Origin of the sequence: Glycomyces arizonensis DSM 44726, assembly GCF_000482705.1 — a bacterium.
Classification (GTDB): Bacteria; Actinomycetota; Actinomycetes; order Mycobacteriales; family Micromonosporaceae; genus Glycomyces; species Glycomyces arizonensis.
The window spans coordinates 55,808-110,788 of sequence record NZ_AXWO01000008.1; the positions used below are offsets into that span (position 1 = coordinate 55,808).

Consider the following 54,981-nt stretch of genomic DNA (forward strand, 5'->3'; position numbering starts at 1 on the left):
ACTGGGAATGGCGACCAGCGCTTACGCCACGCTCAAGGCCATGGAGGCGATGCACACCGCGGTGGCACGGGCACTGGCGGCCTTCATCGGGGCCAACATGACCGTCAGCTGGGTCGACATGGCCACCAAGGGCAACATCATCAACCCGGCCAACACGATCGGGGGAACCGTCTTCAACCTCATGGACGGCCTGGCGAACCTCGCCATCACCAGGGCTCTGGCCCCGGGCGGCGCCGCGACCAAGTCCCTCGGCCCGGGAGTCGCCGCCGGACTCGCCGGCGGCGTCGGAGCCCAGGGCGTCTACAACCTCGGCACCGAGGGCGCGGCGCAGACGGGCCTGCCGAACGAGATGACCGATGAGGGTGTCAACGCCGGGACGTACGACTTCGTACCGGACGCCGCGGGAGAAGAGCTCAGCAAGGGCGACCAGCCTCCCGCCTGGACCCCTGGCGGCTCGAGTGGCACGGAGGAGAACACCGATTCGGGCGGGAAGCTCTGAATCCGACCGCACCCGACGGTTTCGCGCCGAGGCCACCGACGCGCACCAACGGCTGCATACCCGACATCTATCCTTAATAGATTTATACTGGCGGGCCGATCCGGCGCGGCCGCCGCACACTGACACAGATTGGCGACCCCATGGCGACAGAGATCGACCCCGAGGCCCTCGACGAATACCGCGCGATAGTCCAAGAGCAGCTGGACCACCTCGACACGATCATCCCGAGGCTGAAGAACGGGAACGCGCTCGGCAGGCTCCCCGCCTTCGGGCAGCTCGACGCCTCGACGACCGCGCGCACGAACTACGAGACGTTCCACCAGACGACCTGGGAGAACCTCCAGACGCTCCGCGCGTCGCTCAGCGGGATGATGCAGACCCTCGACGACTCCGCCGAGCTCGCCACCGACGCCGACGAGGAATCCGCCTCGGAGTTGGAGGACTACGACTCCCAGCTCAACGGCGCGTAGAGGATCCACACTCATGCGTGAACACCTCCACACGGCGGCGCGCACGGCCGCCGCCGCAGCGCTGGCCGCGGGGCTGGCCGTCCTCTCGGGCTGCTCCGGCAGTTCGGGGCAGGCGGACGACGCCGGGCCGGAGGCGGGCGGCGCCCTCGCCGTCATGGACGACTGGCTCGGCTGCGACGCGTTCGGCGACTTCGCCTCACTCCAGGAGTACCTCGGCGTCACCGCGATCGACGGGGAGCTCCAGAGCGACGGCCTGGGCGAGGGCATCGACGCCGAGGCCGCCGGATGCGCCGGCCAGTTCGACCTGGCCACGTTCGAGGACACCCAGGGCACCTTCGAATTCGCGGTCACCGGTGACGCCACCGTCCGAGGCGGCCTCGCGCCGTGGGCCGACGCGACCGCGGCGGCCGAGAACTTCGCCGAACGGGTCGACCAGCGCCGCCAGAACCTGCCCGGCATCGAGTACACCGACGAGTCCGAAGGCGAACTCGGCGGCGAATGGGACGAGAGCCTCTACATCGCCGCCGACACCGACGACCGCTTCTACCTCGACGCCTACGGCAGGCACGGCGACTGGGTCGTCTACCTCTCGATCGACGTCCTGCACGACCCGGGGGTCGACGCCTACGAGACGGCGCCGGAGTTCTATCCGGACAGCAGCGCCGAGCAGATGGCGGTGTACCCCTTCACCACAGAACAACTCGTCGACTGGGTGGCGCAGGAGCGCCTGCCGCGGATCCAGTCGGACATCCTGCAGCTAGCCGAGAGCGAGGAACGGCCATGACCGACGAAGCACCCGAAGTCGAGCACGAGGAGTACGAGGAGCTGGCCGAGGGCCAGTCCTCATCCGATTACCAGGTGGCGGCCAACGAACTGATGGTCAAGCCGTACTGCGACACGGACTCGTGCACCAGCAAACAGGAGGAGCCCGCCGAGGCGGCATGGGTCAAGCTCATGTCGGCCGTCCCGCAGGCGAGCCAGATCAACAACCTCCGCGCCGGTCGCGAGGGCACCATGATGCTCCCCGAGGGGCAGACCATCCAGAGCATGGTCGCCTCGATCCGCCCCCAGCCGGAGGCCGACTACGCCCTGGACACCATCAGGGACGAGTGGATCGACTTCTACGAGGAGTTCCGGATCGTCGGCCCCAAGCTCGAGCAGGGCCTGCCGGCGCTGTCGGCGAAATGGAAGGGCGAGGACTACGACGGCTTCGAGGAGCAGGTCGAGACCGTCATCAAGAACTGCAAGACGATCCAGCACGACATCGGCGGCGACGACGGCGCCGACGGGGTCATCAAGGTCCTCGACACCAAGCAGTCCGAGATCTTCGAGCAGCAGGGCGGCACCGCCTGCGTCTACCCGGCGCCGAAGTTCTACATGGAGGGCACCAGCTGCGGCTCGCACCGCATCCACATCAGGCCGCCGTTCTACAAGACCTGCGTGATCGAGGAGAACGACGAGATCAAGCACGCGGTCGAGCTGGCGGGGTTCGACCCGACCGTGGTCGACGAGGTCCAGGAGGGCCGCCAGCGCACCTACGACAGGTGGATGGAATACCTCAACAACAACCCCGACTATGAAGAGGGCGGCCTCACCGGCGAGGCCCTCGCCCAGAAGAAGGCCGACGAGTACGCCGACCAGCGCCTGGTCGCGATGGGGGCGGAGGGGTCCGAGCAGCTCGAAGAGCAGGCCTCGCTGGTCAACGAGGAGGTGACCGAGCGGCACAGCAACGTCGAGGCCCAGGTCACCGACATCGAGCCCGATGTCGGGCAGTCCGAGCCGACCACATTCGAGGAGGGCATGACCGACATGCCCGGCACGGACGGGCTCGACGTCGGGGACGGCGGCGGGATGCCCGACCTCGGCGGCAACGGAGGGCTGGACGGCATGAACGGGCCGACCGACCTGGGCGACCTCGGCAAGGGCGGGCTCGGCGACACCGGCGGACTCGGCAACAACACCGGAGGGTTCGGCAACCCGCCGTCGGCCGCCTACTCCGGCGGCGACCTGAACGGCCTGGGCGAGGAGAACCCGTTCACCTCCGGGCTCGAGGATCCGGACAACCTCGGCGGCCAGACCCCCGGCGGCCTGGGCGGCAACGGCCTCACCGGCCTGGGCTCCGGTGGCGGGCTCCCGCCGTCCGACTACTCCGGCGGCAACGGCCTCACCGGCCTGGACTCGGACGACCCGTGGACCCCTCCCGACGCCCTCGACCCCGACGAGATCTCGGGCGGCCTCGCCGGGGGATCGCCCTCGCTCGGATCGGGCGCTCCTCCGAGCAACATCGGCGGCGGGAGCGGACTCACCGGCGGTGGCGGCGGAGGAATCACCGGGATCGGCGGCGGAGGAGGGCTGAACTCGCCCGTCTACCGGCGCTCCAAGAACCCGATCAACGCGGGCACCGGCGCGAACCGCCCTGACAAGACCGGCAAGGTTCCCGGCTCCGGCGGAACGGGCCGCGGGCTCACCGGTTCGGGGCGCAGCGGTGGCGGCGGAGCACCGGGGACGACGGGTCGCGGGAGCGGCCTGAGCGGCGGCACGGGATCCGGCGGGCGCGGCGCGGGCGGCCTCGGCGGTTCCGGCCGGGGCGGACTCGGCACCGCCGGGCGCGGGGGCACGGGCGGCCACGGGATGGTCCCGGTGGGCGGCGGTTCGGGCGGCGGCAAGCCGGGCGAGGACGAGGACCACGAGCGGAAGGTCTGGATGGTCGAGGACGACGACTTCTGGGGCGGATCGCCCGAGGACGACGAGGACGATCCGTTCGCGTAGCCGGTCGGGGCGCGAGGTGGTCACCGTGCGACCGCCCCGCGCCCCGGTCTTTCGCGTCATCGGTTCCGGCGCTTCGGAGGACGGTGGCGCTGTCGGATCCCTCCGGTACGGTCGCGGCTCACCGCATCGCAACCGACCGAAGGGATCCGCACATGAAGACGCTGACCAAGGACGCGTTCGCCGCGGCCGAGCGATACATGGTCCTCAACGCCAGGCTCATCGACCGGCTCCGGTTCGCCCGCCGGTTCGGCACCGGCCCGGCCGAGCCGATATTGAGCGTCCTGCGCGGCTACCAGAACTCGGACGGCGGGTTCGGCAGCGCCATCGAGCCGGACCTGCGCGGCACGGGCGGCCAGCCGCAGGGCGTGGAGATGGCGTTCTGGATCCTCGACGAGATCGACGCCTTCGGCGACCCGTCGGTCCGGGCCGCCTGCGACTGGCTCGAGGCGCACACCACCGAGGACGGCGGGGTGCCGTGGGTGCTGCCGAGCGTGGTGGAGACCGAGCGCGGGCCGTGGTGGCAGCCGCAGGGCGACCCGGCCCCGGCCTCGCTCAACCCGACCGGGCCGATCGCCGGGCTCCTGCTCGCCCACGGCGTCGAGCACCCGTGGCTGGAGGGGGCCGCCGCGTTCTGCTGGGACCGCATCGACGCCGTCTCGGAGCTGGAGGCGTACGGCGCCATGTGCGTCCTCAGATTCCTGGAGCGGGTGCCGGACCGCGACCGGGCCGAGGCGGCGTTCGAGCGTCTCAGCGGGGCGCTGCTGGCGACGGTGGCGCTCGACCCCGACGCGCCCGGGCATGTCCACTCGCCGCTCGACCTCGCGCCGACGCCTGAGTCGATGGCGCGCCGCCTGTTCGCCGACGCGGACATCGACCGGCACCTCGACGCGGTGATCGACGCCCAGCACGACGACGGCGGCTGGGCGCCGAACTTCGAGATGTGGACGCCGCTGGTGCGCCACGAGTGGGGCGGCCACCTGACGCTTGCGAAGCTGCACACCTTGGGGGCCTACGGGCGGCTCGACTGAGTTGCCGGTGCATCGGGGCCACCGGTGGAATGGGGTCGCCCGTGCATCGAGGGCGCAGGTGAGGCAGGGCCACCGGTGAGACGGGAGCGGTCATCGGCGGCGAAGACCGCTCCCCCGCTCAGCTGCTCAGAGGGTTCGAGAGGCCCGAGGCCGGGGTGCGGCCTGACTCGTCATTAACCCTAGAACTATTATGCATAACAGTTCTAGGGTTAGGAGCCATGCATGCGCATCGCCAAAGATCTCGTCGCCGCCTCGGCCACACCGCTGGTCCTGGGCATCCTCGCCGAAGAGGAGAGCTACGGGTACGCCATCCTCAAGGAGGTCAGCGAGCGGTCGGGCGGCCGCCTGGAGTGGACCGAGGGCCTGCTGTATCCGCTGCTGCACCGCCTCGAGCGGCTCGGCTACATCGCGTCCATCTGGCGCACCCCCGAAGGCGGCCGCAAGCGCAAGTACTACCGCATCACCGACGAGGGCCGGGCCGAGCTCGCCGAGCAGCGCCGGCAGTGGGCCGCCGTCACCGAGGCGCTGCAGGACGTCTGGAAGGCCTCGCGGTCGTTCGGTCCGGGCTCCTCGCCGGTATGGGAGGGGTGATCGATGAGCGCCGAACCCGACACCGGCCTGGAGGCCCAGATAGCGCAGTGGCGCACCTACATGCTGCGCCGCCGCGGCATGCACGACGCCGACGTCGACGAGCTGGAGGACCACCTCCGGGGCCGGATCGCCGACCTCGCCGGGACGGGGCTGCGCGACGACGAGGCGTTCCTCATCGCCGTCAAGCGCATGGGCGGCCTCGACGAGCTGTCGCGCGAGTTCGCCCGCGAGCACTCCGACCGGCTGTGGAAGCAGCTGGTGCTCACGTCCGGCCCCGACGCCGGGGACACGAGCAGGCGGCGCGAGCTGCTGGCCATGGTCGTGTGCGCGGCCGCCGGGGCGATCGCCGTCAAGGTCCCCTCCTGGGCCGGTCTCGGCATCGCGGACGACGCGGACTTCTACGCGCGCAACGCGGGCCTGCTCGCGCTGGCGCCACTGGCGGCCTATTTCGCCTGGCGGCGCCGGATCGGCGCCAAGGTGATCGGCCTGCTGGCGCTGCTGTTCGCGGTCGGCGCCGTCGCCGCCAACGCCTATCCGCTGGCCGATGACGCCCAGAGCACCGTGCTGACGGCGATCCACCTGCCGCTGGCGCTCTGGCTCGTCGTCGGCGTGGCCTACGCGGGCGGCGAGTGGCGGTCCGAGCGCAGGCGGATGGACTTCATCCGGTTCAGCGGGGAGTGGTTCATCTACTTCGTGCTGATAGCGCTCGGCGGCGGCGTGCTCACCGCGTTCACGATCGGCACGTTCGAGGCCATCGGCCTGGACGCCTCGACGTTCATCGCAGAGTGGTTGCTGCCGTGCGGGGCCGCGGCCGCGATCGTGGTGGCCGCGTGGCTGGTGGAGGCCAAGCAGAGCGTCATCGAGAACATGGCGCCGGTGCTGACCCGCGTGTTCACGCCGCTCTTCGCCGCCACGCTGCTGGCCGTCCTGGTCGCGATCGTCTGGACCAGCAACGGGATCGATGTCGAACGCGACGTGCTGATCCTGTTCAACCTGCTGCTGGTCGTCGTGCTCGGCCTGCTGCTGTACTCGATCTCCGCCCGCGATCCCGCGGCCGGGCCCGGCGTCTTCGACTGGCTGCAGCTCGCCCTCGTCGTCAGCGCGCTCCTCATCGACGTCATGGTGCTGCTCGCCGTCACCGGCCGCATCAGCGAGTGGGGCTTCAGCCCGAACAAGAGCGCCGCGCTCGGCGAGAACGTCGTCCTGTTCGTCAACCTGGCGTGGTCGGCGTGGCTGTTCCTGGGGCTGTCGCGGGGGCGCATGCGGTTCGCCCGCATGGAGCGCTGGCAGACCGACTACGTCGTCGTGTACGCGGCTTGGGCGTGGGCGGTGGTCCTCGTCTTCCCGCCGCTGTTCGGCTTCGCGTGAGCGGCGCGGCTCAGTCCTCCTCGCCGTTTCGGGGGCGGGCCATGAGCACGATCGCCGCCACCGTGATGACGATGAGGGCAACGGCCACGTACACCGGCTCGATCGCGAGCAGCGTGCCCAGGCCCTGGGCGAGGAACGGCGCGGCCATGGCGACGACCACCGCCAGCGCGATCCATCGCGAATACCGACGCATTCCCCGCATCGCGGCCTCCTTCTCGCTCACCCCGAGCCTACCGAGTCCGCGTGCGAGGGCAAGCGGATCGGCGCCGTGAAAGCCGAGGGGCCGCGTCGGACGACGCGGCCCCGCTTACGGCTCGCAAGAGCGCGGAAGGCAGGCCCTCCAGGTGCCGGTGTCGTACCCGGAGGGCCGGGCAGCGCCCGTTCGGAGTCCTCGGACGGGCCCTCAGACCCCCATCGGTCGGCGGCGGCGGTCGGCTCCGATCAGCTCGCAGTCGTCGAGCCGCCAGCCTTCCCCGGTGGCGCGGAAGGTGAACGTCATCGCCTGGTGGAGCCGCCCGTCCTCCACGACGGCCACGATCTCGGCGATGTGGTCGCTCGGGCAGGCCATGCGCCGCACCCGCACGTTTCGGAACCGGCTGGGGACCCTGCGGCGCACTCGCGCGAACGCCGCCCAACCATGTTGGGTGGCGAGCTTCTCGGCGCCCGTCAACGGCTTGCGTCCAGTGAGGATGTTGAGGAAGTAGCAGGAGTAGCTGACGGCCACCCGTGGCGAGGGTCGACCGGTTCCGCCCACGGTTCGGTTGGCACAGTGCATGATTCCTCCAGTAAAAAGGTGGGAATTACTGTTCGGGAAAGGAATCTAGACATCACTCTCAGCGAAGTCAAACACGCGCAACGTGATCGGGACGGGTCGCACCGACCGCGACTGTCGACTTCGCACCTCGGCCCGCCGGACGACCCGTCTTCGTAAGCGACACACCGCTACGGGTAATCGGGAGTCGTTTGTCGGATCCTACAAAAATCGGGCGGGCCATCCTTGGGCGTGTCGTTCCCGCGATTTCAGTTGGTCTTGGTGTTGGGCAGGTGGTCGCCGAGGTAGCCGATCCAGATCCTGCCGGTCGCGCCGCCCGCGTCGTCGAGGAAGTGCATGCGGGGCGCGGGGTTGCCGATCCGCTGGAGCTTGATGTGCGAGGGCATGTAGAGCCGCCCCGAGGAGTCGATGTCCGCCGGGACGCGGAAGGTCCGGGCCTCGCGGAACTTGGGCCGCCCGGTGACGCTGTCGGACTCCTTCATGGACACCATGTTCGGCGAGATGGCCGGCTGGCCCGGCAGCGGGTGGCCGCACCAGTCGTAGAAGCCGCCGGTGAACCGCCCTTCGGCGCGGGCGGCGGCGTAGGCGTCCAGGGCGCGCAGCGCGTCCCAGGCCTTGCCGGTCCAGCGGCGGCACATCCGCGGATAGGTCACGTCGAGCTTGGCGACGTCGGGATCGAGCGTCTCGGGGAGGTCGACGCGGGCGAGCGCCTCGCGGGCGCGCACGACGACCTCCATGAGGCTGCCGGCCTCCCACACCTCGCCGGGGGCGTCCACGCCGTAGACGGGATCGGCGTGCTCGGCCAGCTTCCCCTCCAGCCAGCGGACCCGCTCCTGGGCGTGCCGCTCGTCGTCCAGGAGCAGCCCGTAGTCGAACTCGAGTTGGTCGTAGTCCTTGCGGAGCCGTTCGAGCTCGCGCTTGCGGCGCTCGTCGCCCGAGGCGCGCTCGGCGCCGAGGTCGGCCTCTTCGACGGTCTTGGCGAGCGCGGCGACGTGGGCCGACATGGCGCGGATGAGCCGGGTGGTCTCGGAGTCGCCGCCGCGCGCCATGTCCACCAGCGCGTCGAGGATGCCGTCGGCGAGGTTGTCGGTGACGCGGTCGGCGATGGCGGCGACGGCGTCGCGCGGCATCGGCTCGGGCACCGGTTCGGCCGGGGCGGGCGGGGCGGCCGGTGCGGGTCGGGGCTCGGGTTCGGCGGTCCGCTGCGCGGGGACCTCGGCGCCGCGGGCGCGGGCGAGTTCGGCCGGGCTCGGCGAGGCGGCGTGGAGGTGCTCGGGTCCGGCGTCGCCGGAGAGAATGCGGGAGACGCGGGGCTCGGCCTGGCGGACGTCGGCCGGGAGCGGGCGGCGCAGGGCCTGCTCGATGACGCCGTCGACGACGACTTCCAGGGCGCGGACGCCCTGGTCGCGGATGGCGCCGCCGCCGCGGACGGGGTGGCGCGGCGGGTAGGCCTCGGTGCGGGGGTCGAGGCCGGGCAGGTAGGTGCGCAGGCCGCCGCCGAAGACGGTGAGCTCCTCGCCGAGCCGCTTGTTGAGCAGGTCTTGGGTCTGGACGTCGAAGAGGCGCACCACGACCGCGATGCCGGCGAGGGCTTCGGCGAGGTGGTCGGCGTGGGAGGCGATGACCTTGGGGTCGGCGCGGTCGACGGTGAGGACGATGACGGGGACGGCGCGGGCCGGGTCGGTGAGCCAGCCGGTGAGCTGGTCGATCTCCTCGCGGCCCATGACGTGCGGCGCCGCTTCGAGCCCGATCGCGCCGTCGGTGGCGCGGCCGGTGCGCAGGAAGTCGGTGACGAGTGAGGGGGCGCGCACCGGGTCGGCGTCGGCGGACAGCTCGCCCTCGACGGTGACCGTGACCCAGTTGTGTGCCGGGCGGCGGGACTCGGCCCAGGTGGCGGTGGTGCGCAGGCGGCCGGTGCCGGTGGGGAGGTCGAGCGTGTAGCGTCCGCACACGTCGGTGTCGGCCAGGGTGATGCGAGTGCGGCCGCGGGAGCGCTCGAGGCGCGGGGCGCCGTCGTCTTCCACTGAGGCCCAAGCGGCGAAGCAGCGGCGGAGCCGGGGACCGAGCTTGTCGCCGCCATCTCGGAGGACGGCCTGGTAGTACTGCGTCACGGTGCCTCCACTCGTCCCGTCGGCGTTGAGGCCACATGCTACTGCAGACCTTCTCGCGTTTCGTCCATCAATTCCAATAGGGATTGACGGGCGGGGTGGCGCCGAGTCCGGGCAGGTCGTCGGTGCGGCGCGATACGGTACGGGCATGATCGACAGTAGGGGCACGATCGACCACCGCCGGATACTGCACTTCCGCATGAACGCCCAGCAGCTCACTCGGGACAAGGGCTCGGTGGAGGACACCGCCGTGCTCGACTTCGGGGTGCAGGACACCGGCACCGACGGCGCCCGCTGGGCGCTGGCGCTGCGCGGCGCGGACGTCGCGGACGAGGACGCGCTGGTACTGCTGTGGACCGTTCGGGGAGCGCCCCACCTGTACCGGCGCGGCGACACCGGGCGCGTGGCGGCGGCCGTCGAGCCGTACTCGGAGGCCGACGCCGCCAAGCGGGTCTTCGACGCGTCCAAGCCGCTCAAGGCAGCGGGCATCGGCGTCGTGGAGGCGCTGGACGAGGTCGCCTCGCGGATGCGGTCCATTGTCACCGAGCCGATGGTCAAGGGCGAGCTGTCGGGTCGGCTTTCCGCGGAGCTGCCGGATCCGTACCTGCGGTTCTGCAGGCCGTGCGACGCGACCCACATATACGAGCTGCCGTTCCGGCTGGCCGCGCTGCGGGCGGGGCTGGAGCTGGAGCCTGGCACGTCGCCGCCGGTGCTGCGGCCCATCCCCGGTTTCGCCGCGGCGGCGGCCGAGGAACGGTTCGACCTGGTCCGCTCGTATCTGCGGCTGCTCGGCCCGGCCACGCCGAAGCACGTGGCCGAGTTCCTGGACTCGCCGGTCAAGGAGGTGAAGGCGCACTGGCCCGAGGACGCGGTCGAGGTGAGCGTCGACGGCGAGGTCCGGTGGCTCCTGGCCGAGGACGAGGCGGCGCTGCGCTCGGCCGAGGCGGAGGGCACGCGGCTGCTCGGCCCGTACGATCTGTTCCTCCAGGCCAGGGACCGGGCCACGCTGGTGCCGGACAAGGCGCGGGCGAAGGAGCTGTGGCCCGTCCTCGGGCGCCCGGGAGCGGTCCTGGTCGACGGGGAGATCGCGGGTGTGTGGCGTCCGCGCAAGTCGGGCAAGCGGTTCAACGTGGCGGTCCGCCCGTGGGGCGCGATGTCGGCCGCCGTGCGCGAGGCCGTCGCGGCGCAGGCCGAGCGCCTCGCCGCTCATCGGGGCATTGCATTGACCGGGGTCGATTTTGAGTCGGATTGATCCCCAGGTCGACGCCGCTCCGTGAGCGTTTATGTACGGAATTGCCCCTTTAATCTTTAAAGAAACCATGCTAATCTCTTCCGAATTCCAGCCCTCTGCAGTGTTTTGGGGGCTTTCCTTGGAGGTTCTCGATGGTTTCACGAAGAACACTGATCACCGCCACCGCGGCCACCGGCGCCGCGGCCGCCAGCGTCCCCTGGTGGCTGCGGAGCGTCGGACCCGACGCCTCGGCCGCCCCGGCCACCTGCGAACTCGCCCTCGTCAATGACACTGACGCCGCCGTCAACGCCTACGTGACCGGCATCGAGTTCGGCACCGGCCGCTTCATGCTGCTGCGATCGAGCGGCGGCCCCTACTACCTCGAGGAGCCGCCCGGGCCGGTCACGCCGCTCCCCGTGGACGCCTCGATCCCGCTCGGCGCGCCCGGATCCGGGCCGCGGGTCCTGACGCTGCCCCGGATGTACGGCGCCCGCATCTACTTCGTCCGCGAGGACACCCTCGACTTCTACGTCAACCCCGGCCCGGCGCTCGTCCAACCGGCGCTGCACAACACCGCCGACACGAACTACGGCAAGATCGTCTCGTTCTGCGAGTTCACCTTCAACGACGTGCAGCTGTTCGCCAACATCAGCTACGTCGACCTCGTGACGGCCCTGCCGATCGGGCTCCGCCTCGAAGGCGACGGCGACCGCACCGTCGCGCCCCTGCCCGCGGGCGCGGTCGACGCGATCGCCGCCGAGCTCACCGGGCAGGCCGAGACCGACGGGCAGCCGTGGGACCGCCTGGTCATGCGCGGCGACGACGGACGGATCCTGCGGGTGATGTCGCCGCAGAACGTCATGGCGCCCTACTTCGGACAGCCGGACATGCCGTTCGCCGGCTACTGGGACCCCTACGTCGACGAGGTCTGGGAGCACTACCGCACCACCGACCTGCGCGTGGACCTCCAGGGCGGGCGCGGGGTGCTCACCGGCCGGATCGAGGGCGACGTGCTCGCCTTCGAGGACGGCTCGACGTTCGCCAGGCCCGGCGCCAGGGACGTCTTCACCTGCAACCACGGGCCGTTCGCCAACGTCCCCTCGGACTCCGAGGCGAAGAAGGGCCTGCTCGCGCGGCTGGCCGCCGCGTGCAACCGCAGCACCCTCCACAGCCACGCCGACCAGCCGAACGGCGCGGGCGTCGAGGAGTTCTACCTCCACCCGGTCACCAACCACTATGCTCGGGCCGTCCACGAGAACGCGCCGATCGGCTACGCGTTCCCCTACGACGACGTCACCCCCGACGGCGCGCCGGACCAGTCCGGGGCGGCCGCCGACGGCAACCCGAGGCGCTTGACGGTCACCGTCAGCTGACAGGAGCGCGGGGCCGCGGGCGATCCGGCGGCCCCGCCGCCGGTTCGGGGTTGCGCTTCGGGGCGGCTCGCGGAATGATCAATGTGGCGCCACCCCTTCGGCGGCCGCCTCCCGTCACCACCGAACTCCGAAGGCCCCCATGACCGATCGCACCCCTCAAGCGCTGCCGCGCGTCGCCCGCCTGCCGCTGGCCGTCGCCGTCGTCGTCCTGACCGCCGCCTACGCGGCGACCGCCTCCCAATACGACTACCACCGCGACGAGCTGTACTTCCGGATGCTCGACCCCGCGTGGGGCTACGTCGACCAGCCGCCGCTCACGCCGCTGCTGGCGCACGCGTCCATCGCGGTGTTCGGCGACACGCTGTGGGCCCTCAGGATCCCGGCGATGCTGTGCATGGTCGGGATCCTGTGGCTGGCCGTCCTCATCACGCGCGAGTTCGGCGGCGGCCGACGCGCGCAGGCCGTGTGCGCCGGGGGCCTGGCCTTCGCCGGGGTCCTGCTCTTCGCAGGGCACGTACTCGCCACGGTCAGCGTCGATGTCCTGGTGTGGACGGCGGTGCTGCTGTTCGTCGTCCGCGCGCTGCACCGCGGCGAGCCGCGCTGGTGGCTCGCCGCCGGGGCCGTGACCGGCGTCGGCCTCTACAACAAGCACTTGGTGGTGCTGCTGCTCATCAGCCTCGCCGTCGCGATCCTCGCGGTCGGCCCGAGGAGCGTCCTGCGCTCGGGATGGCTGTGGGCGGGCGTCGGCCTGGCGCTGGTCATCGGCTCGCCGAACCTGATCTACCAGGCGCTCAACGATTGGCCGCAGCTGGAGATGGCGTCGGCCATCGCCGAGACGGAGGCGTCCGCCAAGGTCGAGGTCCTGCTGTTCCAGCCGCTGCTCTTGACACTGATGACGCCGATCTGGATCGCGGGCATCGTCGCGCTGCTGCGCCGCCCGCAGTGGCGCGCGGCGCGCGCCCTCGCGGTGGCCTACCCGGTGCTGCTGGTCATCGTCCTCGTCGCGGGCGGCCAGATGTACTACCCGATGGGCCTGGTGGTCGCCCTGTTCGCGATCGGATGCGTCCCGACCGCCGAATGGATGCGGCGCGCCAGGTGGAGGAACTGGACCGTGATCGCCGCCGTGGCCGTGAACTCGGCCGTCTCGGCGGTCATCGCGCTGCCGCTGCTCCCGGTCGGCGAGCTCGGCGAGACGCCGCTGCCCGACATCAACTCCTCGCTGCCCGACCAGATCGGCTGGCAGACGTACGTGGAGCAGATCGGCGAGGTCTACCGCTCGCTCCCGGAGGCCGAGGCCGCCTCGGCGGTCGTGCTCACCTCCAACTACGGCGAGGCCGGGGCGGTCGACCGCTACGGCGACGAGTGGGGCCTGCCCGAGGTCTACAGCGGGCAGAACCACCTGCGCCACTACGGGCCGCCGGAGGAGAGCGCGACGGTCGTGATCACCGTGGGGATACCGCTGCAGCGCATCGAGGGCCTCTTCGAGAGCTGCGAGGCCGCCGCGACGCTGGACAACGGGGTCGGCGTCGACAACGAGGAGCAGGGCCGGACCGTCGGCGTCTGCCGCGGCCCGCTGGAGTCCTGGAACGACCTCTGGCCGCACTTCCTGCATTACGACTGAACCCATCACAGACGGCGCCGCCCGCGGCGGCGGGTAGCATCGCCTGCCATGGACACGAGCACGGACATTGCGATGATCGCCGTCCCGCACGGGCGGGTGACCTTGTCGGACCGGCGCACCGAGCGCCGCTGGTCGGTCGAGGTCGAGGCGTGTCTGCTCGGCGAGCACCCGGTGACGCAGGCGCAGTACGCGTCCGTCACCGGCGAGCGGCCGAGCGCCGTGCGCGGCGACCGGTTGCCGGTCACGAACGTCTCGTGGTGGGACGCGGTCCGGTACTGCAACGCCCTGTCCGAGCGCGAGGGGTTCGCGCCGGTCTACCGGTTGGGCGAGGCCGCTGGGCGGGACGACACCGCGGAGCAGAACGGCACTGTGGAGCGGGACGCCGCCGCCGACGGGTACCGGCTGCCGGGCGAGGCCGAGTGGGAGCACGCCTGCCGGGCGGGCACGACCGGCCCGCGGTACGGGGAGCTCGACGAGATCGCCTGGTACCGGGGCAACTCCGGCGAGCGGATCCACGAGGCGGGCGGCAGGCGGCCGAACCGGTGGGGCCTGCACGACATGCTCGGGAACGTCTGGGAGTGGTGCTGGGAGCTGTACGACCCGGAGGTCTACGGCACGTACCGGGTGCTGCGCGGCGGCGGTTGGTTCGACGAGCACTGGAGCTGCAGGGCCTCGGTGCGGCGGCGCAGCATGTCGACGTTCCGGATCGACGACTTGGGGTTCCGCCTCGCGCGGTCGCCGCGGCGCGGGTGAGGCCCGGCGGTCCGCGGGGGGCTCACGACTTCCAGAACTTGGCTCCCTCGCGGGCCAGGAACATGCGCTCATGGAGCTTGAGGCGCTGCTCGTAGGCGTAGCCGAGGCGGAGGCAGGGGGGTTCGGAGTCCACTCTGAACACGTGGCCGAGCCATTCCCGCGGCTCGCCGTCCTCGAGCTCCCAGAGTTCGACGATCCGGTCGCCGGGGGACACGGTCATCCTGATGCGGACACCACTGAGTTCGAGGTCCTGAGTGCGCACCCAGTCGGCTGGGTCTGGGTAGCCCGTGGGCGGTCCCTGTTCACTCGGTCGGCTCATGTCCGGACCAGCCAATCCCTGCATTGATGACATTCCGGTCTTCATCATCGCAGACCACTGTATGCACGCAAGTGGCGCACAGCGTGATACCGGGCCGTGCGAGTACAGGATAGACGCACGGTCGAATCGGCCCGAAGCGACCTGGCATGTGTTCGGACTCATAGGTGATCGGTAACTGTATGCGGTTGCCCCGGCGGCAGCGGCGCGCATCGGGCCGGATACTGGGGGGCATGAAACTCAGCCGTCCGATCTCGTGGTTCCTGCTCCTGTTCGGCGTCTGGTCGTGGTTCGTGTGGATCACTTTTGCAAAGAATCTGTTCGAGGACGCGAGCGGCCTCGCGTTCGACGCCGGGGAGCCGACGGGCTACTTCTGGGTGCACCTGGTCCTGACCGTGGTCTCGTTCGCATCGGGAACGGCGATCGGCGTCATCGGCCTGCGGGGGCTCCGCGCCCTCCGCAGGTCCGATCGGGACTGACGGCCGCTCGGGAGACGGGCGCCGTCACCTGGCGTGGAGCTCCCTTCGGATGCGGTGGATCCGCACGGCCTGCTCGACGCGGTCGAGCATCGCCGCGGCCCCGTCGGCCGAGCGCAGCAGCGCGGCGAAGGCGGCGTGGGCGTCGGCGTCGGGCGTCGACACCGCCGCCGACAGCTTCGCGGTCACGGTCTCGACCGTGTCGTCGGGCTCGACCACGGCGCCCAGGCCCAGGTCGGCGATGCGAGCGGCGTTGCCGCGCTGCTCCTCGGAGTGCGGCATGAACACCACGGGCGTGGCGCTCAGCAGCGCCTCCATCATGGAGGCATGGCCGCCGTGCACGACCGCGGCCGTCGCCCGGGCCGTGAGGTCGGCCGCGTCGTGGCGGAAGGCCGCGATGTCGATCTCGGCGCCCGCCGCCGCGGCCTCGACTTCCAGGGCGAGGACGTCGGCGGCGGGGCCCTCGACGCCGAGGGTGACGGCCATCGGCACGCCCAGCCCGCGGGCGGCGGTCACGGCCCGCAGCAGGTCCTTGTCGCCCGCGCCGCTGCCGCCGAGGGTGATGTGCAGGAGCGGGTCCCGGTCGGCGGCGGGCGGGCCGGTGCGCAGCCGCTCGGCGGCGAGCGGCCCGATGTGGCGGATCTCGGCGACCAGACCGGAGACGAGGCCCGCCGTCTCGCCGGGCACGCCGGACAGCGGGTCCAGCAGCGGGAGGTCGGGCACGAGCATGACGTCGCCGAGGGCCTTGCGGGCGTGGAACCTGCCGACGCCGAGCTGTTCGAGGGTCGCGAGGATCTCGGGCAGGACGGCGTGCATCGGGTGGCGGAACAGGCGGAGGTTGTGGCAGGTGAAGCTCGGCAGGTCGCGCATGGAGGCGGCCACCGAGGCGGTGTTGCGCATGTCGCTGACCACGGCGTCGGGCCCGAAGTCGTCGATGGCGCGCAGTTCGTCCCGCAGCGAGTCCCTGATGTATTCGGGGCTGGCGAGCCGCTCACGGGCGAAGGCGCGCAGCTGGGCGACGTCGTTCATGCCGCGCCAGGCGGGGGCGGGGCCGATCTCGTCGATCCCGATCCAGGGCAGTCCGGCCTTGAGGACGAGCTCGCGAGCCTCGGCGTGGACGGCGACGGCGACCTCGTGGCCGGCCTCGGCGAACCGCTCGGCGGCGGTCCGCATCCGCGAGATGTGGCCGAGGCTCGAACGGCTGAAGGCGACGAACAGCACCCGCATCGGGCGATCGTGATCGTTCATGAGCTCACTTTCTTCAGGGGCGGTGGGGCCGGGGCACGAGCCGCCGCGATCAGTTCTCAGTGGACTGATGGCGTGCGCCGTGGCCGGTCCCTTCCAGACGCGCACGATGCCGCACTCAGATCGGCATCGTGGATCACCATAGTAGGGAAGCGCTCCCAACGGAATTCGCCTCCTGTGCACAATGGCATTCAGGGATTCAAATGTGACCCTGTGTTATGGTTCCGCCCAATGGCAGTGAGGCACTGTTCCAGCAGTTCATCAAGGAAGTGCGAGCACGAAACAGCACTACTGTGATAGTCACCACAGAGCCATGATCGTCAATTTCCTCGGTGCGCTGCGCGAGCACGGCGCCAGCGTTCAAACGAGGTGCGGTTCAGTCCAGGATCGACTCGACCGCGCCGAGGACGGCGGCGAGTTCGCCCCTGTCCGCCGCGTCGCAGGCGAAGTCGATCCCCCGCAGGGCCGCCCAGGCCCTGACGCGCTCGACCTCGGCGCCCAGATCCTCGGCGACGGCACGGACCGACTCGGCCCCGCCGAGCGGGCCGTGCAGCGCCTGCTTGAACACGAGGAAGCCGCCGTCGAAGGCCCGCTCGGCCACGTACGGCTTGGGGTCGATCAGCAGCCACGGCTCGCGGCGGGCGGAGACGATGTTGCCCAGGTGGGTGTCGCGGTTGGCGATGCCCTCCTCCAGCGGGATGCGGAGCTCCGCGCACCACGCGGCCGCGCGCTTGGCCCACTCGCGGCCGAGCCTGTCCAGCAGCGCCGCCGCCGGGTCGGCGAACCGCGCCTCCCAGGCCGCGAGCATGTCGGCCGCCTTCGGGTAGGCCGGGTACTCCCCCGGCGGGGCCGGCGCGCGCCAGAGCCTGCGATACAGGCCGCAGGCGATCGCCACGCGCTCGCGCGCCGCGGCGCGCTCGCCGAGGCCGGGGAACTCGCGCTCCAGCAGCGGCGCGCCCGGTTCGGCGCGTTCGAGCAGCATCGCCCCGGTGGCCGCGTCGTACTCGCGGAGCTCGACGGCGCCGTCGCCGCCGTAGGCGCGCAGCGCGGTCGGCTCGGCCAGGTTCTCGGCGTCGCGGTAGATCACCTTCAGCACGGCGGGAGTGCCGTCGGCGCGTTCGACGGGCAGCACGTAGGAGTGCGATCCGCCTTCGAACGGCGGGCCCGTCCGGCGCAGCGCCCAGTCCCGCATCAGGCGGTCGACGGTCCCGGGGACGCTCGCGAGCCAGCGATCGCCGGCGTCGGCGTGCCAGCCGTGGACGGCGCGGCGGACGCCTTCGGGAAAGGGGTCGAAGCGCATCGGCCAAGTATCGGCGCGGCGGTACCGGGACGCAAGCGGCTTGAAAGATGAGTGAACCTGCTTACGCAGTGTTGCAGGTCACTCCTGTTCGGGCGCGGCCAGTGTCGCGACGGCCTCGTCGATCGGCGTGTCGCCGCCCACCAGTTCGAGGGTGCGGCAGCTCAGCACGGGCGTCTCAAGGAGCGCGGCGAGCACCGCGGCCACGTCGGTGCGGGTGACCTCGCCGCCGCCCACCGACTCGGCCAGCGTGACCGCCCCGGTCGGCGCGTCGTCGGTCAGGCGGCCGGGACGCACGATGACCCAGTCGAGGTCGCGCGAGCGGAGGTCGTCCTCGGCCTTGGTCTTGGCCTCGATGTAGGCGGCCCAGGCGTCGTCGCGCCCGGGGTCGGGCTCCCGCCCGGCGCCCATGCTGGAGATCTGGAGGAAGCGGCCGACCCCGGCCTGCTCGGCCGCGTCGGCCATGAGGACCGACGCCGCCCGGTCGACGGTGTCCTTTCTGGCCGTTCCGCTGCCCGGTCCGGCACCGGCTGCGAAGACGACGGCATCGACGCCTTCGAGCAGTCCGGAGACGTGCTCGACGTCGGCCCGCTCCAGGTCGAGGACGATCGGCCGCCCGCCGATCGCCGTGATGTCGTCGGCGTGGTCGGGGTTGCGGATCAGGCCCGTGACCGCGTCTCCCCTGGCGGCCAGGATCTCGGTCAGGCGCAGGGCGATCTTTCCGTGTCCTCCGGCGATGACGATGTGCATACCGGAAGCCTAACCGCCTCGGCGCCGCGTCGAAGCGATCGGCCGGAATCCGACATTCGGGCGGTCGGCGGCCGGGGCGCCGCGGTTCAGGCTCCCTCCCGCGGTGGCGCGTCGAGTTCGACGAGGATCGATTCGATCGCCTGCGCCACACCGTCCTCGGCGCACGAGGCGGTGCGGTGGGTGGCCGCGGCGGCCGCCTCGGGGTGCGCGTCCGCGACGGCGTACGAGCGGCCCGCCCAGGCCAGCATCGACGCGTCGGTGGGCATGTCGCCGAAGGCGGCCACCGATTCGGGGCCGATGCCGCGCTCGGCGCACCACGCGGCGAGCGCGGTGCCTTTGGTGGCGGCGTGCGCGCTGTATTCGATCTCGGGATAGCTGCCCCAGTGCCACATCCGCACGCCGGGCGCCTCGATGCCCTGGGCCCGCTCCACCAGGGACGGGCCGTCGAGTCCGGGGGCGCGGACGGTGAGCACGGCGACCGCGTCGACGCCGTCGAACAGGTCGGCGGCCGGGTCGACGAAGGTCCACGGGTCGTGCAGCACGACGTGCTCGCTGAACTGTCGCGATTGGGCTATCTGGCCTTCTCCGGTCTCGATCGCGAAGATCGCTCCGGGGATCGCCTCTCGCAGTCGACGCTGAATCTCGCGTGCCGTCGTGGGCGGGATCGGGTGGCGGAAATCGGTGGCCTGGGTCGCGAAGTCGTAGTGGATGGCGCCGTTGCAGCAGATCGCGGCGTCGATCGACGCGGCGAGGCCGGGGTCGCGGTGGACGCCCCGCGGCGCTCGGGCGGTCACCGCGACGATGCGGGCGCCGCGCTCGCGCGCCGCGATCAGCGCCTTCCGGTTCCGTTCGGACAGTCGGCCCCTGTCGAGGAGGGTGCCGTCGAGGTCGGTGGCGATCACCTTGAGCTCTTGCACGCCTCGAGTATCTGGGAGGCTCCCTCCCGCGGGCAATGTTGTTTTCAGCGCCCGGCGACGCGGCGGACGACGGCCAGGAGGTACTCCTCTCGGTCGAGCGGGTTGTGGTCGTACCTGGCGCGGCTCGGGACCGCGCCGCTCACCGGCTCGTAGCGCTCGAAGGCGCTCTCGGCGACGCCTTCGCCGCCGGTCAGCGAGGGCAGCCGCTGCCCGAGCGCGTGGACGGACGCGGCCGGGACGGTGCCCTCCAAGGTGCATTCGGCGCCGCGCGGCCGCGGTGCCTCGGGCACGGCCCTGAGCTTCGCGAGCGCGGCCAGGACCGGCCCGAGCGCATCGGAGGGCAGGTCGAGGCGGAACCGGTGGATCGGCTCGTGCACCGCCGTCCCCGCTTGGCGCAGGGCGTCCATCAGCACCAGCGGCACCAGGCCGCGGAAGTCGCCCGCGGTGGTGGACATGCTCTTGTCGAACCCGCCGTGCGCGGTGCTCTGCCTGGCCCAGTACCCCGAGTGCGTCATGGTGACGGCGCAGTCGCGGACCTGCCAACCGCGCAGGCCCTGCGCGAGGGTCTCGTGGACGGTCTCCTCCACGGCCTTGAAGAACGCGAACGGCATCGAGCCGAGTTCGACGCCGAGGCGGAAGTCGACGCCCGAGCCGACCGGGGCCGGGTCGACGCGCAGCCCGACCGTGGCCAGGAACGGGTTGGCGTCCTTGGCGATGTACTCGACGGCCTCGCCCGAGCCGGTCGGCCGCTCGACGCAGATCACGGTGGACTCGCGGAAGTCCACGGCGAGCCCGAACTGGTCGGCGAGGGTCGCGGCGATGACCTCCTTCTGGACCTCGCCGTACAGCGAGAGCGAGAGTTCTGACCGGCGCTCGTCGTGGCGCAGGCCGATGAGCGGGTCGGCCTCGGCGAGCTGGGTGAGCGCCAGGTGCAGCGCGCCCTTGTCGGCCTCGCGGGAGGGGGCGACGACGGTCTCCAGTGTGGGCGGCGAGAAGTGCTCGGCCCGTGCCTTGGGAGCGAGGCCGATCGGGTCGCCGATCTGCGCGTCGAGTCCCCATAGCTTCGCGATCCGTCCGGCACCGACCGAGCCGCTGCGGTGGTCGGTGCCCTGGTCGAAGACGTTGACGGCGGTGACCTTGCCTTCCCTGCCGCTGCCGAAGGGCAGGCGGTCGCGGACGCGGATCGTGCCGGAGAAGAGGCGGGCGTAGGCGATCTTGTCCCCCGCCGGGCCGCGTTCGACCTTGAAGACGGTGCCCGAGACGGGGCCGGCCGGGTCGCCTTCGGCGGCGGGCAGGAGGTGGCGGATGCCCTCGGCGAGGCCGTCGACACCTTCGCCGGTGATGGCCGAGCCGAAGTGGACGGGGAAGACCCGTGCCCGGCCGGTCTGGGCGATGAGCTCGGTGCGGAGGCGCTCGGGCGTGGCCGCGCGCTCGTCGCGGACGCAGTCGGCGAGGAAGGCGTCGTCGTGTCCGGTGAGGAGGTCGGTCAGCTCGGCCTCGAACGCCTCGCCGGAGCGGGGAATCGAGCGGACGCGGGCGCGCGGGCCGGGGATGCGATCCACGGTGTCCATGGCGATCGTCGCGGGGTCGAGCTTCTCGGCGAGTTCGCGCAGGAGGTCGCTGTACCGCGCGCCGGTGCGGTCGATCTTGTTGACGAAGACGAGCGTCGGGATGCGCAGGCGCCGCAGCGCGCGCATGAGGACGCGGGTCTGGGCCTGGACGCCCTCGACGGCGGAGACGACGAGGACCGCGCCGTCGAGCACGCTGAGCGCCCGTTCGACCTCGGCGATGAAGTCGGGGTGGCCGGGCGTGTCGATGAGGTTGACGGCGGTGCCGTCCAGCTCGAAGGAGACCACGGCGGCCTTGATGGTGATGCCGCGGCGGCGTTCGAGGTCGAGCGAGTCGGTCCGCGTGCTGCCGTCGTCGACGCTGCCGACCGCGTCGAGGACTCCCGCTTCGTAGAGGAGCCGCTCGGTCAGGCTGGTCTTACCGGCGTCGACATGGGCGAGGATGCCGAGGTTGAGTGTGCGCACGTACGGTCATGTCCTTTGATTCGACGATGGGTCCCTTCTGGTTGGACATGAACGTTGCGCGCATTTCGGACTCCCTTGTTCGTGCGTTCGGGAGTAGTGCAGCAGACCGGCGGCGGGGCCGCAATCGATTTTCCGCCTCAGGCGGCGGCCCGGGAGCGGTCGATGATCGCCTCGATGACGCGGGCGACGCCGTCATCGGCGTTGGAGGCGGCCGTGTCGGTGGCGGCGGCGGCCGCCTCGGGGTGGGCGCCCTCGACGGCGTAGGAGCGGGCGGCCCAGGAGAGCATGGGGACGTCGTTGGGCATGTCCCCGAAGGCGACCACGTCCTCGGCGCCGAAGCCGCGCTCGGCGCACCAGGCCTCCAGGCCGGTGGCCTTGTTGGCGCCGGGGGCGTTGAAGTCGAGCATCCCGAAGTCGCCCCAGTGGCACATGTCGAGGTCGGCGAGGTCGGCTCCGGCGACGGCGCGGACCATCTCCTCGGAGTGGAGGTCCGGGTCGTAGACCTTGATCTTGACGATGGTCTCGACGCTGTCGAGCATCTCCTCGACCGAGTCGACGAACGCCCAGTGGGACATGTCGGCGACGATGTGCTCGTAGTGCCGCCGGTTGCCGACGATGCCGATCCCGGTCTCGACGGCGAGGGACGCGCCGGGCAGCGCCTCGGCGAGGACCGCGCAGACGGCGCGGGCCGCCGCGGGGTCGATGGCGCGCGAGATGCGCATGCGTCCTTCGGCGGGCTCGTAGAAGACCGCGCCGTTGGCGCAGATGGCGGTGTCGAGAAGGGGGACGAGTTCGGGGAGCCGGTCGACGCCGTAGGGGGTGCGGGCGGTGACCGCGACGACGGCGAGGCCGTGCTCGCGCGCGGCCGCCAGGGCCTTCCGCGTCCGGTCGGACAGTCCGCCTTGGGGGTCGAGGAGCGTGCCGTCCAGATCGGAGGCGATCACCTGTGGGGTCTGCACGCCTCAAGTATCGCCTCCGCATCCCGTGCGGGCAAGCGCGGAAGGCTACGCCTTGCCGAAGGCGCGCCCGGCGGCGTGGAAGAGGCCCATCAGGAGCACGCCGAGCGCGATGGCGGCGCCTCCCGCGACCGGTGCGCCGCCGAGGTCGGCGGCGGCCAGGAGCAGCACGCCGACGCCGATCGAGCTCCATCCGGCGAGGAGGTTGGCGACCGGCCCCGAGCCGAAGACCATCGGATAGCGCTCGTTGACGATGCCCCGGAAGAAGTGCGGGATGCCGTTGGCGAGGAACAGGCCCGCGAGGAATCCGAGGGCGATTGCCTGAATCATGTCGTCTCCGTTGTGTAGTGGGGGTTCAGCGGCCCGCAGAGAGGCCGCGGACGGCGAGGTCGACCAGTTGGCGCAGCCGCTCGCGCATCTGGTCGTGCGTGGCGCGGGACCGGGCGATGCCGATCATGGCGTCGATGAGGAGCGCGGCCGCGTCGGCGGTCGGCATGGATTCGTCGAAGGGGCCGAGGTCGTCGGCCGAGGCGAGCACGGCTTCGACGACGGCGGCGTAGCGGGCCTCGGTCTCGGCGATGACGTCGGCGGCGATCGAACCGGCCTCCAGGGCCAGCTCGTTGCGGTAGTCGGCCTCGACGGTGCCCGCGACGAAGTCGAGCTTGACACCGAGCGCGCTGCGGAGCCGCTCGGCGGTGGTCGCGCCGTGCGCCGCCGCGGCCTCGGCCGCCCGCACCGTTTCGTCGCCGACGCGGGCGGCGACGGCGCGGTAGACCGCGGCCTTGCCGTCGAAGTACTGGTAGACCGCGGGCCGCGAGACACCCGCCGCTTGGGCGATGAGGTCCATGGTGGTCTTGCGGTAGCCGTAGCGGCCGAACACCGGCGCGGCGGCGGCCGCGATGGCGTCCTTGGTGACGGCGGATCGACTCGACATACTGACATTATTAATTTATTTTGTCAGTTTGTCAAGTCCCGCTGCTGCGCCTCGGTTGTCGGAGCCCGCGCGTACGGTGGCGCGGTCCGATCTCGACGATGAGGAGCCGCATGGCCGCCTACGACCTCAAACGCGAACTCAAGGCGCTGTACGCGCCGAGGAACACCGGCTGGGAACTGGTGGACGTGCCCGAGCAGCGGTTCATCGCGGTGGACGGACGAGGCGATCCCAACACCTCCGAGGCGTACGCCCGCGCCGTCGAGGCGCTCTACGCCGTCGCGTACACGCTCAAGTTCGCCGCCAAGCGCGACGGCGCGGACTTCGTGGTGGCGCCGCTCGAAGGGCTCTGGTGGTCGGACTCGCCCGAGGACTTCGTCACCCGCGACAAGGGGTCGTGGCAGTGGACGATGATGATCTGCCAGCCCGCTCACGTGAGCGCCGAGGCGATCGAGGACGCGAAAACGGCCGCACTGGCGAAGAGGGGACTGCCCGCCGTCGAGCGGGTGCGGCATCGGGCCCTCCACGAGGGCCGGTGCGCGCAGGTGCTGCACGTCGGCTCCTACGACGACGAGGGGCCGATCCTCGCCGAGCTCCACGAGCGCTACATGCCGGACAACGGCTTCCGGTTCAACGGCCACCACCACGAGATCTACCTCAGCGACCCGCGCAAGACCGAGGCCGCGAGACTGAGGACGGTCCTGCGGCAGCCGGTCGCGGACGCGTAGCGCCGCCGGCGCGCAGGCGGATCTACAATCCGAGTGTGATGTTCGGGCGGTGCCCGGCGAGCGCCTCGATCCGCGACGGAAGGACGAACAGGATCGTGCGGGAGCCGACCGTCCGACGCACCCCGAGCAGTGAGAGGGGGTGAGCCGCATGACCGGAACCCTCCTGCGTCCCGGCGACGAAGTCGCCGCAGTCGTCACCGCTGTGAAGCCGTTCGGAGTCCTCGTCGAGTCCCGCGGCGTGCCCGGTCTCGTCCGCGGTGTGAGCACCGCGGTCGGTGAGACCGTGCGCGTGCGCGTGGTCGAGTACGACCGAGCCGAATCGCGATTCCACGGCACCGCCGTCTGACAAGGGGGTCGGCCCCCGATCCGCGCGGATCGGGGGCCGACCCGTGCGAAGGACCGGCCCGCCCCGCCGCTCAGCGGCCGCGCAGGCGGCGGTGCGCGGCGAAGGCGTCCGGCACGCGGCGGTCGTGCCCCTTGAAGAAGTCGATGTCCGCGATCTCGTCCCAGGTGACCCAGCGGTACTCGGACGCCTCGAGTTCGGCGAGCCGGATCGGCTGCTCCGGGTCGGTCATCCGGGCCGAGAAGGACATGATCAGCGGGAAGCGGGCGTCCCCGCCGGAGCCGACGTCGCGCTTGTCGAAGGGCCGCTCCAAGCCGGTGAGCGTGACGTCCAGACCGGTCTCCTCGAACGCCTCGCGCACGGCCGCCAGGCCGACGGTCTCGCCGACCTCGGAGCCGCCGCCGGGCACGGCCCACTGTCCGGTGTCGGTGCGGCGGATCAGCAGCAGGCGGTCCCGGTCGTCGAAGATCGCCGCGTCCGCGCCGGTCGAGGCAGGCTCGGCGGCCAGATCGCCGCAATCGATGCGGTCGTATGCGAGACCGGTCTCGACGGTGTTCGCGCACATGGCAACGACGCGCTCGTGGCGCTCGAGGTTGTAAATGCTCTCCGCGGCGGCGACGCCCTCCTTGCCGATGCGGGCGACCTCGCCCAAGACCGCGCTCACCGCTGACGAGACCGGCAGCGGGGGCTCGGCCTTGACGACCGCGCTCGCCGCCGGAGGCAGCGCTTCGATGGGACCGTTCAGGTCCGGGTCGCTCGGCGCGAGGCGGCGGGCCGCCTCGGAGGCGGTGAGCGGCGTCGCGGCCTCGTAGACGAGCAGGAAGGTGTGCGGGCACGGCAGCCCGGCCAGGTCGGTGTCGGCGATGCCGAGCACGTCGGTGGGCGCCTCGGTCTCCAGGGCCTCGGCGAGGTCGTTCAGGCGGCGTCCGAGCGACTCGCCGCTGCGGGACAGGCGGCGGCGCTGGACCAGTTGTCCGCCGTCCGCGCAGCGGATCCGGAACTCCGTGGCGGGCAGCGGGCTCCGCAAGACCTTGTCGGCCTCGAAGATCGCCTCGATCTCGGCGAGCGGCCGGTGGTCGACCTCCGCCATGAGGGCCGCCGCGTGGCGGCGCAGCAGGCGCAGCCGCGCCAGCTCGGCGTCGCCGCCGCCCCAGAACAGGCCGTTCGTCGCCTCGGCCCGCAGTTTCCCGGCCAGCCTGGCCAGGCCCACTGCCGCGTTCTCGTCCGCCATCGCGCTCCCTCGGTCGTCGCATCAGGGCTCCCGAGAGTACCGGCGGCCCCCGAGTGGGGACAAAGGCCGCCGGTACGTTCTCAGACGGTCCGCTGCCCCACCGCCGCGCGGGCGAGGTTCAGTGCCTCCTGTGTGGAGGCGATCAGGGCCTGGTCGCCGATCTTCGTGCGCACCTTCAGGACCTCCTGGAGCACCTCGGCCGCGAGCTTGGGCTTGCGGGCGTCGATGAGGTGCTTGCCGTAGTGCTGCATGGCGAAGTGGAGGACTTCGGGGCACGACGACTTGGCGGTCTCGATGGCGCGCGTGTAGTGGGGTTCGGCGCCGGCCAGGTCGCCGCCGTAGCGGTGGGCGTCGCCGAGGTTGATCAGCGTGGCCACCGTCTGACGGGGCGTGGTGGCGCGGGACAGGGCTCGTCCCAGGACCTTCCTGGCGCCTCGGTGGTCGCCGAGGGCGACCAGGCCGACGCCGGTCTGGCGCAGTTCGGGCTGGGCCAGCCCGGCCTCGCGTGCCAGCTCGTACTCGACGAGACGGCGCAGTTTCTCGGGCTCGGTCGCGTACATGCGGCCGTCGTTGCCGGTCGCGATCAACTCGGCTATTTGATGTTGCACTGCCGACATCACTCTTCCTCGATTTCAGGCGAGCGGGTCTCAGGGCGGCGACGGGGGCGCTGCCGCCCAGTTGATCGGAAGTGTAACGCTGCGGGCGGCGGTGCCTCCTCCTCCGTTCCGGCGGGACCGGTTCAGTTCCGGCGCAGGACGAGGCCGTGGTATTCGAGTTCGGTGTAGTCGGGTTCGCGGGCGACGACGTCGAGCACCTCGAAGCGCTCGGCGGCGACCGCGCTGATCGTCTCGACGGTCATCAGGGAGAAGAAGCGCTTCGGCTCGTACCGGTCGTCGGGCCAGACCCCTTCGGAGTCCTTGCCGCCGTACTGTCCCCAGTAGAACAGGCCGCCCGGGGCGAGGACCCGCCGCACCTCGTCCAGGATGCCGGGGAGTTCGGCGCGCGGGACGTGCAGGAGGGTGTTCATGCCGAACACGGCGTCGAAGGAGGCGTCGCCGAAGGCGAGCTCGTTGAAGTCCATCACCTCGGCGGTGAGGCCCTTGGCGCGGCAGTAGCCGATCATCTCCGGCGAGAGGTCGATGCAGGTGACCGCGTAGCCCTCGTCGGCGAAGTGGCGGCCGCTCACGCCGTGGCCGGCGCCGATCTCCAGGAGGGTCGAGGAGCCGGCCTCGCGCAGGTGCTCGGCGAAGCGGGCGCGCTCGTGCTGCTTCCACAGGTGGTCTTCCATGTGCTCGCGCGCTTCGGCCTTGGCGTCGTAGGTCTTCCGGAGGTCCTCTTTGAGCGCTTCGTAGTCCATGGGAGCCATCGTTCCACGCTGGTGCGACAGGCCGGGTGCGGCAGGGCGGGGCCGCGGGGTCGGCGCATGGGCCCGCACCGGGCCCGCGAAGATCCCGAAGCGGCGGCCCGGGCCGCGGGGTCAGCATGGCCCGTGATCCTGTGCCGGTCGCGGCAAGGGCCCGGCACGTGGCCCTCGCCATGGGCCGCCGGACGCCGCTCGCAAAGGCCCGGGTCGCGGGGCGGGCACCGTATGCGAGACTGAATCGCGTTTACTCCAATGCCCCGGGAGAGGACACGCCATGCGCCGCATCGCCAGCTGGGTCCGGCCGGTCAACGCCATGATGTCGCCCGCGCTCGCGCGGGCCGCGAACGACCCCGATCGGGCCTTCGAACGGCTGCTCCGCCGGGCCGAGCGGGCCGCGGGCGCCGACGCGAGCGGCGACGAGGCGTTCACCGAGGACTTCCGCGGTCTGCTGCGGCGCTTCGCCGACGTCGGCACCATCTCCTACCTGGGATGGACGGCCACGACCGCCGAATTGCAGATGCGCCTCGAGAACCGGCTGCGGATCCGCCGCCGCATCGCCGAGGCCCCCGCGATCGCCGACGAGCCGATCGACCGGCCGATCGTGGTGGTGGGCCTGCCGCGGACGGCGACCACACTGGCGCACAAGGTGATCGCCGCGCCGGAAGGCAACCGCGCGCCCTTGATGTGGGAGTTCCGCGCCACCGACCGGGCCGACGTCGACCCCGGGCTGCGGCGCAAGCGCCTCAAGCAGGCGCAGCGGGTCTCCTCGGCGGTCAAGTACGTCGCGCCGGTGTGGCAGACGATCCACCCCAATAGCGCCGAGACGCCCGAGGAGTGCGTGCTGGCGCTCCCCCACGGCCTCCACTGGCTGACCCGCTTCCGCCTGCCGGGCTACCGCGAGTGGCTCGCCGAGCGCGACTTCACGCCGGACTACGCCTACCTCAAGGAGTTCCTCCAGGTGCTCCAGCACGGCGACCGGCCCAGGCGCTGGGTCCTGAAGTCGCCGTTCCACATGTACAACCTGGGCGCGCTGATGCGCGTCTTCCCGGACGCGACGATCATGTGGACGCACCGCGACCCGCAGACCGTCATGGGCTCGTGGTGCTCGCTGGTGGAGACCGGGATGGCGATGTGCAACCGCTCCTACGACCCGCGTCAGATCGGCTCGGACTGGCTCCAGACCCTCTCGTGGATGGTCGACCAGGGGCGGGACCAGCGGCTCCAGGTCCCGCCGGAGCGGATGGTCGACGTCTCGTACCACCAGCTGACGGCCGACCCGTACGGGCAGCTGCCGAAGATCTTCGAGCGGCTCGGCCTGGAGTGGACGCCCCGCGAGGAGGGCAACCTCGAGTCGGTCCTGGCCAGGCCGGGCATGCGGCGGAACCACGAGTACTCGCTCGCCAGGTACGGGCTGGACCCGGACATGGTGGAGGAGGCCTTCGGCGACTACGGCCGCATGGTCACCACCATGCGTTAGTGCCTGGTCGGGAGCTCCGGGCGACGCGGGGGACGCGGAAAGGTGTCTTTTCTGTCGCGCTCCAGTCATTCGGGTTGACTTCGCCCCCGCTCGGTGCTGCTCTTGAAGAGTCGAACGAGTACCTGGAGGTGCAGGATGCAACGCAGTCACTCGACACCGGTCTCACGTGCCGGCGCTCTGGCCGCCCTCGGCGGTTCCATGCTGGTCGTGGCCTCGATGTTCATGCCGTGGGTCGACCGCGGGTCCTCCAGATCGCTCGACTACTGGCATATCAGCGGCGTCGACGGCTTCGCCGGGGACCAGGGCACGTGGCGGATGTCGGTGGTGCTGATACCGCTGCTGGTGCTGTGGTGCGCCCTGTACTTCGTGTGGCGGTCCAACGAGAGCCGCCTGGCGTGGGCGTTCGGCGGCTTCTCCGGCGCGATGATGCTGTACGGCGGTGATCTGCGGATCAGCAGCGACCTCCCGTCCGGTTCGGGCGGCGCGGGCGAGCTGGTGGCGGCCGTCGGCCTCCTCCTGCTGCTGCTCGGGTGCGCTTTTGCCGTGGCGGGCAACGTCGCCGAGCCGAACCGCACGGCGACGCCGGCCAAGGGCCGCTGAGCGCCGCCGCTCAGGCCGACTCGCGGACCACGAGCTCGGTCGCCAGGACCACCGGCTCCACGGGCTCGTCGTCGAGCAGGGCGGTGAGCAGCCGCACCGTCTCCTCGGCGACGGTCGCCAGCGGCTGGCGCACCGTCGTCAGCGCCGGGCGGACGGCGGTGGCGATGGCCGAGTCGTCGAAGCCGCCCACGGCCACGTCGTCGGGCACGCGGCGCCCGGCCCGGTGCAGCGCCTGGAGCGCTCCGGCGGCCATGAGGTCCGAGGCGACGAACACCGCGTCGAGGTCCGGGACGGTCTCCAGGAGCCGCCGCATGGCCTCCTCGCCGCCGGACTGCGTGTAGTCGCCGTGGACGATCAGCTGCTTGGTGGCCCGGCGGCCCAGGACGCCGGTGAAGCCCTCCAGGCGGAGCGAGCCGCCGGGGGTGTCGAGCGGGCCGGTGATCATGCCGATCCGGCGCCGCCCCCGACTCGCGAGGTACTCGGTCATGGCCCGGGCGCCGTCGCGGTCGTCGGCCGCCGCGTAGGGGATGACGCTCTCGCGACCCAGCACCGCGCCGCAGGCGACGGCGGGGACGTCCGAGCGCTCGATGGCCTCCAGCAGCGGGTCGCCCGCGTGGGTGGAGACCAGCAGCGCCCCGTCGGCGTGGCCGCCTCGCAGGTAGCGGGCCACGCGGTCGCGGTCGCCGTCGTCGCCCGCGACCATGAGCACGAGCGACATGTCGCGGTCGGCGAGCTTGCCGGTGGCCACGCGCATGAGCACGCTGAAGTTCGGGTCCTCGAACAGCCGCTCCTGCGGCTCGGACAGCACCATGACGATCGAGCCGGTGCGGCTGGTCTTCAGGCTGCGGGCGGCGCGGTTGACGACGTACCCGGTCTCGGCCACCGCCCTGCGCACCGCCGTCTCGGCGGCCAGTGAGACGTTGCCCTGCCCGTTGAGGACGCGGGACACCGTGCCTCTCGAGACGCCCGAGGCCGCCGCGACGTCGTGGATCGTCGGTCGTTTCCGTGCCACTTCCTCAACACTCCCTTGTCCTTATGAGCCATTATCCCCGCCCGCCGGGCCGCGGGGAGGCCACCTGGACCGCCGTCGAGGGCAACGGCCGGGACCCGGCCGACCCGTCGAGCGGCAACGCCTGGGAGGACCGGGCGCTGTTCGACTTCGACAGTCGGGCGCTGCCGGGACTGAAGACCCTCGGCGAGTCCTAGATTCTATAGACTATAAGCTATAGGATTCCATCATTCGTCGATGGAGGGCCGCGGAGCGCTCTCGCTTCGCGTCCCGCGGGTTCAGCCGGTGGCGAGTTTGGCGGCGAAGGCGATCATGACCGCGCCCACCAGGCCGTTCCCGGCGGCCGCGAGGCGACGGCGTTCGCGGAAGAGGCGCGCGAAGCGGTCCCCGGCGACGATGAGCGTCGACAGGTACGCCACCGAGCACGTCTGGAGGATCACGTACAGGACCAGGTAGCTCAGCACCGGCCACTGGTAGTCGGGATCGGTGAACTGGACGAAGAACGCCACGAAGAAGAGGATGGCCTTGGGGTTGAGCAGGCTCGCCACGAGCGCGCGCACGTACGGGCGCTCGCCGCGCACCGGCGCGGGGGCGGCGTGCGCGGCGCCGGTCTCGGCCGGGGCGCCCCGCCTGGCCGCCCTCCAGGTCTTCCAGCCCGCCACGAGCAGCCCGGAGGCGAGATAGGCGAGGTAGGCCACCCCCGCCCAGCGGACCGCGTTGTAGAGGATCGGGGAGGCCGCGAACACCGAGGCGAGGCCCGCGGCCGAGGCGACCATGAGGACCGAGTCACCGCAGAACACGCCCGCGGCCGCCGCGAACCCGGCCCGGCGCCCGCGTCTGGAGGCCACCGACAGCACGTACAGCGAGTTGGGGCCGGGCAGCAGGATGATCAGGACGGTGGCGGCGATGTAGGTCCACAGGTCGACGGTGCCGAACATGGGCGGGTCCGATTCTCTGGCGGGCGGCTCGGGAAGGGGGTGGCGCGACGGCGCGTTCGCGCCGCCGCTGAGCCAGCTTACGGCCGCCCGGCGGCGCCCGCCAACCGCGATACGTGCCGCGGTGATGTCACGGCCAGCGCGGCACCTCCTGGCACGGGTGCAGGTCCGCATCATCCTCGGCGTGCGAGTTGACCTGGGCCACTTCGGTGCCGAAGACCATGTAGTCGTGGACCTCGGTGAGGACCGCGGGGTCCTCGGACAGGCCCTGGTCCTTCGCGGCGGCGTCGAACAGGTCGATAAAGCGCTGCCGCTGTTCGTCGGTGATGGCGAGGCCCCGGTGCGCGGCGAGGAGGGTGGCGAAGCCGCCCAGCTCGTCGGTGTAGCGCGAGGCGCCGCCGAAGACCTCGGACAGGAAGGCGGTCAGGTGGTCGACGTGGTGAGCGGCGCCCTCACCGAACAGCGGTTGGAGGAGCGGGTCGATCAGGACCGAGGCGTAGAAGGCCTCGACGGTGCGGCGGATGCCCGCCTCGCCGCCGAGCCGCTCGTACATGGTGGTGGTTTCCGTATCGGTCATCGGGGTTTCCTTCCACGATGGGACCCGTTGGCGGCCAATCGGTCCGCCGATCCGACTGTATCCGATCAGATCGCCTGGTACGCGTCGTAGAGGCTCGCCAGGCGCCCGTGCAGCTCGTCGAGTTCGGCTTCGGAGACGCTGCGGCTGTCCTCGAACGAGAAGATCTCGGGCAGGTGCCACAGGATGGTGTCGTGGTCGATCTTCCCGCCGATGAAGGGCCTGGCGGCGCGGATGAGCGGCGGCAGGGGCGGGTCGGCGGGCCTGCGGCGGACGGAGTCGTAGACGCACAGCGTCCGCGTCCCGTCCTCGCCGGTCTCGACCGCGCACGGGTAGATGGCGTTCTCGTCGGTGGGCGGGGACATCAGGACGTAGACGGTGCCGGTGTCCGCGTCGCGTATGGGGCGGTTGTGCGGCAGGCACCTGAGCAGCGCCCACAGCCGGGCTACGGCATCGCGGCGGTTCTTGGAGTAAGCGCCGAAACGCCAGAGGATGAACGCTCTGCGGGCCTTGGTCAGCAACATCGTCATCACGGTACGGGCCGCCGCGGCGGGTCGTGTAGTCCAGTGCGGCGGGGGCGCTGCGCGGTTCCCTCGAACGGGGGAGGCGGCCCCCACCGCGGCGCGAGGCGGCGGGCGGCCGGAGCGCGGACAGCGGCGGGCGACGCCGCCGGAGCGAGGCGGCCCGAGCGGAGGAGTCCGCTATGGAGCCGCGGCGCCGAGCGGTCGACGGGCCCGGCGCCCGGCCCGGTCAGCTCTCGTCGAGCTTCGGGAAGACGAGCTCGCGGATGATGAGGCGGATAGCGGCGTAGAACGGGATCGCGAGGATGACGCCCACGACGCCGAACAGGGCCGCTCCGATGAGGACGCTGACGATCGAGGCGAGGTCGGAGACCTTGACCGCGCTGCGCATGACCGTCGGGTAGATGAGCCAGTTCTCCAGCTGCTGGTAGGCCAGGAAGAAGATCACCGAGATCAGCGCGGTCGTCGGCGAGACGGTCAGGGCCACCAGCGTGACGATGATCGCGCCGATGGTGGCGCCGATCTGCGGGACGAGGTCGCTGACGGCGACCACGACGGCCAGGATCGCGGCGTAGGGGATGCCGACGATGGCCATGAAGATCCATGAGGAGGCCCCGGCGACGAGTGCGATCGCCAGCGCGCCGATGAGGTAGGCGCCGACCTGCTGGAGGATCTGGTCGAGCAGGTCGGCGGCCCGGTCGCGTTTGGAGGCGGCGACGAGGCGCAGGGCGCCGCCGCGGATGCGGTCGTAACCGCCGAGGATGAACAGCGCCAGGATGACGCAGGTGGTGAACCAGCCGATCGCGCCCGCGGCCGTGGCGACGCCGCCGAGGAAGCCGCCGAGCGCGTTGGAGATGTTCTCGCCGGTCAGGAACGACTGGGCCTGTTCGAGGATCTTCGTCTCGCCGCCGAAGCGCTCCAGCAGTGAGCTGGACATGAGGTCTTCCCAGTAGCCGGGGGCGGCCTCGATGAACTCGCCGCCCTCGCGCACGACGATCGGGATGATGAGGCCGATGCCGCCGCAGACCAGCAGGACCAGGCCGAGGATCAGGATCGTCACGGCCAGCCAGCGGGACAGGCCCCGCCTGGTCATCAGCGTGACCGGCCGGTTCATGCCGATCGCGAGGAACCCGGCCACGACCAGGACGATGAGCAGGGTGCGCAGCTCGGTGACCGCCCACACGAGGGCGGCGGCGAGCGCGAACCCCACGCCGAGCAGGATGCCCGCCGACAAGGGCGGGGTCTGGGAGAGACTCCTGCGGGTGGGCAGCCCTGCCATGTCCGAACCTCCGGCTCGATGGGTTCCGGTGATGTGAGCAGGTTACCGGGCGCGCCCCACCGGGTGGGGCGCGGCGCCGCTAGCGGAGCGGATCGGTGGCGAAGGCGGTCATGCCCTCGGCGAAGCCGGTCTCGGCGCGGAAGCCGATCGCCTCGGCCGCGAGCTCGGGCGAGGCGACGACGTGGCGGACGTCGCCGAGCCGGTACTCGCCGGTGACGACGGGCCTCGGCGCGTCGGTGAAGCCGTCGGCGAGCGCCTCGGCCATGTCGCCGACGCTGTGCGGTTCGCCGCTGGCGACGTTGCAGGCGCCCGTCCAATCGGAGTCGAGGGCGAGGACGTTGGCGCGGGCGACGTCGCGGACGTGGACGAAGTCGCGGGTCTGCGCCCCGTCCTCGAACACGCGCGGCGCCTTGCCGGCCTCCAGGGCGCTGCGGAAGATGCTGGCGACCCCGGCGTACGGGGTGTCGCGGGGCATGTGGGGGCCGTAGACGTTGTGGTAGCGCAGGGCGCACACGTTCGCGCCGGACTCGCGGCCGTACAGGAACGAGAGGTGTTCGGTGTGGACCTTGGTGGCGGCGTAGACGTTGCGCGGGTCGAGCGGCGCGCCCTCGGTCACCGGGGCCCAGGCGAGGTCGGCGCCGCAGTCGGGGCAGCGGGGCTCGAACCGGGCCGCGTCGAGGTCGGCCTCGCGCCGCGCCTCGGCGCGGACGTCGCCGTGGCGCGGGCACCGGTAGCGGCCCTCGCCGTAGACGACCATGGAGGAGGCCACGACGAGGCGGCCGGTGAAGGAGCGGCGCCACAGGGCGCGCAGGAGGTTCGCGGTGCCGCCGTCGTTGTCGGCGACGTAGTCGGCGACGTCGTCGAAGTCGACGCCGAGGCCGACGCGGGCGGCCTGGTGGCACACCGCGTCGACGCCGTCGACGGCGCGGCGCACGGCCGCGTCGTCGGCGAGGTCGCCGACGATGAGCTCGGCCGAGTCCGGGAGGCGCTCGGGCGGCTCCTTGTGGGCGGCGAGGGAGTCGAGGACGACGAGGTCGTCGCCGCGGGCGGCGAGCTGCTCGCAGACGGCACCGCCGATGAATCCGGCGCCGCCGGTCACCAGTACGCGCATGGTTTCAGCCTTCCTGTGCGGTCACCACTGCACGCGCAGTGCGGCGGTGAGGACGAGTGCGACGGCCAGTTGGAGGACCAGCCAGGGGCGCGGGCGGGGCAGGGCGCATCCGGCGAGGAGCACCAGCGGCATGAACGGCTGCCAGATCCGCTCGGTCTCGGACGAGGACATGCCCGAGACGTCGGCGACGGCGACGGCGGCGAGGCACGAGCCGACGACGATCCACATGCGCCGCTCCCGCAGGCGGGCGAGGGCGACGGCGGTCGCCGGGCCGAGCGCGAGCGCGAACACCGCGGGGTTGGCGATGAGGAAGTACCAGTAGCCGCGTGCTGTGGCCACGCCCGCGTAGTAGCGCTCGCGGGTGGTCGTCAGTCCGTCGAGCCACCAGTAGCCCCACAGCAGCGGGGCGAGGACCACCAGGCCTGCCAGTGCGCCGCCCGCGACGAGGACGCCCCAGCGGCGGCGCCAGAGCGCGACGGCGATGACGGGGATGACGAGCAGGCCGCTGGAGAACGACAGCATGAGCCCGGCCCCGGCGAGCAGCCCCCCGGCGGCGGTCAGCACGGCGGCCTTCGCGCCGGTGCGGTTCGTGGCGAGGATGAGGCAGGCGACGGCGGTGAGGGTGACGCCGCCGAAGACGATGTCGGCGTTGCTGTGCCAGAACGCGGCGGGCGCGACGACGAGGAAGGGCGCGGCGCGGCGGGCGAGGCGCTCCCCCGCGACGTCGCGGGCGATCGCCAGGGCGGCGAGCACCGCGGCGGCGACGGCGAGCGAGATGACGGTGTTCTCGAACAGCAGGCCCTTCAGGCCGACCTGCGCGGCGGCCCAGAGGAACAGGACCAGGCCGGGCGGGTGCGACTGGAGGTGGACGGGGAAGTCGTTCGTCGACTGGATGCCGGTGTACGTCTCCAGGAACGGGCCGACGCCACCGGCGTCGTCGACGTAGTGAATCGGCTCGCCGTAGTTGCGGTGCAGGTCCTCCCACGTGCCGGGGTGGGAGTGGGCGTAGGCCAGGGCGAGACCGAAGGCGATCGCGGCGAGCGCGGTGGCGAGCGCCGCCCAGCGCCAGCGCCACCGGGCGGCGACGGCGGGCAGGAAGGCGATGATGAGCGCGCCCACTGCCGCCGGGACGAGCAGGTGGGCCCCGAAGTGCCACTCCCAGCGGCCGTACAGGGGGATCGCGCCGAGCGCGAGGTGCTCCTCGGTGACCGCGTCCTTGTACTGGCCGAGCCTCCACACGACGGCGAGGAGCAGGGCCCAGCCCGCGAGGACGGAGGCGGTCAGGACCGCCGTGCGCCGATCGGTCACCGGACGCCCCCGGCGGGGAGGCGGACGGTGAAGCGGCAGCCGCGCCCGGCGTTGGCGACCGCGACGGTGCCGCCGTGGGCCTCGATGAGGCCGCGGGTGATGGCCAGGCCGAGGCCGCCGCCGCGCTCGTCCCTCTGGCGGGCCTCGTCGCCGCGGAAGGCGATGTCGAACACGCGCGGCAGGTCGGGCTCGGGGATGCCGCCGCATTCATCGGTGATGTGCACGAGCGCCGCGCCGTCTGCGCCGTCCGCCTCGATGAGGACGGTCCCGCCGGGAGGGGTGTGCCTGACGGCGTTGTCGAACAGGTTGTCCAGGGCGCGGCAGAACTCGCGGGCCGAGACCTCGACGGGCGGCGTCGGTGCGAGGCGCTCGACCACGGTGACGCGCTTGACGTCGGCGGCGGCGCTGGCTCCGGCGAGCGAGTCGGCGACGGCGTCGCACAGGTCGACCTTCTCGGCGCCGAGCCGGAGCGAGCCGCTGTTGATGCGGGAGAGTTCGAACAGGTCGTCGACGAGCGCGGTGAGGCGTTCGGCGTCGGTGCGGATCTGGGCGTGGTAGCGCTTGACGGTGGCGTCGTCGTCCACGACGTCGTCGTCGAGCGCCTCGGCCATGGCTCTGATCGTGGCGAGTGGGGCGCGCAGGTCGTGGGAGACCCAGGCGATGAGCTCGCGCCTGGACGATTCGAGGGCGCGTTCGCGCCTCTGGGATTCCTCCAGGCGGCGGGAGACGTCGGCGAGCTCGCCCGCGAGGGCGGCCAGTTCGCCGGGACCGGTGACGGCGGGCGCGCGCTCGGCGCTGATGCGGCCGTCGCGGCCGACCATGGTGCGGGCGTAGGCGCCGACCTGCTGGGCGCCGGCGCCGATGTCGTCGCCGAGCTGCCAGGCCGCGCCGAAGGCGACGCCGGAGGCGACGATGAACACGACAAACAGGAGCACGAGATCGTGCAGGGAGATGAACATGGCCAGCGCGGCGGTGACGACGCCGGTGGCGGCCACCAGGACCGAGGAGAGCGCGACGGTCATGGTCTGGACGCGGGCGGGGCGGCGGCGCAGGCGGCGCAGCACGAGTCCTCCGGCGATGCCCGCGGCGGAGGAGGCGACGGCGGCGATGCCGATGAGGACGGCGATGTCCTGCGGCGGGAAGTCGAAGGCGACCGCGAGGGCGGCGGCCGCGGCGAGCGCCACGGCGAGGATGAGCAGCGAACCGGCCCGGCGGCGCATCAGGCCTCCCACCGGTAGCCGACGCCGCGGACGGTCGTGAGGTGGAGCGGCGCGGAGGCGTCGTCCTCGATCTTCTCGCGCAGTCGGCGGACGTGGACGGTGACGGTGGAGGTGTCGCCGATGCGCCAGCCCCACACGGTCTCCAGGAGCTCCTCGCGGCGGAAGGCCCGGCCCGGGTTGGTCAGGAAGCACACGAGCAGGTCGTACTCCTTGGTGGTGAGCGTGACGGTCTCGCCCTTGCGGCGGACCTCGTGGGCGGTCGTGTCGATCTCGATGCCGCCGCCGGTGAGGAGCTCGGCGACGGCGCCGCCGCGGGAGCGGCGCAAGACGGCGCGGACGCGGGCGGCGAGCTCGCCGGGCGAGAACGGCTTGGTGACGTAGTCGTCGGCGCCGAGGTCGAGCCCGGTGATGCGGTCGTTCTCCTCGCCGAGCGCGGTCAGCATGACCACGGGGACGGCCGTGGCCCGGCGCAGGCGGCGGCAGACCTCGAAGCCGTCCATGCCGGGCATCATGAGGTCGAGGACGACGAGGTCGGGGAGGGTGGCGAGGGCGCGGCGCAGGCCGGTCTCGCCGTCGGGGGCGTAGTCGACCTCGAAGCCTTCGCGGCGGAGATAGCGGGCGACGACGTCGGCCAGCGCGGGGTCGTCGTCGACGACCAGTACGCGCGGGTCGGCTTCGGAGTTCATGGGAATACCTTGACCGATCTGGGAGCGCCCCGTCTTCCTTTGGGCCGAGACTTTCGAAGACCGTAAGGTTTTCCCGGCCTCGCCCGGGCCGCCCGAAACGTACCATCGCTTCCATGCAGCGGACGCATCTCCTCGTCATGGCGAAGGCGCCAGTGCCCGGCCGGGTCAAGACCCGGCTCACCCCCGAGCTGACCCCGGCCGAGGCCGCGGAGGTGGCGGAGGCGGCGCTGGCCGACACGCTGGAGGCGGTCGCGGGGTGCGGGGCCGAGCGGCGCATCGTCGCGCTCGACGGCGAGCCGGGTCCCTGGCTGCCCGAGGGTTTCGAGGTGGTCGAGCAGGTCGGGGGCACGTTCAACGAGCGGCTGGCCGCCGCCTGGGCGGCCGCGGGCGGCCCGGGGCTCCAGATCGGCATGGACACGCCGCAGGTGACGCCGAAGCTGCTCGACGCCTGCCTCGCGGTGGTCGCGGGCGGCGGGTACGAGGCGGCGCTGGGGCTGGCCGAGGACGGCGGCTGGTGGGCCCTGGGCATGGCCGAGCCGCACCCGGACGCGTTCCGGGACGTGCCGATGAGCGAGTCCGACACCGGGCTGCTCCAGCAGAAGCAATTGCACGCCTTGGGATTGACCGTGGCGGACCTGCCGCTGCTGCGGGACCTCGACGACGCCGAGGACGCCTTGGCGATCGCGGCGCTGGCGCCCGGCACCCGCACCGCGCGGCGGGTCGGCGCGCTGCTGGGCGGCTCCGATGGCGCCGAGACGGCTGCGGTGGACGTGGTGCTGCCGGTGCTGAACGAGCGCGAGGCGCTGCCGTGGGTGCTGGAGCGGATGCCGGAGGGGTACCGGCCGATCGTGGTCGACAACGGCTCCGACGACGGCTCGGCCGCCCTGGCCGCCGAGCTCGGCGCCGAGGTGGTGCGCGAGTCGCGGCGCGGCTTCGGCTCGGCCTGCTACGCGGGGCTCGCCGCGTCGAGCGCGGCGGTGGTGGCGTTCATGGACTGCGACGCCTCGCTGGACCCCGGTGACCTGCCGAAGGTGTGCGCGCCGGTCCTGGGCGGCGAGGCCGATCTCGTGCTCGGCGCTCGGCCGCCGGAGGCGCTGGCGCCGCACAGCCGGATCGCGAACCGGTATCTGGCAGGGCGGGTGCGCCGCCACTGCGGCGTGCGCGCCACCGACATCGGGCCGATGCGGGCCGCGCGGCGCGAGGCGCTGCTGGGCCTGGGGATCACCGACCGGCGCTCGGGCTGGCCGCTGGAGATGGTGCTGCGGGCCGGGGACGCCGGGTGGCGGATCGCCGAGCTGCCGGTCCCCTACCGGCCGAGAGTGGGCAGGAGCAAGGTCACCGGCACGGTCGGCGGGACCCTCCGCGCCGTCAAGGACATGCGCGCGCAGCTGGCACGGGCCCGCCGGGCCGCACGCGAACGATGAGGAACGAGAAGGGAACACGCGATCGTGAGCGATGCGATAGTGAGCGACGAGGTGCTGAGCGAGGGGTACCAGCCGCGGGCCGACGTCGGCGTCTTCGGCGGGACCGGGTTCTACAGCCTGACCGATGAGGCGGAGACCTTCGAGGTCGAGACGCGCTGGGGCGAGCCGAGCGCGCCGGTGACCATCGCGACGGTCGAGGACGCCGAGGGCGAGGAGCCGGTGCGGGTGGCGTTCCTCCCCCGTCACGGCGTCGACCACCGCTTCCCGCCGCACCGGGTGAACTACCGGGCCAATGTTGAGGCCATGCGGCTGCTCGGGGTGCGGGCGCTGCTCTCGCCGTTCGCCGCCGGGTCGCTGCGCCCGGAGATCAGGCCGGGCGACTTCGTGGTGTGCGACCAGATCGTCGACCGCACGTGGGGGCGTCCGTCCACCTTCTACGACGAGTTCGAGGACGGGCCGGTCCACGCGCCGTTCGCCGAGCCCTACGACCGGGTGCTGCGCGGGGTGCTGCTGGAGGCGGCCGCCGAGGTCGGCGTGACCGCCCACGACGGCGGCACGGTGGTGGTCGTGGGCGGGCCGCGCTTCTCCAGCCGCGCCGAGTCCGAGTGGCACCGGGCGGCGGGCTGGCACGTGGTGAACATGACGCAGTCCCCCGAGGCGGCGCTGGCGATGGAGGCCGGGATCCCGTTCGCGGGGATCGCGCTGGTCACCGACTACGACGCGGGGCTCGAAGGGCACCCGGACGTCGAGCCGGTGACGCAGGAGGCGGTGTTCGCGGTGTTCGAGGCGAATCTGGGCAAGGTGCGGGAGCTGCTGGACGCGGCGATCCCGCGCCTGGCGTGAAGGCGCACCGCGCGGCACCGTTATCGAATCGTCACGGTGCGGGGGCTTGACGCGGCACGGAACTGTATCGGTAAAGTTTCTCTCGCCATACCGATGCCGTTCGACATGTTCTCGGTAACCCGTTCTCGGTGGCCCGAGTCGTGCGCAGCGCAGCGCGGGTCCGAGCGGCCGCGGTCCTCCCCCGGACAACCGCATCGCCCGGACCGGCGGCGGACGATGTCGACAGCGCTCTGAAAGACCACGCACTGAGAGACAACGCACTGAGAAGGGTGTACCCATGCCTCACAACGTCGTACCGGCGGTCGTCAACGTGGACCTCACCGGCCCCCGGATCAACCGGCACATCTACGGCCACTTCGCCGAGCACCTGGGCAGGTGCATATACGGCGGGTTCTACGTCGGCGAGGACTCCGACATCCCCAACGAGGGCGGCATCCGCCTCGACGTCGTGGAGGCGCTGCGGGCCCTGGACATCCCGAACCTGCGCTGGCCGGGCGGGTGCTTCGCCGACGAGTACCACTGGAAGGACGGCATCGGCCCCAAGGCCGACCGGCCGGTCATGGTCAACACGCACTGGGGCGGGGTCGAGGAGAACAACCACTTCGGCACCCACGAGTTCATGGCCCTGTGCGAGCTGCTCGGCGCCGAGCCGTACATCGCGGGCAACGTCGGCTCGGGCACCGTCCGGGAGATGAGCGAGTGGGTCGAGTACCTCACCCGCGACGGCGACTCGCCGATGGTGCGGCTGCGCAAGGCCAACGGGCGCGAGGAGCCGTGGAAGGTCAAGTACTGGGGGCTCGGGAACGAGGCGTGGGGCTGCGGGGGCAACATGACCGCCGAGCACTACGCGAACGAGGCCCGCCGCTACGCCGTCTACTCCCGCAGCTACGGCGACAACAAGCTCTACAAGATCGCCGCCGGGGCCTCGGACTTCGACTACCACTGGACCGAGACGCTCATGAAGCAGCTGGGACACCTGGGCTGCCAGCGGGCGAACAACTCGATGTACCAGGCGGTCTCGGTGCACTACTACACCATCGAGGGGACCTGGGCCGACAAGGGCGCGGCGACCGAGTTCGACACCGACCAGTACTACACCACGATGCGCAAGGCCGCCCGCGTCGACGAGCTGCTCACCGGGCACGCCAACGTCATGGACTGCTACGACCCGACCGGGGAGATCGGCATCGTCCTCGACGAGTGGGGCACGTGGTGGAACGTCGAGCCGGGCACCAACCCCGGGTTCCTGTACCAGCAGAACACCATGCGCGACGCCCTGGTGGCGAGCCTCCACTTCGACGTGTTCCACCGGCACGCCGACCGGCTCGTCATGGCGAACATCGCGCAGACAGTCAACGTGCTGCAGGCGATGATCCTGACCGACCCCGACTCGAAGGCCCTGGTGCTCACCCCGACCTACCACGTGTTCGCGATGAACAAGGGCCACCAGGACGCCGACAGCCTGCGCGTCGACCTCCCCGAGGGCGCGCCTGGACGGGACGTCGACGGCGAGGAGCTGCGGACGGTGTCGGTCTCGGCCTCCCGCAAGGACGGCCGGGTCCTGTTCTCGCTGTCGAACCTCGACGCCGAGGCCGCCGTCGAGGTCGAGCTGGACCTGCGCGGCGGAGCGGTCGGCGAGACCGCCTCGCGGATCCTGACCGCCGAGGCGCTCGGGGCGCACAACACGCCCGAGACGCCCGAGGCCGTCGCGCCGCGCGAGCACGAGGGCGTGACGCGGACCGAGCGCGGCCTGCGCGTCCACCTGCCCGCGCACTCCTTCGTCACCGTCGAGGCGCCGCTGGCGTGAACGAAGGCGAGGGGCGGACGCCCGCCCCTCGCCGAATGGTCCTAATCGGAGCTGAACGCCGAGTCGAAGGACGACTCGGGCCGGTCGAAGGCGAGGTCGCGGACGAAGCCGACCGCTTCGGCCGCGCCGCGAAGCCGGTCCATCCCGGCGTCCTCCCATTCGATCGAGATCGGTCCGGCGTAGCCGATCGCGTTCAGCACCCGGAAGCAGTCCTCCCACGGCACGTCGCCGTGCCCGGTGGAGACGAAGTCCCAGCCGCGCCGCGGATCGCCCCACGGCAGGTGCGAGGACAGGCGGCCGTTGCGCCCGTCGAGGCGGCGCCGCGTGTCCTTGCAGTCGACGTGGTAGATGCGGTCGCGGAAGTCCCACAGGAACGCCGCGGGGTCGATGTCCTGCCACACCATGTGGCTGGGGTCCCAGTTCAGGCCGAACGCGGTGCGGTGGCCGACCGCTTCGAGCGCCCGGTGGGTCGACCAGTAGTCGTAGGCGATCTCGGAGGGGTGGACCTCGTGGGCGAAGCGCACGCCGACCTCGTCGAAGACGTCCAGGATCGGGTTCCAGCGCTCGGCGAAGTCGTCGTAGCCGGCCTCGATGGTCTCCTCGTCGACCGGCGGGAACATGGCGACGTACTTCCAGACCGCCGAGCCGGTGAAGCCGATGACGGTGTCGACGCCGAGCTTCGCGGCGGCCCGGGCGGTCGTCTTGATCTCCTCGGCGGCGCGCCGGCGGACGCCTTCGGGATCGCCGTCGCCCCACACGTGGGCGGGCAGGATCGCCCGGTGGCGCTGGTCGATCGGGTCGTCGCAGACGGCCTGGCCGACGAGGTGGTTGGAGATGGCCCACAGGCCGAGGCCGTGCGATTCGAGGACGGCCTTGCGCTCGGCGACGTACTCGTCGTCGGTGGCGGCGCGGCGGACGTCGAGGTGGTCGCCCCAGCAGGCGATCTCGAGGCCGTCGTAGCCCCAGCCGGAGGCCAGGCGGCACAGCTCATCGAACGGCAGGTCCGCCCACTGGCCGGTGAACAACGTGATGGGTCTAGGCATCGGTGAGGCTCCTCAGATGTCTCAGTCCGTCGGTGGCGATGGCGTCCTGCGTGGGCGCCAGCGGCCGCCAAACGGACGCGGCGGTGGCGATGGTCGCATTGTGCGCGGTGAACGACTCGATGACAAGCGGTCCGGCGTATCCGGCCGCATCGAGTGCGCTCAGGATCGCGGACCAGTCGATGTGGTCGTTCCCGGGCGCGCCGCGGTCGTTCGCGCTCACCTGGACGTGGCCGATGCGCCCCGCGGCGCGCCCGATCGCGGCCGCGAGGTCGGTCTCCTCGATGTTCATGTGGTAGACATCCAGGGCCAGCGCGCACCCGGCCAGGCCGTCCAGGGCTTCGAGGGCCTGGTCGACGGTGTTGATCAGGCTCGTCTCGTAGCGGTTGAGCGGTTCGACGGCGACGGTGACGCCGCGTTCGGCCGCGTAGTCGGCCACGGGCGCGAGGTGCTCGCGCAGTTCGCGGTAGGCCGCCGCCCGGTCGTCGACGCGCCAGGTGCGGCCGACCGAGGCGTAGGCCGGTCCGGCGATGACCGGCGAGCCGACGGCCGCCGCGGCGTCGACGACGCCGCGCAGGTAGTCCTGCGTGGCCGCGACGACGTCATCGGCGGCGGCGACGAGTTCGCGTCCGGGGCCCATGACGAGGACGACGGTGGCCTCCAGGCCGAGCTCGCCGAGCAGCTCGGCGGCCCGGCCCGGATCCCAATCGCCGAGGTCCTCCACGGGCAGTTCGATCGTGTCGAAGCCCCATCCGCGGATCCTCGGAGCGAGCCGGGCCAGGGCCTCGTCGTCGAGCGGCGAGGCCCAGACCCACGTGTTGACGCCGATGGCGCGGCTCAACGGTCCCGCCAGGCGTCGGGGAAGCCCGGCAGGTCCTCGCCGCCGAACTTGGCGTAGTGCAGCGAGGGCATGTCGGCGTTGCGTTCGAGGTAGTCGTCGAGTTCGGCCTCGGTGATCGGCTCCTGCGGCAGGACCCACTCGGCGGGGACCTGCTCGCCGTTCAGGATCATCGTGGCGGCCAGGACGGGCGTGCGCCACTGGAAGTTGGAGTAGACCGGGGCGAGCGCGGTCATGCCGGTCTCCTTCCACTTGCGCATGAACGACAGCTCGTCCTCGCCGGTCATGACCGGGTAGGGCTTGCCGGCGTCCTCGAAGGCCTCGATGGCGGCCACGGCGCCGTCGCCCGCGTCCATCCAGATGCCGTCGACGTCGCCGCGCTGGAGGTACTGGGTGACGATGTTCTTGATCTCGGCGGCGTCGCCGCCGGTGAACTCGTCGCCGAGGATCTCCAGTTCGGAGTCGCCGAAGATCTCCTGGGCGGCGGCCCAGCGGTGTTCGAGGACGTCGACGCCGGGCAGGATGCGCAGCGCGAGCACCTTCGAGCCCGGTTCGAGGTTGTCGACGAGGAACTCGGCGGCGTCGGCGCCGAAGGCGTAGCCGCCGATCGGGTGGATGAAGGTGACGGCGCAGTCGGTGTTGACGCCGCGGTCGAAGACGACCACCGGGATGCCCGAGGCGCACGCGGCCTCGACGGCGGGGGTCAGGGTCGCGGTCGTCGACGGGGAGATGATGAGCGCGTCGCACTCGCCGGAGTCGATGAACGCCTGGATGTCGGAGATCTGCTGCTCGTCGTCGTCGGCGGCGTCGGAGTGGCGGAACTCGCCGATCTCGCCGGCGTCCTGGAGGACCTTGACCTGCTGCTGCATGGTGATCCAGCCGGTGACGCGCCACGGGTTGGAGACCGAGGCGTTCGAGAAGCAGACGGTGGCGTCGCCGCCTTCGCGCGCGAACTCGGCCGTGTCGATCCATTCGGGCTCGATGGCCTGGAGCCAGGGCGTGGCAGGGTCGCCCTCGGGTTCGATGTCGCGCTGGGCGAGCTGCTCCTCGTAGTCGGCCTGGACGAACCAGTCGCCCTCGGCGGCGTCGGTGGCCTCGTCGGTGGTCTCGGGTTCTTGGATCTCGTCGGTGGTGCAGCCGACGGTCAGCAGCAGCCCTGCGGCTGCGGCCGACGCGAGGGCCAGGCGGGTGGTCTGCATGGTGCGGAACCTTCTTCTCATGAGGGATCGGCGTTCACGGTTGCGGTTGCTGCGACGGGCCGGCGGGTCCTGCGCCAGGCGGCGTAGGCGACGGCGGCGATGATGATGGCGCCCTGCACAGAGGGCCGGATCGATGCGGGTAGGAACATCTGGTTGAACAGGGTGAACAGGGCTTCGAGGGTGAGGGCTCCGGCCATCGCCGCGACGACCGAGCCGCGGCCGCCGCCGAGGACGACGCCGCCGAGGACGACCGCGGTGATGACGGTGAACTCCATGCCCTCGCCCACTTGGGCGCTGACTCCGGCGTAGCCGCCGATGAGGAGGCCCGCGACGGTCGCCGACAGTCCCGAGAAGACGAACGCGACCGTGCGGACGGTGCCGGTGCGGGCGCCGGAGAGCTCGGCGGCGAGGTCGTTGTCGCCGGTGGCGACGAGGATGCGGCCGAAGCGGGTGCGCATGAGCCAGATCGCGGCGGCCCCGGCACCGAGCATGATGAGCACCGCCCAGGGGATCTCGCCGATCAGCGGCACCCCTTCGATGCCGCGGCGTCCCGGGCCGCGGAAGGCCTCGGACAGGCTGCCGGTGGGCGCGCCGCCGGTCCACAGCCGGATGGCGCCGTAGAGCACGAGCATCATGCCGAGGGTGGTGATGAACGACTGGACCTTCAGGGCGGTGGTGATGAGTCCGTTGACCAGGCCGACGCCGAGCCCGAACAGGAGCATGACGCCGAGGACGGGGAGGGTCCGGGACTCCTCGCCGTCGATGAGCTTGGCGGCGATGACGACCTGGGCGCCGACGAGGGCGCCGACCGAGAGGTCGAAGTTGCCCGAGACGATGACGAAGTACTGCCCGGCGGCGAGGATCACCAGCGGCGCGGCCTGCTTGAGGAAGGCCATCAGCGAGGGCCACTCGAAGAAGCCGGGGTTGATGAAGGCGACGGCGATGAAGATGGCCGCCAGCAGGGCGAAGACGGTGCCGGTGCCGCCGCCGATCAGGGCGGCCGAGGCGGTGCGGAGGTGTCGCATCACGGCCTCCCCGTGCCCGCGCCGGTGGTAGCAGCGTCGAAGCGCGGTCTTCGGGCGGTGCGGCCGAGCTGGCGGCGGGCGTAGATGGCGACGGCGGCGATGATGATCGCGCCGCGCAGGACGTCCTTGGCGAACGGGTTGATCTGCATGACGTTGAAGACGGTGTCGAGGACGGCCAGGATCAGGACTCCGGCGACGGTCCCGGCGATGCCGCCCCTGCCGCCGAGGAGCAGGGTGCCGCCGAGGACGACCGCGGCGATGGCGTCCAGTTCGTACAGGTTGGTGTAGGACTCGGCCGAGCCGGTGCCGAAGCGGGCGGCCAGGAGGAGCCCGGCGGTCCCGGCGGCCATGCCGCACAGGACGTGGGCGGCCATGAGCACCCGCTTGGTGCGCACGCCGGACATGCGGGCGATGTCGATGTCCCCGCCGACGGCGTACATGTGGTGGCCGGTGCGCGTCGAGCGCAGGAACCAGATCCCGGCGGCGGCGAGGGCGAGCATCACGATCGTCGAGATCGGGAGGAACGCGACGCGGGTGTAGCCGAACTGCTGGAACAGGGCGGGCACGTCGCCGGCCGGTCCCTTGTACCGGGTGTCGAGGTAGCCCTTGATGATCAGGCCGACCCCGAGGGTGGCGATGAAGGGGTTCACGCCGAGGAAGGCGACGACCGCGCCGCCCGCGGCGCCGATGAGGCCGGAGACGAGCAGGGCGGCGGCGACGCCGAGGACGATGCGGCCCGGGTCGCCGTCCATGGTGGTGGCCGCGACGAGGCTGGACAGGGCGGCGGTGTAGCCGACCGACAGGTCCAGGGAGCGGCACAGGATGACCAGGGTCATGCCGATGGCGAGGAACCCGGTCAGGCTCGTGCGGGTGAACATGTCCACGAGGTTGGCCGTGGAGAACAGGTTGCCGCCGTCCATGGCTACCGCGGCGCCACCGACGGCGACGACTCCGGCGAGGGCGAGGTAGATGAGGGCGGTGGTGTCGAGTCGGCGCGGGCTCATGCCGGGCTCCGTCCGGTGGCGTAGGCCATCACCTGCTGCTCGGTGGCCCCGGCGGGGAGCTCGCCGGCGATGCGGCCGTCGTGGAGGACGACGATGCGGTCGGCCAGGCCGATGACCTCGATGAGCTCGGAGGTGATGAGCAGGACGGCCAGGCCCTCGGCGGCGAGGGAGCGGATGGCCGAGTACAGCTTGTGCTTGGCGCCGACGTCGATGCCGCGGGTGGGCTCGTCGAGGACGATGACGCCCGGCTCGGCGGCGAGCCATTTGGCGACGACGACCTTCTGCTGGTTGCCGCCGGAGAGGTACTGGACCTCCTGGTCTCCGCCTTGGGACACGAGGTCGAGGCCGGAGAGGACGCCGTCGATGCGGGCGAGCCGCTCGCGGGAGTGGACGCGGGCGTTGGCATCGAGGACCATGCGCGCGTTGGCCTTCACGGACTGGTTCAGGGCCAGGCCCTGGGCCTTGCGGTCCTCGGTGACCAGGGCGAGCCCGGCGGCGATGGCCTTGCGGGGCCCGGTGATCCGCTTCGGAGCGCCGTCGACGGCGACGGTGCCGCGGGTGAACGGTGTGATGCCGAAGACCGCCTCGGCGACCTCGGTGCGGCCCGAGCCCTGGAGCCCGGCGAGGCCGACGATCTCCCCTGCGCGGACTTCGAGGTCGATGCCGTCGACATGGGCGTTGCCGCCGCCTTCGACGCGCAGGCGGACCTCGCCGGTCTCGGTGCCGGGCAGCGGTTCGGGGAAGACCGCCTCGATGCGGCGGCCGACCATCGCGGTGACCAGTTCGTCGGGGGTGATGTCGGGGGTGTCGACGGTGGCGACGCGCTCGCCGTCCTTGAGGACGGTGATGCGGTCGCACAGGTCGAAGATCTCGCGGAGCCGGTGGGAGACGTACAGGACCGACACGCCCTTGTCCCGCAGGCGCTCGACGAGCCGGTAGAGCAGTTCGACCTCGGCGTCGGCGAGGGCGGCGGTGGGCTCGTCCATGCAGATGAGGTCCGCGCCCTGGGACATGGCTCTCGCGATCTCGACGATCTGCCGGCGCGGGACCGAGAGGGTCCCCGCCTTCGCGGCGGGGGCGAGGTCGTCGACGCCGAGGTCGGCCAGGAGCTCGGCGGTGCGCTCGGCCATGGCGCGCCGGTCGATCAGGCCGCGGCGCCTCGGCTCGCGTCCGAGGTGGAGGTTCTCGGCGACGCTGAGCTCGGGCAGGAGGTTGAACTCCTGGAAGACGGTGGCGATCCCGGCGTGCTGGGCCTGGAGGGGATGGGTGAAGGAGACGGCGCGGCCGTGCAGCTCGATGGTGCCGGCGTCGGCGGTGTGGACGCCGGCGAGGATCTTCATGAGCGTGGACTTGCCGGCGCCGTTCTCCCCCACCAGGGCGTGGACCTCTCCCGGCTCTATGTCGAGGTCCACTGAGCGGAGTACGGGGACGCCGAGGAAGGCTTTGTCGATGCCGCGCATGGCGAGCACCGGGGACGGGCTCATGCGGGCACCTCCACCCAGTCTCGGCGGTGCGCGGAGGCGGCGACGGCCTCGGCGATGCGGGCGGCCCGCAGGCCGTCGGCGAAGACGGGGAGCCCGTCGGGGGCCGGGTCGCCGGTGACAGTGCCCGCGATGGCGGCGCGGGTGTCGGCGATGAAGTCGTTGAAGCAGTCCTGGTAGCCCTGGGCGTGGCCGGCGGGGACGCGGGCGAGGCGGGCGGCGTCGGGGCTGAGCGTCTCGGGGTCGCGGACGAGGACGGCGCTGGCGTCGCGGCCGCCGAACCAGAGCGTCTCGGGCTGCTCCTGGTCGAAGGCGACGGTGGCGTCCGAGCCGGAGACTTCGAGGTAGAGCCGGTTCTTGCGGCCCGCCGAGACCTGGCTGACCACGGTGGAGCCGATCATGCCGCCGCTGGTGGCGAACTGGAGGGTGACGATGTCCTCGGTGGCGACCTCGCGGCCGCCGCGGGTCTCGTTGGCCTTGGCGAGCTGGGCCGAGACGGCGCGGATGCGGTCGCCGGTGACGAATTCGAGCAGGTCGCACCAGTGGGAGCCGATGTCGCCGAAGGCCCGCAGGGCCCCGCCCTTGTCGGCGTCGACGCGCCAGTTGTCGTCCTCGGGCCGCAGGAGCCAGTCCTGGAGGTAGGAGCCGTGGGCGAGGGTGAGGCGGCCGACCTCGCCCGCGGCGACGCGGGCGCGGGCCTCGCGGACCATCGGGTGGAAGCGGTAGACGAACGGCACCGCGGCGACCACGCCGGCCTCGCGGGCGGCGTCGGTCATGGCCTGGGCGGTGGCGGCGTCGGTGGCCAGCGGCTTCTCGCACACCACGTGCCTGCCCGCCTCGATGGCGGCCAGGGCGAGGGGGGCGTGCAGGTGGTTGGGGGTGCAGATGTGGACGACGTCGGCGGCGGCGATGAGCTCGTCGACGTCGTCGAAGACCTCGGCGGCCCGGAGCGAGTCGGCGGCCTCGCGGGCCCGCTCGGGACTCGACCCGGCGATGCCCGCCACCTGGCCGCCCGCGACGGCGATGGCGTGGGAGTGGACCCGTCCCATGAAGCCGGTGCCGATGATCGCGGCCCGGTAGGTCGTCGGCCTGCTGATTGTGACTGGAGCCATAGGGTGAGCCTAGGACCGACTTATGACATCGGTCAAGCAAAAGTTGTGCGTCGTTACATAATAGTGACGTTCTTTCTCAGGTTCACTCGGTGTGATTCACTAGTGCTGTGACAGATGATTCGCCCGCACCGCGCCGACCGGCCGCTTCGACCCCGACCGGAGCGGGCACGCTGCTCCGGTTGCTGCGCGACGGCACGCCCCGGACCCGCTCCGAGCTGTCCTCGCTCACCGGCCTCGCGCGGTCCACCGTCACCGGGCGGATCGACGCCCTGCTGTCCGCGGGCCTCATCGCCCCTTCGGGGGAGACCGCCTCCACCGGCGGCAGGCCCCCGGCCACCTTCGCGTTCAACCCCGGCGCCCGCCTCACCCTCGGCGCCGACCTCGGCGCCACCCACGCCAGGCTCGCCGTCACCGACCTCGCCGGAGCGGTCCTGGCCCAGGCCAACGCCGACCTCGACATCGCACTCGGGCCCGAGGCCGTGCTGGACTGGGTGATCGACCGCGGGCACAAGCTCCTGGAGGAGGTCGGGCGGCCCGCCGAAGACCTGCTCGGCATCGGCATCGGCCTGCCGGGCCCGGTCGAGCACTCCACCGGGCGCGCGGTCAACCCGCCGATCATGCCCGGCTGGGACGGCTTCGACGTCCCCGACTACGTCATGCGCCGTATCGCCGTCCCGGTGCTGGTGGACAACGACGTCAACATCATGGCGCTCGGCGAGCACTTCGCCGCCTGGCCCGACTCGGAGCACCTGCTGTTCATCAAGGCCGCCACCGGCATCGGCTGCGGCATCATCGCCGGGGGCCGGGTCTACCGGGGCGCGCAGGGCGCGGCCGGGGACATGGGGCACATCAAGGTCTCCGGCGCGGACGAAGCGCACTGCCGCTGCGGGAACACCGGCTGCCTCGAGGCCGTGGCCTCGGGCGCGGCCATCGCCGCGAAGCTCACCGAGCAGGGCGTCAAGGCGAGCGGCTCGCTCGACGTCGTCGAGCTCGCCCGCTCCGGCTCGGTCCCGGCGCTGCGGCTCATCAGGCAGGCCGGGCGCGACATCGGCGAGGTCCTGGCCGGGGCCGTCAACTTCTTCAACCCGTCCATCATCGTCATCGGCGGCTCCCTCGCTCTGGCGGGCGACCACCTCATCGCCGGGGTGCGGGAGGTCATCTACCAGCGGTCGCTCCCGCTGGCCACCAGGCACCTGCGGATCGCCGCCGCGCGCACCGGCGAGACCAGCGGCGCGATCGGGGCGGGCGTCATGGTCATCGAGCACGCCCTGGACCCCGACCGCGTCGACGCGCTGCTGCGCTGAGCCCCGGCTCGGTTCAGCGCCGCAGCAGGGCGGACGGGCGCTGCCAGGCGTGCTCGCCCAGCAGCGACATCGCCGCCGGGAGCAGGACGCCGCGCACGACCGTGGCGTCGATGAGGATCGCCAGCGCCATGCCCAGGCCGAGCATCTTGTACTCCACGGCCGAGAGGGTCACGAACACCGAGAACACGCCGGTCATGATGAGCGCGGCGCTGCTGACCACCCCGGCGCTCGCGCCGACGCCGCCGACGATCGCCCGGCGCGGCGGCTCCCCCGCGAGGTGCCGCTCGCGGATGCGGCTGAGGACGAAGATGTGGTAGTCCATGCTCAGTCCGAACAGGATCACGAACATGAACAGCGGAATCCAGCTGACCACGCCCCCGTACGAGGTGAAGCCCAGCAGCGACTCCAGGTGGCCGTCCTGGAACACCCACACCAGGACGCCGCAGGCCGCGCCGATCGACAGCAGGTTGAGCACGATCGACACCAGCGGGATCGTCCACGAGCGGAACGCCACGGCGAGCAGGAGGAACGCCAGGACCAGGATGAAGGCGATCACGAGCGGCGCGCGGGCGCCGACCTGCTCGGCGAAGTCGTGCGGCAGCGCGGTCTTGCCGGTGACGGCGACCTCGGCGCCGTCCACCGCCCCGACGGTGGCCGGGATCGCCTCCGAGCGGAGGTAGTCGAGCGCGGCCTCGGCCTCGGGGTCGGTGATCGCACCGTCCAGCGGCACGCGGACCACCACGGCGCCGCCGTCCTCGACGGCCGTGATCGGCTCCAGCAGCGGGCCGTCGCCGTCCGCGAGATCGTGGAGGCCCTCGATCGCGGCCTCCACCGCGGCCCGGTCGAGCGCGGCGTCGCCCGATGGCGCGACGACGACCCGCGCGGCGGTGGCCGAGCCGGGGAACGCCTCCTGCATCGCCGAGGCGGCGTCCACCGCCGCGGAGGCGCCGGGCGGCAGGCTCGCGGTGACGGCGGCGTCCTGGAGGCGGATGCCGATCACCGGCGTGGCGGCGACGAGGAGCACCAGCGCGGTGAGACCGCCGGTGAGCAGCGGATTGTCCGCGACGGCACCCGCCAGGCGGGACCAGACGCGGGAGGGCCGGGCCGCGATGCGGCGCTTCCCGAGCCAGGGGATCCGGGCGGTGTCGACGCGGCGCCCGAGGGCGGACAGGAGCGCCGGGAGCACGGTCACCGAGCCGAGCACGGCCAGGCCGACCACGAGCATAGTGCCGATCGTAAGTCCTTTGAGGACGTCGATGCCGATGAAGAGGAGGCCGACCATGCAGACGATGACCGTCAGGCCCGAGGCGACGATGGCGTGCCCGGAGGTGCGGGCGGCCGTGCGGAGCGCCTCCTCGGCCTCGCGCCCGGCGGCGCGCTCCTCGCGGACGCGGCGCAGGTAGAACAGCGAGTAGTCGATGCCGACGGCCATGCCGATGATGAGCACGATCGCCGAGGCGGCGCTGTTGAACGGCACCCAGTGGCCGAGCAGGGCGATCAGGCCGAAGGCGCCCGCGACACTGGTGGCGGCGAGCAGCAGCGGCAGCCCGGCGGCGACGAGCGAGCCGAAGACCGCCAGCAGGATGAGGATCGTGACCGGCAGCGACGTGGTCTCGGCGCGCCGCATGTCGTCTTGGATGCCCTCGTCGACCGCGCCGGAGAGGCTGCTGTCGCCCGCCTGGAGGAGCTCGACGCCCGGGTGGCGGTCCTGGACGGCGGCGACGGCGTCGAGCACCGTCTCGTAGTGAGCGCCGTATGCCTCGTCTGGGCCCAGGATCTCGAAGGTGACCAGGCCGGAGGCGCCGTCGGCAGCGATCCAGCGGTCGCCGTCCTCGCTCAGCGGGGAGCCGATCCCGGACACCGCCTCGGGCGCGGCCTCGAGCGCGGCGACGAGGTCCGCGGCGGCGCCGGTCAGCTCGGGGTCCTCGGTGAACGGCCCGGCGCCGTCGGCGCGAACGAGGACGTTCTCGCGGACGGCGTAACCGTCGCCCGCGGCGTCGAGCATCCGCTCGGCGACCCCCGCCTCACCGGGATCGACGGCACGGGCCCCGTCGCCGAGCGGCAGCGCGCCCGACAGGACGGCGAGCGCCACCAGGGCGAGCCAGCCGGTGACGGCCAGCGCCCGGTGCCTGGCCGACCAGTCGGCGACGGCGGCGACCACGCCCGGTCTGGCTCGCGGCGGGCCTTCCCGATCGACGGGAGGGCGGGGGTCCAGTTCGCTTTCGTGCAGCACGATCTGCTTTCCTGTTCTCGTGGGGGCCGTTCCTGCGGAACTCGCCTGCGGCGAGGTGGTCCGTCTCCCTTGCCCGGGCCGTCGAGTTGCCGCTCGGCGGTCCGGGATCGTCTCCAGGGGTGTGTCGGTCGCTCGGCGCTATTCCACGACCCTGAGCATGTCCTCGATCGTTTCGCCCTTGGTCTTGATCTGGGCGAGTTCGCCCTTGATCTCCTCCAGCTGCCGCTCGAGGTGCTCGCGGCCGGCGACGGCGGACTCGGCGAGTCTCTTGTACTCGTCCTCGCGCGCGAGCTTCGCCTTCGCGCGCACGGTGATCGCGAACTGCCAAATGATCGAGAGCACCACCGAGATGACCAGGACGAACAGTCCTATGGCGCCTATGATCTCCGCCCATGCGTGCTCACTCATCAAAATGGTCCCTTCTAGACGGTCAAAGTGGCGGAGGCGCGTTCGACGCGCTCCGGGGTCAGGTGCACCGAGAACGGCACCACTTCGTAGAAGTTCATGGCCTTGCCGTCGTCGGACACCTCGAGTTGCGAGGTGACCAGGCCGGCCGCTTCGAGCTTCTTGAGGTGGACCTGGAGCAGTGCTCGGCTGATGCCCAGGTCGCGCGCCAGTTGGCTCACGTAGTTGCGGCCGCCCGCCAGCGCGGCGACGACCCTCATGCGGTGGGGGCTGGCGAGGGTCGCCAGCATCGCGACCAGGTCGTCGCCGGTCGGCGCGTCATCGTCCATTCCAACCTCCTGCCAAATAATGTTAGCAGGTGCCTCTGGCGATTTGCACGGGAGGCGGGATCGGGGGTGCCGTTAGGATGCACCGGTGGACGCAGAATGCACCGAGACCATGACCATGATCGCCATGGCGACCGCGCGGCTCATCGCCGACGTCGCGGGGATGTCCGACGGAGAGCTGCGGGCGCCCTCGCAGCTCGAGGGGTGGACGAGGGACCGCGTCGCCACCCACGTCGCGCGCTCGGGCGACGCGATGTGCGCGATGCTCGCATGGGCGCGGACCGGCGAGGGCGTGCCGGGCTATGCGAGCGCCGAGGAGCGCGAGGCCGGGATCGAGGCCGGGGCCGGGCGCTCGGCAGCGGAACTGGCCGCCGACCTCGCCGGCTCCGCCGCCAGGTTCACCGCCGAGGTCGAGGAGATGACCGATGACGCCTGGGACGCGGTGATCGAGACTTCCACGGGCGCGACGATCCCCGCGCGCGAGATCCCGGCCCGCCGCCTGGTCGAGGTCGAGCTGCACCACACCGACCTCGGCATGGGGTACCGCCCCGCGGACTGGACGCCGGGCTTCGCCGAGATGGAGCTCGGCGAGCCGATGCGCACGTGGAGGGCCGACCGCGCGGACCGGTGAACGGCCGCGGCCCGCCCTCCGAAGAGGACGGGCCGGTGTCGTCGCGGGTGTTCCGATCGTTGCGGGGGTCGCCGCAGAGGATTACACCGTTCTCGACATATCCTGGCTTATCGCCTGAGGGATCGCCCCGCTCAGCGGCCCCGGGTGAGGAGGCGGCGGGTCTCTGCGCGGCGGCCCCAGGCGATGAAGACGAAGAACACGAGCAGGATCAGGGGCGTGGCGACGGGGAAGTAGCCGTCCACGATGAACGCGTTGGTGTAGGCGGCGCCGATCATCAGCAGGGCGAGGCCGATCGCGGCCAGGCCCGAGAGGCGCGGGATCACCAGGCCGACGCCGCCGGCGAGTTCGAGGAGGCCGACGAAGATCCGGAACCAGTCGCCGGCGCCGATGAGGTCGAAGCCCTCGACGGCGTCGGACTGG

Annotated in this window: 56 protein-coding genes and 1 pseudogene (2 of these 57 only partly in view); 22 read left to right on the plus strand and 35 right to left on the minus strand. The window is 71.9% G+C overall.

Translation table 11 applies throughout. From position 1 onward, the window contains the following. The 7 genes from H613_RS0109540 to H613_RS0109570 form a co-directional block, all read left to right on the plus strand. On the plus strand, positions 1-499 hold the end of the coding sequence (locus tag H613_RS0109540) for a hypothetical protein (RefSeq protein ID WP_026923611.1). Its footprint begins 518 nt before the window's first position; only the last 499 of its 1,017 coding nucleotides appear in the window; its start codon lies off the left edge, out of view; its stop codon occupies positions 497-499. A 140-nt stretch (positions 500-639) separates the two neighbouring features. Next, a complete protein-coding gene (locus tag H613_RS0109545) occupies positions 640-969 on the plus strand; it encodes a hypothetical protein (RefSeq protein WP_026923612.1) in 330 nt (109 codons plus the stop codon). A 13-nt stretch (positions 970-982) separates the two neighbouring features. Then, complete coding sequence (locus H613_RS0109550) at positions 983-1,753, plus strand: hypothetical protein (RefSeq protein WP_026923613.1); 771 nt, start codon at positions 983-985, stop codon at positions 1,751-1,753. Further along, on the plus strand, positions 1,750-3,738 hold the full coding sequence (locus H613_RS29135; protein WP_051393169.1) for a hypothetical protein: 1,989 nt from the start codon (positions 1,750-1,752) through the stop codon (positions 3,736-3,738). Before H613_RS0109550 ends, H613_RS29135 begins: the two co-directional genes overlap by 4 nt. Positions 3,739-3,890: 152 nt before the next feature. After that, a complete protein-coding gene (locus tag H613_RS0109560; RefSeq protein ID WP_051393170.1) occupies positions 3,891-4,766 on the plus strand; it encodes a hypothetical protein in 876 nt (291 codons plus the stop codon). 222 nt (positions 4,767-4,988) lie between these two features. After that, positions 4,989-5,357, plus strand: coding sequence for a PadR family transcriptional regulator (locus H613_RS0109565; protein WP_026923615.1), 369 nt, complete (start codon positions 4,989-4,991; stop codon positions 5,355-5,357). 3 nt (positions 5,358-5,360) lie between these two features. Next, complete coding sequence (locus H613_RS0109570) at positions 5,361-6,725, plus strand: permease prefix domain 1-containing protein (protein ID WP_026923616.1); 1,365 nt, start codon at positions 5,361-5,363, stop codon at positions 6,723-6,725. Positions 6,726-6,735: 10 nt separating this feature from the next. Here the strand turns inward: H613_RS0109570 and H613_RS0109575 are convergent, their stop codons facing one another. From H613_RS0109575 to H613_RS29140, 3 genes are all read right to left on the minus strand, one after another. Continuing rightward, positions 6,736-6,927, minus strand: a complete 192-nt coding sequence (locus H613_RS0109575; protein ID WP_156925941.1) for a hypothetical protein — start codon at positions 6,925-6,927, stop codon at positions 6,736-6,738. A gap of 201 nt (positions 6,928-7,128) precedes the next feature. Beyond that, positions 7,129-7,449: an Rv3235 family protein gene (locus tag H613_RS0109580; RefSeq protein ID WP_026923618.1), complete on the minus strand. Its 321-nt coding sequence runs from the start codon at positions 7,447-7,449 to the stop codon at positions 7,129-7,131. Between the two features lie 296 nt (positions 7,450-7,745). After that, a complete protein-coding gene (locus H613_RS29140) occupies positions 7,746-9,608 on the minus strand; it encodes a hypothetical protein (protein ID WP_051393171.1) in 1,863 nt (620 codons plus the stop codon). 145 nt (positions 9,609-9,753) lie between these two features. Here H613_RS29140 and H613_RS0109590 point away from each other — a divergent pair, with 145 nt between their 5' ends. The 4 genes from H613_RS0109590 to H613_RS0109605 all read left to right on the plus strand — a co-directional run bounded on the left by H613_RS0109590 (position 9,754) and on the right by H613_RS0109605 (position 14,583). Next, positions 9,754-10,857 carry a winged helix DNA-binding domain-containing protein gene (locus tag H613_RS0109590; RefSeq protein WP_026923619.1) on the plus strand — a complete coding sequence of 368 codons (1,104 nt, stop codon included), beginning with the start codon at positions 9,754-9,756 and terminating at the stop codon, positions 10,855-10,857. 131 nt (positions 10,858-10,988) lie between these two features. Further along, positions 10,989-12,209 carry a glycoside hydrolase family 64 protein gene (locus H613_RS0109595; protein WP_026923620.1) on the plus strand — a complete coding sequence of 407 codons (1,221 nt, stop codon included), beginning with the start codon at positions 10,989-10,991 and terminating at the stop codon, positions 12,207-12,209. 139 nt (positions 12,210-12,348) lie between these two features. Next, positions 12,349-13,830 (plus strand): glycosyltransferase family 39 protein, encoded by a 1,482-nt coding sequence (locus H613_RS25630; RefSeq protein WP_035737315.1) that lies wholly within the window; start codon positions 12,349-12,351, stop codon positions 13,828-13,830. Positions 13,831-13,878: 48 nt separating this feature from the next. Then, on the plus strand, positions 13,879-14,583 hold the full coding sequence (locus H613_RS0109605) for a formylglycine-generating enzyme family protein (RefSeq protein ID WP_026923621.1): 705 nt from the start codon (positions 13,879-13,881) through the stop codon (positions 14,581-14,583). Positions 14,584-14,605: 22 nt separating this feature from the next. On the opposite strand, the gene H613_RS0109610 is transcribed toward H613_RS0109605, so the two are convergent. Further along, positions 14,606-14,902, minus strand: coding sequence for a hypothetical protein (locus H613_RS0109610; protein WP_156925942.1), 297 nt, complete (start codon positions 14,900-14,902; stop codon positions 14,606-14,608). 230 nt (positions 14,903-15,132) lie between these two features. Between H613_RS0109610 and H613_RS0109615 the strand changes: the two genes are divergently transcribed. Further along, the gene (locus H613_RS0109615; RefSeq protein ID WP_026923623.1) at positions 15,133-15,378 is read left to right on the plus strand and encodes an SCO4848 family membrane protein; all 246 of its coding nucleotides are present in this window, start codon (positions 15,133-15,135) and stop codon (positions 15,376-15,378) included. Positions 15,379-15,402: 24 nt separating this feature from the next. On the opposite strand, the gene H613_RS0109620 is transcribed toward H613_RS0109615, so the two are convergent. From H613_RS0109620 to H613_RS29150, 8 genes are all read right to left on the minus strand, one after another. Next, positions 15,403-16,623: a glycosyltransferase gene (locus H613_RS0109620; protein WP_084546495.1), complete on the minus strand. Its 1,221-nt coding sequence runs from the start codon at positions 16,621-16,623 to the stop codon at positions 15,403-15,405. Between the two features lie 373 nt (positions 16,624-16,996). Beyond that, positions 16,997-17,920, minus strand: coding sequence for an aminoglycoside phosphotransferase family protein (locus H613_RS25635; RefSeq protein ID WP_051393172.1), 924 nt, complete (start codon positions 17,918-17,920; stop codon positions 16,997-16,999). Positions 17,921-17,998: 78 nt separating this feature from the next. Next, positions 17,999-18,667 (minus strand): SDR family oxidoreductase, encoded by a 669-nt coding sequence (locus H613_RS0109630; protein ID WP_026923625.1) that lies wholly within the window; start codon positions 18,665-18,667, stop codon positions 17,999-18,001. Positions 18,668-18,753: 86 nt separating this feature from the next. Further along, a complete protein-coding gene (locus tag H613_RS0109635) occupies positions 18,754-19,584 on the minus strand; it encodes an HAD family hydrolase (protein ID WP_051393173.1) in 831 nt (276 codons plus the stop codon). A 44-nt stretch (positions 19,585-19,628) separates the two neighbouring features. Further along, positions 19,629-21,617, minus strand: coding sequence for an elongation factor G (locus H613_RS0109640; protein ID WP_026923627.1), 1,989 nt, complete (start codon positions 21,615-21,617; stop codon positions 19,629-19,631). A gap of 137 nt (positions 21,618-21,754) precedes the next feature. Continuing rightward, positions 21,755-22,576: an HAD-IIB family hydrolase gene (locus H613_RS0109645; RefSeq protein WP_084546497.1), complete on the minus strand. Its 822-nt coding sequence runs from the start codon at positions 22,574-22,576 to the stop codon at positions 21,755-21,757. Positions 22,577-22,621: 45 nt separating this feature from the next. Continuing rightward, positions 22,622-22,903 carry a hypothetical protein gene (locus tag H613_RS29145; protein WP_051393174.1) on the minus strand — a complete coding sequence of 94 codons (282 nt, stop codon included), beginning with the start codon at positions 22,901-22,903 and terminating at the stop codon, positions 22,622-22,624. A gap of 25 nt (positions 22,904-22,928) precedes the next feature. After that, positions 22,929-23,507 (minus strand): helix-turn-helix domain-containing protein, encoded by a 579-nt coding sequence (locus H613_RS29150; protein WP_051393175.1) that lies wholly within the window; start codon positions 23,505-23,507, stop codon positions 22,929-22,931. Between the two features lie 110 nt (positions 23,508-23,617). On the opposite strand from H613_RS29150, the gene H613_RS0109660 reads away from it, so the two are divergent. Further along, positions 23,618-24,232, plus strand: a complete 615-nt coding sequence (locus tag H613_RS0109660) for a GyrI-like domain-containing protein (protein ID WP_026923629.1) — start codon at positions 23,618-23,620, stop codon at positions 24,230-24,232. A gap of 148 nt (positions 24,233-24,380) precedes the next feature. Next, entirely contained in the window at positions 24,381-24,578 is a 198-nt protein-coding gene (locus H613_RS0109665) for a hypothetical protein (RefSeq protein WP_026923630.1), read from the plus strand. Positions 24,579-24,648: 70 nt separating this feature from the next. Here the strand turns inward: H613_RS0109665 and H613_RS29155 are convergent, their stop codons facing one another. From H613_RS29155 to H613_RS0109680, 3 genes are all read right to left on the minus strand, one after another. Beyond that, positions 24,649-25,806: an NUDIX hydrolase gene (locus H613_RS29155; protein WP_051393176.1), complete on the minus strand. Its 1,158-nt coding sequence runs from the start codon at positions 25,804-25,806 to the stop codon at positions 24,649-24,651. Between the two features lie 80 nt (positions 25,807-25,886). Then, positions 25,887-26,423 carry a tetratricopeptide repeat protein gene (locus tag H613_RS0109675; protein WP_156925943.1) on the minus strand — a complete coding sequence of 179 codons (537 nt, stop codon included), beginning with the start codon at positions 26,421-26,423 and terminating at the stop codon, positions 25,887-25,889. 122 nt (positions 26,424-26,545) lie between these two features. Then, on the minus strand, positions 26,546-27,163 hold the full coding sequence (locus H613_RS0109680; protein ID WP_051393177.1) for a class I SAM-dependent methyltransferase: 618 nt from the start codon (positions 27,161-27,163) through the stop codon (positions 26,546-26,548). A gap of 280 nt (positions 27,164-27,443) precedes the next feature. On the opposite strand from H613_RS0109680, the gene H613_RS0109685 reads away from it, so the two are divergent. After that, positions 27,444-28,646: a sulfotransferase family protein gene (locus H613_RS0109685; RefSeq protein WP_051393178.1), complete on the plus strand. Its 1,203-nt coding sequence runs from the start codon at positions 27,444-27,446 to the stop codon at positions 28,644-28,646. A gap of 135 nt (positions 28,647-28,781) precedes the next feature. Beyond that, positions 28,782-29,246 (plus strand): hypothetical protein, encoded by a 465-nt coding sequence (locus H613_RS0109690; protein ID WP_026923634.1) that lies wholly within the window; start codon positions 28,782-28,784, stop codon positions 29,244-29,246. Positions 29,247-29,256: 10 nt separating this feature from the next. On the opposite strand, the gene H613_RS0109695 is transcribed toward H613_RS0109690, so the two are convergent. Then, positions 29,257-30,258, minus strand: a complete 1,002-nt coding sequence (locus tag H613_RS0109695) for a LacI family DNA-binding transcriptional regulator (RefSeq protein ID WP_026923635.1) — start codon at positions 30,256-30,258, stop codon at positions 29,257-29,259. Between the two features lie 41 nt (positions 30,259-30,299). On the opposite strand from H613_RS0109695, the pseudogene H613_RS30805 reads away from it, so the two are divergent. Beyond that, positions 30,300-30,452: pseudogene (locus tag H613_RS30805) on the plus strand (arabinogalactan endo-1,4-beta-galactosidase); the annotation flags it as partial. An 81-nt stretch (positions 30,453-30,533) separates the two neighbouring features. On the opposite strand, the gene leuE reads toward H613_RS30805, so the two are convergent. The 8 genes from leuE to H613_RS0109740 all read right to left on the minus strand — a co-directional run bounded on the left by leuE (position 30,534) and on the right by H613_RS0109740 (position 37,889). Then, a complete protein-coding gene (gene leuE / locus H613_RS0109705; protein ID WP_026923636.1) occupies positions 30,534-31,193 on the minus strand; it encodes a leucine efflux protein LeuE in 660 nt (219 codons plus the stop codon). A gap of 127 nt (positions 31,194-31,320) precedes the next feature. Then, complete coding sequence (locus tag H613_RS0109710; protein WP_026923637.1) at positions 31,321-31,767, minus strand: group II truncated hemoglobin; 447 nt, start codon at positions 31,765-31,767, stop codon at positions 31,321-31,323. Between the two features lie 65 nt (positions 31,768-31,832). Next, complete coding sequence (locus tag H613_RS0109715; RefSeq protein ID WP_156925944.1) at positions 31,833-32,288, minus strand: hypothetical protein; 456 nt, start codon at positions 32,286-32,288, stop codon at positions 31,833-31,835. 226 nt (positions 32,289-32,514) lie between these two features. Further along, positions 32,515-33,564 (minus strand): AI-2E family transporter, encoded by a 1,050-nt coding sequence (locus H613_RS25650; RefSeq protein WP_084546498.1) that lies wholly within the window; start codon positions 33,562-33,564, stop codon positions 32,515-32,517. Between the two features lie 79 nt (positions 33,565-33,643). Further along, a complete protein-coding gene (locus H613_RS0109725; protein WP_026923639.1) occupies positions 33,644-34,675 on the minus strand; it encodes an NAD-dependent epimerase/dehydratase family protein in 1,032 nt (343 codons plus the stop codon). 21 nt (positions 34,676-34,696) lie between these two features. Beyond that, a complete protein-coding gene (locus tag H613_RS0109730) occupies positions 34,697-35,983 on the minus strand; it encodes a hypothetical protein (RefSeq protein WP_026923640.1) in 1,287 nt (428 codons plus the stop codon). Continuing rightward, positions 35,980-37,203 (minus strand): sensor histidine kinase, encoded by a 1,224-nt coding sequence (locus H613_RS0109735; protein ID WP_051393180.1) that lies wholly within the window; start codon positions 37,201-37,203, stop codon positions 35,980-35,982. Before H613_RS0109735 ends, H613_RS0109730 begins: the two co-directional genes overlap by 4 nt. Continuing rightward, positions 37,203-37,889, minus strand: a complete 687-nt coding sequence (locus tag H613_RS0109740) for a response regulator (protein WP_026923642.1) — start codon at positions 37,887-37,889, stop codon at positions 37,203-37,205. Before H613_RS0109740 ends, H613_RS0109735 begins: the two co-directional genes overlap by 1 nt. 113 nt (positions 37,890-38,002) lie before the next feature. Between H613_RS0109740 and H613_RS32045 the strand changes: the two genes are divergently transcribed. The 3 genes from H613_RS32045 (at position 38,003) to H613_RS0109755 (ending at position 41,963) form a co-directional block, all read left to right on the plus strand. Then, positions 38,003-39,313 (plus strand): glycosyltransferase family 2 protein, encoded by a 1,311-nt coding sequence (locus tag H613_RS32045; protein WP_084546499.1) that lies wholly within the window; start codon positions 38,003-38,005, stop codon positions 39,311-39,313. A gap of 24 nt (positions 39,314-39,337) precedes the next feature. Beyond that, positions 39,338-40,156, plus strand: a complete 819-nt coding sequence (locus H613_RS0109750; RefSeq protein WP_245598516.1) for an MTAP family purine nucleoside phosphorylase — start codon at positions 39,338-39,340, stop codon at positions 40,154-40,156. Positions 40,157-40,433: 277 nt separating this feature from the next. Continuing rightward, a complete protein-coding gene (locus H613_RS0109755) occupies positions 40,434-41,963 on the plus strand; it encodes an alpha-N-arabinofuranosidase (RefSeq protein WP_026923645.1) in 1,530 nt (509 codons plus the stop codon). Positions 41,964-42,004: 41 nt separating this feature from the next. Here the strand turns inward: H613_RS0109755 and H613_RS0109760 are convergent, their stop codons facing one another. The 7 genes from H613_RS0109760 to H613_RS0109790 are packed head-to-tail and all read right to left on the minus strand — an operon-like array spanning position 42,005 to position 49,662. After that, positions 42,005-43,006 (minus strand): sugar phosphate isomerase/epimerase family protein, encoded by a 1,002-nt coding sequence (locus H613_RS0109760; RefSeq protein ID WP_026923646.1) that lies wholly within the window; start codon positions 43,004-43,006, stop codon positions 42,005-42,007. Continuing rightward, entirely contained in the window at positions 42,999-43,844 is an 846-nt protein-coding gene (locus tag H613_RS0109765; protein WP_026923647.1) for a sugar phosphate isomerase/epimerase family protein, read from the minus strand. The genes H613_RS0109760 and H613_RS0109765 overlap by 8 nt, the downstream gene beginning before the upstream one ends. Continuing rightward, positions 43,841-45,040, minus strand: a complete 1,200-nt coding sequence (locus tag H613_RS0109770; RefSeq protein ID WP_026923648.1) for a substrate-binding domain-containing protein — start codon at positions 45,038-45,040, stop codon at positions 43,841-43,843. The genes H613_RS0109765 and H613_RS0109770 overlap by 4 nt, the downstream gene beginning before the upstream one ends. 17 nt (positions 45,041-45,057) lie before the next feature. Next, positions 45,058-46,065 (minus strand): ABC transporter permease, encoded by a 1,008-nt coding sequence (locus H613_RS25655; RefSeq protein WP_051393181.1) that lies wholly within the window; start codon positions 46,063-46,065, stop codon positions 45,058-45,060. Further along, on the minus strand, positions 46,065-47,069 hold the full coding sequence (locus H613_RS25660) for an ABC transporter permease (RefSeq protein WP_035737322.1): 1,005 nt from the start codon (positions 47,067-47,069) through the stop codon (positions 46,065-46,067). Before H613_RS25660 ends, H613_RS25655 begins: the two co-directional genes overlap by 1 nt. Continuing rightward, positions 47,066-48,553 (minus strand): sugar ABC transporter ATP-binding protein, encoded by a 1,488-nt coding sequence (locus tag H613_RS0109785; RefSeq protein WP_026923649.1) that lies wholly within the window; start codon positions 48,551-48,553, stop codon positions 47,066-47,068. The genes H613_RS25660 and H613_RS0109785 overlap by 4 nt, the downstream gene beginning before the upstream one ends. Continuing rightward, complete coding sequence (locus H613_RS0109790) at positions 48,550-49,662, minus strand: Gfo/Idh/MocA family protein (RefSeq protein WP_026923650.1); 1,113 nt, start codon at positions 49,660-49,662, stop codon at positions 48,550-48,552. The genes H613_RS0109785 and H613_RS0109790 overlap by 4 nt, the downstream gene beginning before the upstream one ends. 107 nt (positions 49,663-49,769) lie before the next feature. On the opposite strand from H613_RS0109790, the gene H613_RS0109795 reads away from it, so the two are divergent. Next, complete coding sequence (locus H613_RS0109795) at positions 49,770-50,966, plus strand: ROK family transcriptional regulator (RefSeq protein ID WP_026923651.1); 1,197 nt, start codon at positions 49,770-49,772, stop codon at positions 50,964-50,966. Between the two features lie 13 nt (positions 50,967-50,979). Here the strand turns inward: H613_RS0109795 and H613_RS0109800 are convergent, their stop codons facing one another. From H613_RS0109800 to H613_RS0109810, 3 genes are all read right to left on the minus strand, one after another. Next, a complete protein-coding gene (locus tag H613_RS0109800) occupies positions 50,980-53,199 on the minus strand; it encodes an MMPL family transporter (RefSeq protein WP_245598517.1) in 2,220 nt (739 codons plus the stop codon). A gap of 138 nt (positions 53,200-53,337) precedes the next feature. Beyond that, positions 53,338-53,607, minus strand: coding sequence for a hypothetical protein (locus H613_RS0109805; RefSeq protein WP_026923653.1), 270 nt, complete (start codon positions 53,605-53,607; stop codon positions 53,338-53,340). A gap of 14 nt (positions 53,608-53,621) precedes the next feature. Beyond that, positions 53,622-53,933 carry an ArsR/SmtB family transcription factor gene (locus H613_RS0109810; protein ID WP_026923654.1) on the minus strand — a complete coding sequence of 104 codons (312 nt, stop codon included), beginning with the start codon at positions 53,931-53,933 and terminating at the stop codon, positions 53,622-53,624. A gap of 85 nt (positions 53,934-54,018) precedes the next feature. On the opposite strand from H613_RS0109810, the gene H613_RS25665 reads away from it, so the two are divergent. After that, positions 54,019-54,561, plus strand: a complete 543-nt coding sequence (locus H613_RS25665; protein ID WP_051393182.1) for a maleylpyruvate isomerase N-terminal domain-containing protein — start codon at positions 54,019-54,021, stop codon at positions 54,559-54,561. 131 nt (positions 54,562-54,692) lie between these two features. Here the strand turns inward: H613_RS25665 and H613_RS0109820 are convergent, their stop codons facing one another. After that, a protein-coding gene (locus tag H613_RS0109820) for a DoxX family protein (protein WP_026923655.1) crosses the window boundary here: on the minus strand, positions 54,693-54,981 show its 3' portion. 128 nt of this gene lie beyond the right edge of the window; the window shows 289 of its 417 coding nt (coding positions 129-417); the start codon falls outside the window, past its right edge — the gene reads right to left on this strand; it ends in the stop codon at positions 54,693-54,695.

Bases quoted from the DNA above. Each gene is read 5' to 3' on its own strand.
- H613_RS0109545 (WP_026923612.1), top strand. From the start codon at position 640: ATGGCGACAGAGATCGACCCCGAGGCCCTCGACGAATACCGCGCGATA.
- H613_RS0109550 (WP_026923613.1), top strand. From the start codon at position 983: ATGCGTGAACACCTCCACACGGCGGCGCGCACGGCCGCCGCCGCAGCG.
- H613_RS29135 (WP_051393169.1), top strand. From the start codon at position 1,750: ATGACCGACGAAGCACCCGAAGTCGAGCACGAGGAGTACGAGGAGCTG.
- H613_RS0109560 (WP_051393170.1), top strand. From the start codon at position 3,891: ATGAAGACGCTGACCAAGGACGCGTTCGCCGCGGCCGAGCGATACATG.
- H613_RS0109565 (WP_026923615.1), top strand. From the start codon at position 4,989: ATGCGCATCGCCAAAGATCTCGTCGCCGCCTCGGCCACACCGCTGGTC.
- H613_RS0109570 (WP_026923616.1), top strand. From the start codon at position 5,361: ATGAGCGCCGAACCCGACACCGGCCTGGAGGCCCAGATAGCGCAGTGG.
- H613_RS0109575 (WP_156925941.1), bottom strand. From the start codon at position 6,927: ATGCGGGGAATGCGTCGGTATTCGCGATGGATCGCGCTGGCGGTGGTC.
- H613_RS0109590 (WP_026923619.1), top strand. From the start codon at position 9,754: ATGATCGACAGTAGGGGCACGATCGACCACCGCCGGATACTGCACTTC.
- H613_RS0109595 (WP_026923620.1), top strand. From the start codon at position 10,989: ATGGTTTCACGAAGAACACTGATCACCGCCACCGCGGCCACCGGCGCC.
- H613_RS25630 (WP_035737315.1), top strand. From the start codon at position 12,349: ATGACCGATCGCACCCCTCAAGCGCTGCCGCGCGTCGCCCGCCTGCCG.
- H613_RS0109605 (WP_026923621.1), top strand. From the start codon at position 13,879: ATGGACACGAGCACGGACATTGCGATGATCGCCGTCCCGCACGGGCGG.
- H613_RS0109610 (WP_156925942.1), bottom strand. From the start codon at position 14,902: ATGAGCCGACCGAGTGAACAGGGACCGCCCACGGGCTACCCAGACCCA.
- H613_RS0109615 (WP_026923623.1), top strand. From the start codon at position 15,133: ATGAAACTCAGCCGTCCGATCTCGTGGTTCCTGCTCCTGTTCGGCGTC.
- H613_RS0109620 (WP_084546495.1), bottom strand. From the start codon at position 16,623: ATGAACGATCACGATCGCCCGATGCGGGTGCTGTTCGTCGCCTTCAGC.
- H613_RS25635 (WP_051393172.1), bottom strand. From the start codon at position 17,920: ATGCGCTTCGACCCCTTTCCCGAAGGCGTCCGCCGCGCCGTCCACGGC.
- H613_RS0109630 (WP_026923625.1), bottom strand. From the start codon at position 18,667: ATGCACATCGTCATCGCCGGAGGACACGGAAAGATCGCCCTGCGCCTG.
- H613_RS29145 (WP_051393174.1), bottom strand. From the start codon at position 22,903: ATGATTCAGGCAATCGCCCTCGGATTCCTCGCGGGCCTGTTCCTCGCC.
- H613_RS29150 (WP_051393175.1), bottom strand. From the start codon at position 23,507: ATGTCGAGTCGATCCGCCGTCACCAAGGACGCCATCGCGGCCGCCGCC.
- H613_RS0109660 (WP_026923629.1), top strand. From the start codon at position 23,618: ATGGCCGCCTACGACCTCAAACGCGAACTCAAGGCGCTGTACGCGCCG.
- H613_RS0109665 (WP_026923630.1), top strand. From the start codon at position 24,381: ATGACCGGAACCCTCCTGCGTCCCGGCGACGAAGTCGCCGCAGTCGTC.
- H613_RS29155 (WP_051393176.1), bottom strand. From the start codon at position 25,806: ATGGCGGACGAGAACGCGGCAGTGGGCCTGGCCAGGCTGGCCGGGAAA.
- H613_RS0109675 (WP_156925943.1), bottom strand. From the start codon at position 26,423: ATGTCGGCAGTGCAACATCAAATAGCCGAGTTGATCGCGACCGGCAAC.
- H613_RS0109680 (WP_051393177.1), bottom strand. From the start codon at position 27,163: ATGGACTACGAAGCGCTCAAAGAGGACCTCCGGAAGACCTACGACGCC.
- H613_RS0109685 (WP_051393178.1), top strand. From the start codon at position 27,444: ATGCGCCGCATCGCCAGCTGGGTCCGGCCGGTCAACGCCATGATGTCG.
- H613_RS0109690 (WP_026923634.1), top strand. From the start codon at position 28,782: ATGCAACGCAGTCACTCGACACCGGTCTCACGTGCCGGCGCTCTGGCC.
- leuE (WP_026923636.1), bottom strand. From the start codon at position 31,193: ATGTTCGGCACCGTCGACCTGTGGACCTACATCGCCGCCACCGTCCTG.
- H613_RS0109710 (WP_026923637.1), bottom strand. From the start codon at position 31,767: ATGACCGATACGGAAACCACCACCATGTACGAGCGGCTCGGCGGCGAG.
- H613_RS0109715 (WP_156925944.1), bottom strand. From the start codon at position 32,288: ATGTTGCTGACCAAGGCCCGCAGAGCGTTCATCCTCTGGCGTTTCGGC.
- H613_RS25650 (WP_084546498.1), bottom strand. From the start codon at position 33,564: ATGGCAGGGCTGCCCACCCGCAGGAGTCTCTCCCAGACCCCGCCCTTG.
- H613_RS0109725 (WP_026923639.1), bottom strand. From the start codon at position 34,675: ATGCGCGTACTGGTGACCGGCGGCGCCGGATTCATCGGCGGTGCCGTC.
- H613_RS0109735 (WP_051393180.1), bottom strand. From the start codon at position 37,203: ATGCGCCGCCGGGCCGGTTCGCTGCTCATCCTCGCCGTGGCGCTCGCC.
- H613_RS0109740 (WP_026923642.1), bottom strand. From the start codon at position 37,889: ATGAACTCCGAAGCCGACCCGCGCGTACTGGTCGTCGACGACGACCCC.
- H613_RS32045 (WP_084546499.1), top strand. From the start codon at position 38,003: ATGCAGCGGACGCATCTCCTCGTCATGGCGAAGGCGCCAGTGCCCGGC.
- H613_RS0109755 (WP_026923645.1), top strand. From the start codon at position 40,434: ATGCCTCACAACGTCGTACCGGCGGTCGTCAACGTGGACCTCACCGGC.
- H613_RS0109760 (WP_026923646.1), bottom strand. From the start codon at position 43,006: ATGCCTAGACCCATCACGTTGTTCACCGGCCAGTGGGCGGACCTGCCG.
- H613_RS0109770 (WP_026923648.1), bottom strand. From the start codon at position 45,040: ATGCAGACCACCCGCCTGGCCCTCGCGTCGGCCGCAGCCGCAGGGCTG.
- H613_RS25655 (WP_051393181.1), bottom strand. From the start codon at position 46,065: ATGCGACACCTCCGCACCGCCTCGGCCGCCCTGATCGGCGGCGGCACC.
- H613_RS25660 (WP_035737322.1), bottom strand. From the start codon at position 47,069: ATGAGCCCGCGCCGACTCGACACCACCGCCCTCATCTACCTCGCCCTC.
- H613_RS0109785 (WP_026923649.1), bottom strand. From the start codon at position 48,553: ATGAGCCCGTCCCCGGTGCTCGCCATGCGCGGCATCGACAAAGCCTTC.
- H613_RS0109790 (WP_026923650.1), bottom strand. From the start codon at position 49,662: ATGGCTCCAGTCACAATCAGCAGGCCGACGACCTACCGGGCCGCGATC.
- H613_RS0109805 (WP_026923653.1), bottom strand. From the start codon at position 53,607: ATGAGTGAGCACGCATGGGCGGAGATCATAGGCGCCATAGGACTGTTC.
- H613_RS0109810 (WP_026923654.1), bottom strand. From the start codon at position 53,933: ATGGACGATGACGCGCCGACCGGCGACGACCTGGTCGCGATGCTGGCG.